The sequence below is a fragment of the Aeromonas sanarellii genome (assembly GCF_000820085.1).
In the GTDB taxonomy this organism is placed as follows: domain Bacteria; phylum Pseudomonadota; class Gammaproteobacteria; order Enterobacterales; family Aeromonadaceae; genus Aeromonas; species Aeromonas sanarellii.
In genome coordinates this window covers 1-52,710 of the sequence record NZ_CDBN01000042.1, presented here as the reverse complement: position 1 = coordinate 52,710, position 52,710 = coordinate 1, and the positions used below count along the sequence as shown (strand labels likewise).

The window sequence follows — 52,710 nt, the reverse complement described above, 5'->3', positions numbered from 1 at the left end:
CTTTTTATCCCCTCCCCCTCCCCGAACTCCCGATCGCGGCCGGCGCCTGAAAACGACGCTGAAAACGTAAAAAACTGCAAAACGATGCACAATTAAGCCACACAAGGGGGATCAAACTGCATATAATGTGCCTGTTTTGCAGACCGCTACGAGGAGTTCGCCATTGGATGCCACCACCATCAACAGTTTCTTCTTTATCGGTGCCCTGTTGGTGGGAGCCAGTGTCCTGTTGAGCGCACTCTCGTCCCGGGTCGGCATCCCCATTCTGGTCATCTTCCTCGCCGTCGGCATGCTGGCCGGTGAGGATGGCCCCGGCGGCATCCACTTCGCCGACTACTCGGTCGCCTACCTGGTGGGCAACCTGGCGCTCGCCATCATATTGCTCGACGGCGGCATGCGCACCCGGGTCTCCTCGTTTCGCGTGGCGCTCTGGCCCGCCCTGTCGCTGGCCACCGTCGGGGTGGCCATCACCACAGGCCTGACGGGTCTTGCCGCCGCCTGGCTGTTCGATCTCAACCTGCTGCAGGGGATGCTGATCGGCGCCATCGTCGGCTCCACCGACGCGGCGGCGGTCTTCTCACTGCTCGGCGGGCGCAGCCTCAACGAGCGGGTCAGCGCGACCCTGGAGATCGAATCGGGCAGCAACGATCCCATGGCGGTCTTCCTCACCGTCACCCTGATCGAGGTGCTGGCCACCGCCCAGCAGGGGCTGGACGCCGGCTTCCTGCTGCTGCAACTCATCAAGCAGTTCGGCCTGGGCGCCGGCATCGGTCTCGCGGGGGGTTGGCTGCTGTGGAAGCTCATCAACACGGCCCGCCTGGCTCCGGGCCTCTACCCCCTGCTCACGGTGAGCGGCGGCCTGCTCATCTTCGCCCTCACCACGGCGGTGGGGGGCAGCGGCATCCTCGCCATCTACCTTACCGGCCTGCTGCTCGGCAACCTCTCCCTGCGCAGCCGCAGCACCACCCTCTCCGTACTGGACGGTCTGACCTGGCTCAGCCAGATCGGCATGTTCCTGGTGCTGGGGCTGCTCGCCACCCCGAGCAACCTGCTGCCCATCGCCCTGCCGGCACTGGCGCTGGCCACCTGGATGATCCTCTTTGCCCGCCCGGTGTCGGTGTGGATCGGCCTGCTGCCGTTCAAGAACTTCGCCCCCCGCGAGCGCTGGTTCATCTCCTGGGTGGGACTGCGCGGCGCCGTGCCCATCATCCTCGCGGTCTTCCCCATGATGGCGGGACTGCCGGGCGCCCAGCTCTACTTCAACGTCGCCTTCTTCGTGGTGCTGGTCTCCCTCATCCTGCAGGGCAGCTCGCTGCCGCTCGCCTCCCGCCTCGCGCGGGTCGAGGTGCCGGCCCCGCCCTCCCCCATCAACCGCTCGGGCCTGGAGATCGATCTCGACAGCCAGTGGGAGACCTTCGTCTATCGCCTGAGCGCCGAGAAGTGGTGCATCGGCTCCCCCCTGCGGGAGCTGCGCATGCCCCAGGGGACCCGCATCTGTGCCCTGTTCCGCGGCCAGGAGCTGCTGCACCCTTCGGGCAGTACCCGGCTGCAGTCCGACGACATCCTCTGCGTCATCGGCCACGAGCGCGATCTGCCCGCCCTCGGCCAGCTGTTCAGCCAGGCCCCCGAGCAGGATCTGGGTCCGCGCTTCTTCGGCGACTTCCTGTTGGAGGCCGCCGCCAGGCTGGTGGATCTGGCCCCCCTCTACGGGCTGGATGTGAGCGAGGTGGCGGATCAGACGCTCGGCGATTTTATTGCCCATCAGTTGGGCGATAATCTGGTTGTCGGTGACCACGTCGCCTGGCAGGGGCTGCTCTGGACCGTGGCGGAAATGGAAGAGGGCGAGCCCCGCAAGATAGGGGTGCGCTTCCTGGAAGAAGACCCCGTCTAGGCACCGGCCATAAGTTGCCATTACTCAGTGAGAAGGGAGTGACCCATGCCTTATCAAACCCTGTTGTCTGGTCTGTATCCTCCCTCGCCCAAGCTGGGCCTTATCGAGGGCTTCTTCGGCAAGGGCTGGAGCTGGGAGGCCCGCGCCCGCTATGCCCAGTGGCTGCCCCGCCACGGCTACGGCTTCTACCTCTACGCCCCCAAGGAAGACGGCTACCTGCGCAAGCACTGGGCCCAGCCCTGGCCCGCCAACCAGCTAGAGGCGCTGCGTCGCCTCGCCGGGCAGTGCCGGGACAACGGGCTCGCCTTCGGGGTGGGTCTGAGCCCCATGGGCGCCCATCACGACTATGAGCGCCAGCGCCCCGCCCTGCTGGAGAAGGTGCGGCTCATCGAGCAGGAGCTCAAGCCCGACATCCTGGCGATCCTGTTTGACGACATGAAGGGGGATACCCCGGATCTCGCCCACTGGCAGCTCACCATCACCCACGACATCGCGGCCCACACCGGTGCAGGCCGGCTGCTGTTCTGTCCCAGCTACTACTCGACGGATCCCGTGCTGGAGAAGGTGTTCGGCGCCATGCCCCCCCATTACCTCACCGACCTCGGCCAGGGGCTGGACAGGCGCATCGACATCTTCTGGACGGGCCCCAGGGTCTGCTCCACCGAATACCCGGCGGCGCACCTCAGGCAGGCGGCCGACTGGCTGCACCGCAAGCCGTTCCTGTGGGACAACTACCCGGTCAACGACGGCAGCAAGGCGAGCAGCTTCCTGCACCTGCGCGCCTTCGAGAACCGCCCGGCAGAGCTCGCGGATCTCACCGCCGGCCACGCGGTCAACCCCATGAAGCAGGCCGCCCTCTCGGTGCTGCCACTCGCCACCCTGCCCATGAGTTACCGGCTCGGCCGCCAGTACGATCCGGACAAGGCGCTGCACGCCTCCCTCAACGCCACCTGCGGGCCGCAGATCTCCGCCATGATCCAGGCCGACCTGCCGCTGTTCCAGGACATCGGCCTGGCCCAGCTCACGGCTGATCAGGTGAGCCATCTCAAGACCCGCTACCTGCCGTTCCAGGATCAGGCCTGCGTCGCCGAGATCCTGCGCTGGCTGGACGGCGAATACGTGTTCGATCCCGACTGCCTGACCGACTGACACATCGCCAAACGCCCAATAAAAATGCCACCTCCCCTTCACCAGGGGAGGTGGCATTTTTCATTCCGAGAGCCTCAGCCGAAGGCGAGCCAGACGCCCACAAACAGCATGAGCGAGCCCGCGATCCGGTTCATCAGGGTGACGTTGCCGCTCCTGGCGAGGAAGTGGCGCAGGGTGTGGCCACCGCTCGCGTAGAGCAGCAGGCAGGAGAACTCGATGACCAGGATGAGCGTCACCAAGGCCCCTATCTGGGGTGCCATGGGCTTGGCCGCGCTGATGAAGGGGGGCAGCAGGGAAACCATGAAGGCCCAGCCCTTGGGATTGGCGATGGCGGTGACGAACCCCTGCAGCGCCAGCCCGAGCGGCCTGGTCTCCTGTTCCGCCGACAGGTCGGCCGGGATGGCCATCTTGCCCTTGGCCTGCCACATCTGGATGCCGAGCCAGACCAGATAGGCGCCCCCCACGTACTTGAACGCCGAGAAGAGGGCCGGATAGTTGAGCATGACCGCCGCCACCCCGACCACGGAGAGCACGGAGACCAGACCGACGCCGATGAGCTCGCCCCACATCATGTGCAGGGTACGGCGCACCCCCAGGCTCATGCCCAGGGTCATCGCCAGGGTCATGCACATGCCGGGGGTCACGGAGACAAAGAAGAACGTGGGAACAAAGAGCGCCAAGATGGCGGGATCAATCCAGTCGGACACACTACACCTCCAGGTAACAAGCAGACGATCATGCACAGCACACTCTTTTAACACAAGAAAAACCTTTTCGTTCAGCCCGAATTCAGACTCAAAAACCCTGTGACAAGGATTGTCGCACCTGTGTAAGATGCGGCCTTGTTCCTCTTTCGGGTTAGGATCTTTCATGTCTTTGAACAATCTCTCCATTCGCCTTCAAGTGCTCATCCCTCTGCTGCTTGCCAGCCTGCTGATGCTGCTGATGGCCGTTGTCAGCAAGCAGGAGATAGACGGTGCGATCGGTGACATGAACGACACCACCGCCAGCGTCACCCGCCACAAGGACGACATCGCCGCCCTGATCCACGCCACCTACCGGCTGCGCACCAACGCCATCTACGGCCTCTACGATCAGGCGCGCTTCGCCCAGTTGCCGGCCCAGCTCTCCGCCGCCGAGCAGGAGATAGGCACCATACTGTCACGGCTGGTGATCCCGGGGGCCGAGCAGGACAACACCCAGGTGGCCGCGGCCCTGCAGGCCTACCTCGGCCACACCCGCAGCAACATGCTGCCGCTGCTGGCCGCCAAACATCAGGGCAGCGGCGAGCCCGCCAGCTATGAGCAAGCCAGGCTGCGCTTTCGCGATCTGGGGGAGCAGCTAATCAAGCAGATCGACACCCTGTCGGCCCACATCAGCCAGCTGAGCCAGCAGGAGATCGCCCTGGAGCAGGCCCACTACCACGCCACCCTGCTGCAGACCCTGCTGCTGATGGGAGCCACCCTGGTGGCGGCGCTCTGCGGCGGCTGGTGGCTCTCCGGGCGCATCGTCCAACCCATCGGCCAGCTGCAGGAGGTGATGCACGCCGTCGCCCTCGGCCGCTTCAACGTGCGCGCCAGGGCCGAGGGCGACAACGAGCTGGGCCAGCTCGCCAGGGACATCAACCAGACCCTGAGCCAGCTTGGCAACACCATTCAGACCCTGACCGGCATCAGCGGCAACGTGGCCTCCGCCGCCACCGAGCTGGCCGCCGTCATGACCCAGTCCGAGGCCAATGCCCAGCAGCAGCGCAGCGAGACCGAGCAGGTGGCCTCCGCCGTCACCGAGCTGGCCAGCACCGCCGACAACGTCAACCACAATGCCGCCCTGGCCGACGAGCTGGCGCGGGACGCCAACCGCCGGGTCGAGCAGGGGCTGGCGCTCTTTACCGAGAGCATCCAGGCCAACGGCCGCATGGCGGGCAGCCTGGAGCAGGCCGCCACCGTGGTGGCCAGACTCAAGTCCCAGTCCGAGCAGATCGGCAAGGTGATCGAGGTGATTCAGAGCATCTCGGAGCAGACCAACCTGCTGGCCCTCAACGCCGCCATCGAGGCCGCCCGCGCCGGCGAGACCGGTCGCGGCTTCGCCGTGGTGGCCGACGAGGTGCGTCTGCTGGCGGCCCGAACCCAGGACTCCACCAAGGAGATCCAGGTCATCATCGAGCAGTTGCAGAGCCAGTCCCTCTGCGCCAACAGCGGCGTGCAGGAGACCCTGGAGATCCTCGGCCACAACCAGCGCCTCTCCGCCGAGGTGCAGGATCTGCTGGGGGGCATCACCGAGGCGGTCAACCAGATCAATGGCGCCAACGCCCAGGTGGCGACCGCGGCGGAGGAGCAGTCCTGCGTCACCGCCGACATCAGCCGCAACCTCACCAACATCCACGAGATAGTGAACCAGAACGCCGCCGGCATCAGTCAGAGCGCCGCCGCCAGTCACGAACTGTCACAGCTCGCCGAACAGCAGCGCAGGCAGCTCGCCCAGTTCCAGCTGTAATACTCCCCTCTCGTTGACAGACTCCGGGCCCCGCCCCGGGGTCTGCCCCCTCACGTTTAAAACGGTTTTTTGCCTTTAAGGTGTCATTGGGGGCTGGGCTGCATCCGCAAATATGGGTATGGTAGAGGCACGTCACTCCCCCTCACCCAGAGAACACCATGAGCCTCAAGTTCAAGAAACCCGCTTTTGTCGCGCTCGGCCTCATCGCCCTGCTCTCCGCACTCTGGCTCGATTTCTATCTGCCGGAGCACACCATCGCCACCATCACAGGGGTCGAGGTGAAACGCACCGACAAGGACGGCCCCATCAGCCAGAAGAACCCGGCCGACGGCCCCACCGTGGATGTCTATTACATCTATACCGAGCGCCCCGGCGAGAAGATCCGGGTATTCCGCAACGAGGATACCCTCTGGGGCTGGCCCTTCTACTTCAAGTTCAACGCCGCCGACGTCCAGGCCAAGGCCAAGTCCATGGAGTTCGAGAAACGCCTGGCCATGATCACCTCCTACGGCTGGCGGGTGAACATGTTCTCCCTCTTCCCCAACGTCACCAAGATCGAGAGCGCCGAGCCCGATGCCTCCACCTGGAGCTTCTTCCGCTGGTTCTGGTTCGGCGTCTGGGCCCTGGTGATGGGCAAGGCCGCCATCGCCACCTGGCGCTACTTCGATCGCCTCGAGGACGAGATATGAGCGAGCCGAGCAAGACGCGCACCAGCTTCTACCGCCGGCTCTACGTGGCTCACCTCATCAGCCAGGGCACGGATACCGTGCCCGCCATCATGGCCGCCACCGGCATGCCGCGCCGCACCGCCCAGGACACGCTCAGCGCCCTGGCGGAGCTCGACATCTGCTGCGCCTTCGAGCAGACCGAGGGGGCCCGCCATCTCCAGGGTCACTATCGCATCAGCGACTGGGGGCCCATCAATCCTGACTGGATCAAGGCCCAGCTGCCCGTCATCAAGCAGACCCTGGGTTATCCCTGATTTCCAGGCCCCTGGTCTGCCTCCCATAGAAAGGGGCCAGCCTTGCGGCTGGCCCCTTTCTTGTCTGGCCGGGTCACCCTTCTGCGAGCGCCGGGCGCTTAATCCCCTTCGTCAAAGGACTCTTCCGGCAGCGGCTCCGCCGACTCGCCCCGGGTGCAATCGATGATGGAGCGCTTGGGGTTGTTGGGATCGCGCAGCAACAGGGGGGCCATCCCCTCATCGTGCAGCTGCTCGTCGGCAAACTCGCTGCCATAGGCGTTGTGGGTCAGCCTGCGCGCGTTGGCGATGGGGGTGTCCACGAAGAGGGCGTGTACCTCGAAGGTGGAGGCGGGGACGAGAAAACCGACGATGGGCAGGCCGTGCAGCTCCTCATGCAGCTTGTACCAGGCAAAGCCGTCGCTCACCTTGTCGGGGGTGTAGATGGCAAGCTGTGGATTCGCCGGGCGCCCCGTCTCGCTGTCGAGATGGAGGGAGTCCAGCTCGCAGGTCGCCAGCCCCTGCCACATCTTCTCGAACGGGGTGGCACAACCCGCCAGTTGCATGCATGTCAGCAGCGCCAACGTCCCTTTCCACATTCCCAACCCCTTATCCGATGTCCGAGATGTTAGCCAAATGTTTGCAACCGCTGCACCAGCAGTTCGATGAAGCCGACCCTGTCCAGCCCCAGCAGCACCAAGGCATTGGCGGGCCTGCCGGTCAGATCGTAGCGATCCACCACCGTCATGCCCAGGGTATGGGTACCGCAGGTTTCGATGTCGACCCGGCACTCCACCCCATGAAACAGGGAGGGTGCCAGCAACCAGGCGATGGTACAGGGGTCGTGGAGCGGTGCGCCAGCAAATCCCCACTTGGGATCCCGATGATAGATCATGAAGAAGTCGAACAGCTGTGCCACGCACTGCGCCACCGGGTTCGGGATGGCGCGCACCCGCTCGATATCCTCGTCCATCACCTGGGCCTGGTGGGTCACGTCGAGCCCGCACATGGTGATGGGCAGCCCCGACTTGAACACCATATCGGCCGCTTCCGGGTCCACATAAATATTGAATTCCGCCGCCGGGGTCCAGTTGCCCGCCCCTGCGGCGCCGCCCATCAGCACGATGCGGGCGATCTTCTGCTTGAGCTCGGGGTGGGCCGCCAGCAACAGGGCGATGTTGGTGAGCGGACCAGTCGGCACCAGGGTGACCGGCTCCGGGCTCTCGCGCAGGCATTGGGCCATCAACTCCAGCGCCGTCATGGCCTGGGGCGCAAAGGCGGGATCCGGCAGACTGGGGCCGTCGAGGCCCGACTCCCCGTGCACCTTGTCGGCGATGATGAGCTCCCGGGCCAGGGGCCTGGGCGCCCCCGCCGCCACCGGAATGTCGTGGCGACCGAGCAGGGTGAGGATGCGCAGGGCGTTGTTGAGGGTCTTGCCCGGCGTCTGGTTGCCGGCGCTGGTGGTGACCGCCAGCACCCTGAGTTCGGGGCTCGCCAGCGCCAGGATGAGGGCGATGGCATCGTCGTGGCCGGGATCGCAATCGAGAATAAGGGGCAACGCCATGGACAGACTCCGTGCAACCTGACAGGCCCCCTACCTTAGCAAGCCGCGGCCGGATGAACTCTGGAGGGGGTCACAAAACGCCTTGGCTAAACAGATCAATCACTTGCCGCCCCATGTCGGTAGCGCGCCGTGTGGTCGCCTCTGTCCGGTCATTCGGGTATGATCCCTCCCCCTTCTCAGCCCGGGTGCCCTATGTCCGTCATCGTCGATACCTTCGTTGCCCCGCCCTGCGAGGCCGGCATCGGGATCCTGTTCGAGGATGAGCACCTGCTGCTCATCAACAAGCCGAGCGGCCTGCTGAGCCTCTCGGGCAAGAACCCGCAGAACCTCGATTCGGTCCATTACCGCCTGGTACAGGATTACCCCGGCTGCACCCTGGTCCATCGCCTCGACTTCGGCACCTCCGGCATCATGGTGGTGGCCAGGAACAAGGCCATCAACGCCCGGCTCTGCCAGCAGTTCAGCCTGCGGGCGGTCGACAAGGCCTACGATGCCCTGCTGTGCGGCCATCTGGCAGCGGACGAGGGGGTGGTCGACGCCCCCATCGCCAAGGATCCGGCCCTCTTCCCGCTGATGAGCATCTGCGCCGCCAGCGGCAAGCCCGCCCGCTCCCGCTACCGAGTAGTGGAGCGGCTGACACGGGAGGTGCAAGGCCAGCCGGTGCCATTGACCCGCGTACGGCTGGTGCCCGAGACCGGCCGCACCCACCAGCTGCGCATCCACAGCCAGTGGCTGGGCCACCCCATCCTGGGCTGCGATCTCTATGGCGGCCTGCGGCTGCCCGGCTGCGCGCGGGCGCCACGGCTGATGCTGCACGCCAGCGCCCTGGATTTTGTCCATCCGGTGAGCGGTGAGCCCATGCAGATCCGATGCGAAGCCCCCTTTGGGGAGGCGTTGGCAGCCATGACGGGGCAGCAGGAGTAAGGCGGGTCGAGGGAGAGTGAGCAGGGCGGTAAGCGGCGGATAAAGATAGGGGCCGCGCTTTCGCAACGGCCCCCACCCCCCACTCGGTGTGGTGCTATCAGATCAGCTTGCGGGCGGCGCCCAGCACGATCTTGATGGCATCAGATTCGGTTTTCGCCATGGTCTCGGCGTTCGGGATTTCCTGCTGGGTACGGTTGACGATAACGCCAGCCACCATGCCGGCGCGCAGGCCCTGGCTGGTGCACATGGTCAGCAGGGTGGCGGACTCCATCTCGTAGTTCAGCACGCCCATGGCTTGCCACTCTTTCATGGAACCCTGGAAGCGCTGCACCACGCGGCCGGAGACGGTGTCGTAGCGCTCCTGACCCGGGTAGAAGGTATCGGAGGAGGCAGTCACGCCCACGTGCAGCCTGGAGCCCAGCTCCTTGGCGGTGTTCACCAGGGCGGTGGTGCACTCGAAATCGGCCACGGCCGGGAACTCCATCGGCGCGAAGTGCAGGCTGGCACCGTCGAGGCGCACGGAGCCGGTGGTGACGATGACGTCGCCCACGTTCAGGTGCGGCTGGATGGCCCCCGTGGTGCCGATGCGCAGGAAGGTGCGGATGCCCAGCTGGGCCAGCTCTTCCACCGCGATGGAAGTGGACGGGCCGCCGATGCCGGTGGAGCAGATGATCACGGCCTTGCCGTCCATCTCGCCGCGCCAGGTGGTGAACTCACGATGGCTGGCCAGGTGCACCGGGTTGTCCAACAGCTCTGCGATGCGCTTCACGCGCTCGGGGTCACCGGGAACGATCGCCAGGGTGGCGCCTTGCAGATCCGCTTTCTTCAAACCCAAGTGAAATACATCAGACATAGTGGACTCCTGGTTGCGCCCCGCCGCCTGGCAGCCGAGTGCAGTTAAGGTGATTCTTTATGGTACTTTCAAGCCTGTACCCCCTCGTCCGGGGAGGCGCCAACTATGGTCGAAAGCGCTTTCCAATTCCTTGATGCGCCTCACACTTCTGTGCTTACAAGATGACAAAAATGGTGCGAAACGTTTGCTAACGTGATGAATTTATTGAAAAACGTTTTTTCGTTCTTTTGCCACCCCTCCCCCTTGTCAAACCCCTCTCAGACCCGCATAACCAGAGCTCGATCGAGCCCACAAAGTTGCCAACAAGATACCATCGACCCCTTCTCATCCCCTCCGACGCTGTTATGTTGGCGCCCGCATGCCACTTAATGGCTAATCAACCGGAGTCCATCATGACCACATTCAAGTTCTACATTCCCGCTATCAAGCTGTAGCCCGCCGCGAAAAATGAAAAACAGTGGTGGGTAAAACGGGCGTTGTTGCCCAAATCAACCAGCAAGTCATGACTTTCCCAGCCCCAGGTGACCGCTACACTCGGGGCTTTCTGGCAGGCAGTGTAGAGGGCACCAAAGGATCCATGGGCTGCCGATCTTGAAACATCTTCTGCAACCCCTTCAGAGGGCCGGGGGGATGATGTGCTACATCTTCTCCGTGACACCGAAACCTCTCGATGATAAAGTGCCAATAGAGTCTTTTTATTGAACGCTGCCATACTTTAACGCATCGATCACCAGTACACATAAGGAACGTGGTATGACTGGTCTGTTTAAGCAGCTAAAAGATCATGGTGTTGATATTTTAACCTACCGAATGATCGGGATTGAACGTATTGAATCATTCAACAGCAAACGCAAGCTATCATTTAACCCTACTATCATAAATCTTTTCCAGCCTGTGGTTCAGGACATTCATATAGCATCAATATTTAGATCACGCCAAGTCAATCTCCCGTCCATCGCCATTGAAGGTCAGCCACGGCTATTGGAGATTTTATATCGACCACAGGAGGCTGTCCCCCCCACCAGTTTTTATAACTCATGTGACTCAATATCACTTATTGAGTTAACTCTTCTACAGTTAAGTGACGCACTTATTAATGCTTTAAAAGAAAAAGTCACCATGTTTTTCTTTAAAGTTGAATACCGAATACTACACGCTGTAGAAGAGGCTCTAATTTATTTCTCCAACATTTTCTCTTCATATAATATTTCTTTATACATTGAAATAAGCCACTGCCCAATTATTGACAACAACATCACCATTAATAGCTTGGTGAGGCTCAAAGAGCATGACATTAATTTGGCGGTCGATAACTTCTTGTGGCAGGGGGGGGATTGGCGTAAACGATATCTTTCAAGTGGGATATTCAATTGCGTTAAATTTGGCGCGCCTCCATCATCGCAGCAAGAGATAAATGATTTCAAAGATTGCGTGCTATCACTTCAGGAAAAATACAGCCTAACAACTATCATCAGTAAAATTGAAACAAAAAAACAACACGATATTGCTCTGTCCAGTGGCAGTTGGGCGATACAGGGATTTTATTATTCAAAACCCAGAGCAGTTAAATTAATGGATCTCTATTCTTTTCACACCGAAAAACCCTAATCTCCCCCCCACGGACTAATAGGGCCGTCGTTTAGATTAACGAAGCATAATAAGACGGTCACGATATATGAAAAGCCGCGGATTTTCCCGCCGTCTTCCATTCCCTTCCCCACCCGTCACGCCGTCTCCGGGTGAACCAGCTGATTGCCAGACACCAGCGTACCGCCGTCGACCGGGGGGATGATCTGCACGCCCGCGAGCAGATGGCCTACGCCCAGTTCCTGGCCGGCATGACCTTCAACAACGCGAGCCTGGGTTACGTGCACGCCATGGCGCACCTGCCCGGCTGGCTTCTACGACCAGCCCCACGGGGTCTGCAACGCCGTGCCGCTGCCCCATGTCCAGGCCTACAACACCCAGGTGAGCGCCATGACCGACGAGCAAGGGGCCGCAGCCATTGCCGCATCCGGCAGCTGACCCGTGACGTGGCGCTCCCGGCCAGGCTGGCGCAGTTCGGGATCTGGGCCGATGACTTCGACGTGCTGGCCGAGAACGCCCTGAAAGATGCCTGCGGCTTCACCAACCCCAAGCAGGCGTTGCCAGGACCGCCGTCCGGCCCTTTTTATTGGCTGATGGATCAATGGCTTTTTACTTCCGCCCGGGGAGTGGGTATGATTTGCCGAGCTAAAAAGACTGTATGGATGATCTGAACCCGATATGCGGATGAAACACCTGATTGCCGCGGCCCTGACCGCCCTCACCCTGTCCGGTTGCAGCCTGGTCTATCGCATCGATATTCCCCAGGGCAACTACGTGGAACAAAAGCAGGTCGACAAGCTGCGCCAGGGCATGACCCGCGAACAGGTCGAGTTCGTGCTGGGCTCCCCCATGCTGCGCGATGGCTTCGACCCCAACACCTGGTACTACCTCTACGAGTTCCAGCCAGGTCGTGGCGACAAAGAGCGCAAGGAGCTGACCCTGAACTTCGTGGGGGACAGGCTGGCCACCGCCACGGGCGATTTCCCCCTCCCCGCCGCCTTCACCACACCGCTCTAGATTGCATCACAAAACCGGCCAAGGCCGGTTTTGTCTTGTCAGAGCCGGGAAAAACGGCCAAGGCTCCCCTGCCGGGCCATGCTCAAGGGCACAGGACCCACCAAGGAGATCATGATGAGCCAGATCCTGATTGCCGGGGCAACCGGTCTGATTGGCCAGGCCCTGATCCGCGAGTTGAGCCCGGCGCACTCGCTGACCCTGCTCTGCCGCAAGCCGGGCGAGCCGGCCCCCGGTCGACACTGGCTGCCGGTAGACTTCGAGCACCTCGACGAGGTCGCGCTGCCCACCCCCATCGATCTCGCCTTCTGCTGCCTCGGCACCACCCGCAAGGAGGCCGGCTCGGCGCAAGGATTTCGCCGGGTCGACCTCGACTATGTGCTGGCCTTTGCCGATCTGGCCCGCCGCCACGGCTGCCGGCGCCTGCTGGTGGTCTCCAGCCTGGGGGCCAATCCGCGCGCTCCCGCCCTCTATCCCCGCACCAAGGGGGAGATGGAGCAGGCCCTGCTGGCACAGGAGTGGCAGCGACTCGTCATCCTGCGCCCCGCCATGCTGCTGGGCGATCGCCAGCCACCTCGCCTGTCGGAGCAGATCGTCCAGGCCATCTACCCGCTGATAAGGCCGTTGTTGCGCGGCCCTCTCAGGCGCTGGCGGGCCATAGAGGCCAACCAGGTGGCCCACGCCATGGCGCTGCTGGCACAGCAGGAGAGCGGCATCGAGACGGTGGAGAACGAGCGCCTGCTCGCGCTGTAAGCGGCCTTCGGCATCAGAGTGCGGGATCAACAAGGGGCGCCGCAGCGCCCCTTGTCATTGCATCCTTCGTCAGGCCGATTCGCCGTCGTCCCGCTTGCGGTGGACGTCGGGCCGCCCGCCGGTGACCACATCGGCCCGCCCTTCTTCCTTGGCCTTCTCCGCCCGCTTCTTGCGCATCTCCTTGGGATCGGCGATGAGCGGGCGGTAGATCTCGATGCGATCCCCGTCCTGCACCGGCTCGCTCCCCTTGACCGGACGGCTGTAGATGCCGAACTTGTTGACCGCCAGATCGATCTCCGGGTGCTTTTGCACTATGCCGGACGCCTCGATGGCCGCCAGCACGCTGGTACCCGGGGCGACGCGCAAGCTGAGCACGGTTTGCCGCTCGGGCAAGGCATAGGCCACTTCGATACTGAGCAGTTCAGACACCGTACACCACCTTGGCACGATTGGAGAAGGCGAGCACCATGGAGCTCACCAGTTCACGGAAGATCTGGCCGAACGCCAGTTCGATCAGCTTGGAGGTGAACTCGAAGTCGAGGTCGAACTCCACCTTGCAGGCATCCTCGTCGAGGGGGGTGAAGGTCCACCAGCCCGCCAGCTTGCTGAAAGGGCCCTCCACCAGCTCCATCTTGATGGCGCGGTTGGCATCGAGCCGGTTGCGCGTGGTAAAGGTCTTGGCAATCCCCGCCTTGGCCACGTCGACCGACGCCATCATGTAGTCCTCCCCCGACTCGTGAACGCGACTGCCGACGCAGCCGGGCAGAAACTCGGGATAAGCGTGAACATCATTGACCAGCCGGAACATCTGTTCCGCGCTGAACATCACCAGGGCACTGCGAGTAATACGGGGCATGGGTTTTCCTCATCCAATCGCCGCGATTTTATCACCATGTTTCGGCTTGTGGAGGTAAAACCTCGGTCAAACTGCTCACAAAGCCGCCACTCGAGCCGCTGCGCGTTTTACAGCCGTCCCCGCCTACGTATAATACGAACCTCCCAGTCATTGCCGGAAATCGCCCGTCATGAGCAAGAAAAACAGTAAAAACAAAGCCGGGTCCAACACCATTGCACTCAACAGAACCGCGCGCCACGAGTACTTCATCGAAGAGAAGATCGAAGCGGGCCTGTCCCTGCAAGGGTGGGAAGTCAAATCCCTGCGGGCGGGCAAGGCCAACATCAGCGAAGCCTACGTCATCTTCCGCGATGGCGAAGCCTATCTGTTCGGATCCAGCTTCCTGCCGCTGCAGGCAGCCTCCAGCCACGTGGTGTGCGACCCGACCCGCACCCGCAAACTGCTGCTGAGCCGCCGCGAGCTCGACAAGCTCGAGAGCCTGATCGCCCGCCAGGGCTACACTGTGGTGCCGCTCGCCCTCTACTGGAAGCAGTGCTGGGTCAAGGTCGAGATCGGCCTGGTGAAGGGCAAGAAAGAACACGACAAGCGCGAGGACACCAAGGCCCGCGAATGGGATAGGGAGAAGGCCCGCATCATGAAGAACAAGCACCGCGGCTGATGCGCCAGACGCCCAATAAAACAGCAATCGACTGGCCCAGGCCGGTCGATTGCCATCAACGCCTTGCCATGGCAGGTTTTTTGCGTACAATCCCTCTTAACAACTTGGGGCTGATTCTGGATTCGACAAGATTCACGAAACCCAAGGTGCATGCCGAGGTGCGGTAGGCCTCGTTAATAAACCGCAAAAAAATAGTCGCAAACGACGAAAACTACGCACTCGCAGCTTAATAACCTGCGCTGAGCCCTTCTCCCCTAGCTTGCCTGTGTCCTAGGGAAATGGAAGGTCATCCTTCACAGGATCGTGTGGAAGTCCTGCTCGGGGCGGAAGCATTAAAACCAATCGAGCTAGTCAATGCGTGGCGTGTCTCTCCGCAGCGGGTTGGCGAATGTAAAGAGTGACTAAGCATGTAGTGCCAAGGATGTAGTAATTTTGGACGGGGGTTCAAATCCCCCCAGCTCCACCAAACGTTTGGAAAGGGCCACCTCGCAAGAGGTGGCCCTTTTTTCTGCCTGTAGTCGGAAACAGGGCCTGTCAGTCGCCGAAGACATGGCGCTACCATGGGGCGCGGGCTGCGGGGAGATGGCGTTGCCTGTCGGGTTCCCTCATGCCGAACCTGACTCCAGAATGAGCCTGCGCCAGGGCCCCGTGATGTCGCAGTGACCGGTCTCGTCCGTGTTCTGCCAGCCCAGGCGGTGGTAGAAGGCCATCGCCGTGGTGTTGCGGGTGGCCACCTTGAGGGAGGCCGGTGACGGGTATCCGGCCAACCCTGCCGCCAGCAAGGCACGCCCCATGCCCTGCCCGTGCCAGTCGGCCACCACGTAGAGGTGATGCACGAAGCTGTCTTCGCCCCAGATGGAGACGAATCCGCAAGGGTTGCCCCCCTTCTCCGCCACCCAGATCCGCTCACCCCGGGTCTGCTCGGCAAAATCCTCCAGCCGGAACAGGGAGGGATCGACCCAGTGAAAAGCCTGACGCCTCCCCTTGAGAAACAGCTGTGCCAGCTGGGATTCGTCGGCATCTCTCATCATTCTGATCATGGTGCCATCCTTGAATTAGGTTCTCACGGTTTCCCACTCTCGATGGATCCTGCCGTGCTGTCAAATCGGCAATCTGGACCCTCTTGAATACATGACGGTGTGACACAGGGCTGCCTATTTTATCGCCCGACGGGCTATACTGCCGAGGTCCCGTCCATGACTGGTTTGAGGTTCACTGATTTATGGATAACAAGCAAATAGAAGGCAGTATTCTGGTACCCGCCCACATTGACGATGTCTGGCGCGCCTGGACCACGGAGAGCGGGCTGCGCAGTTTCCTGGCGCCGGAATGCCTCATGGTGCCGGAACCCAACGGACCTTTCGAAATCTATTTCAGACCCGATGCCCCGCTGGGAGAGCGCGGCAGCGAGGGATGCAGGGTGATGGCGGTCATGCCCCATGACCTGCTCAGCTTCAGCTGGAATTTCCCGCCCCAGTTTCCCCATATCCGCCAGCAGAAGACCCAGGTCAGCCTGCGCTTCGTGCCGGAAGGTCAGGGCACCCGGCTCCACTTCCTGCAGACCGGCTGGGCCAATGACCCGGATTGGGATCAGGGTTATGCCTACTTCCGGGAGGAGTGGCTGGAGCTCAGCCTGCCGAGGCTGCAGTACCGCTTCACCCATGGCCCCATCGACTGGAGCAATCCACCGGGCAAGCAGCAGCTGAAATCCTTGGCTCAGTGACGTCCATTCAAGCGATGGGCATGGCACAAAAAAGGACCCGTTCAGGGTCCTTTTTCGTGGATGGGCAGGCGGTCACGCCACCGGCTCCTCATCGAACAGGGGGTGGTAGAGCACTTCGCCCCGCATGCCGTCTAGCCCGCCGGGCTGCAGCTCCATCGCCATGAAGCACTCCGAGGGCACCTCGTAGATGCAGTGCAGGCCGAAGTCACTGGCGGGCCGAAAGCCGAAACGGCCGTAGTAGGCGGGATCGCCGAGCACCACCACCGCCTTCCAGTCCATCTCCAGGGCGGTATCCAGCCCCTCCCGCACCAGGTCCGAGCCGATGCCTTGCCCCTGCCAGTCGGGATGCACGGCCACGGGAGCCAGTCCGAGCCAGGGTCCTTCCTGCCCGTCAATGGTGATCGGGCTCAGCATCAGGTGCCCCATGAACTCGTACTCTTCCTCTTCGACCATGGTGACCACGGCAGCCCCACACTCGCGCAGGCGGTTGACCAGTTCGGCCTCGTCGGGACGGCCAAAGGCGGCGCTCACCAGCTCATAGACTGGCAGCATGTCGCCGGGACGCTCGGTTCTCAACATACAGGGTTACTCCTCGTACAGCAGGGCGGCCATTATTCCACAGAAGTGGCACCCGGCTTGAGTGCCTTTGTCTGAAAATGGGAGGACGGACTCAGGAAAAGGGGCGAGGATGCGTCCTGGCCGCCGACAGGGAGGGCTCCCTGTCCAGTCGCCAGTGATCGAGTGCCAGGGGCTGGCGAGCCGAGTCGGGCCACCGCCCGCAGTGGCGCATGCCGAGCTTGGCCATCACCCGGGCGGAGGCGAGGTTGCCCGGCAGGTGGCGGGCGGTCAGGGCAGCCAGGTGGAGCCGATCGAACGCAAACGCCCTGATCAGCAACCCGGCGCGCGTGGCCAGCCCCCGGTTCTGCCAGGGCACGCCCACCCACCAGGCCAGCTCCCCGTGCCAGTGCAGGGAGATGGTACCGACCAGGGGAGCGGGCTCGTCTTCGCGCCCCTGCGGCAAGGTCAGGGCCCAGGTTCGCCCCATCCCGAGGGCCGCCTTGCGCCCGCTCAGGGCGAGCCAGTCCCTGGCCGCCCCGTCGGGATAAGGATTGGGAATGTTGAGGATGTAGCGGGCGAGCGCCGCGTCCGAGCAATAGTGCTGGATGGCGCTCTCATCGGCAGGCGCGAGGGGGCGCAGCACCAATGCGTCCTGCCAGCCGGTGTCGCGCAGCACCGGCGTGGTCAGGCGCCGGGCGAGCAGCGCTTGCAGCACGCTAGCCAGATCCTCATCGGCGCCGAGGGTCTGGTCAGCCCCCCTGGGTCCCAGGGTGATCAGGCCGCTCTCCTTCGCCAGGGTCAGCAGGGCGCCGGAGGCAGCGATCAGGATCTGCCGGCTCGGCTCCCCAGTCATGAGGGGGGCGGCATCCGCCTCGAGCCAGGCGGCGAGCAGGTCCCGGGCACGGAGAATGCCATTTGGCGGGCAGGCCGCCCAGGGTGCCATCTCCCTCGCCTCCCCCTTGCCGAGCAGCAGCCACCAGCGGTTCCCCTGCCGCTGCCAGGCCTGCAACACGCCTTGCCAGTGGGGCTGCCAGAGCCTCCCCTCTATCAACAGATCCATGCCCCCTCCTGCGACAACAGGATGCTGACACGGGAAGAAACCGTGACCATTACCGAGCGACGCCCACGGATCCGGCGCTCAACCGCGCTCATCAATACACAACCGCCCTTGCAGGGAGAGCCTGGCAAGGTTCATCAGGGGGCCAGGCGCTCGATGTGCCAGCCGTCCCCCTCTCGGGTGTAGTAGAAGCGATCGTGCAGGCGATGCTCACCACCCTGCCAGAACTCGACGGTATCGATGCGCACTCGGAAACCGCCCCAGAAGCTCGGCAGCGGCACCTCGCCCTTGGCAAATTTCTGCTTGAGTTCGAGGAACTTGGCCTCCAGCACGCCACGGGCCGAGATGCGGGTCGACTGCTGGGAGACCCAGGCCGCGATCTGGCTGTCCTTGGGGCGGCTGTGGAAATACTTCATCACCTCGAAGGTGCTCATCTTCTCAACCCGGCCGGTGACGTGCACCTGGCGGTCCAGGGTGTGCCAGGGGAAGAGCAGGCTGATGCGGGGATTGTCCTCCAACTGGCGCGCCTTGCGGCTGCCCATGTTGGTGTAGAACACCATGCCCTCGGCATCGTAGTGCTTGAGCAGCACGGTGCGCTGCCAGGGCTGGCCGTCTGCGTCCACTGTGCCCACCACCATGGCGGTGGGGTCGGTCAGCTTGGCCTCGCACGCCTGGGCCAGCCACTTCTCGAACAGGGCGAGGGGCTCGGCCGGCAGATCGGCCCGGTGCAGTCCGCCCCGGGTGTATTCACGACGCAGATCAGCCACATCCATCATCTTGATTTTCCTTCTCTCTTTCTTTGCCGCCCGTGCGGCTATGGGTGCAGGCATTGTGCGACGAGCACGCCATGGGTACAAGCCTCGGAGCGGCCAAATGGCCGTGCAAAAAAAGAAAGGGAGGCTCATGCCTCCCTGTTTCTGCCAACTGGCTGCCGCCTGCCTATGGCTTGCCGTCAACCGGCGGGCAATGGGCCAGCATGCGCTGGTTGTATTGCGCCGCATAGGCGCTCAGCCTGGCGTGGGCCTCCTTCTGCTCCGGCTTGATGACATCGCCGAAGCCGTCGAGGTAGCGCACACCGCAGCGCGCCTTGGCCGAGACCTGCTGCTCCGCCGCGATGCCGGGCGCCACCTCGCCGCGCCCGGCCCGCACGATCAACCGGTAGTCCTGCCTGGCGAGGCTGTCGTCGATGGCCTGTGCCAGGGTATCGGCATCGGCCTGACAACCGCCGAGCAGGGCGAGCAGCAGCGTGCCGAGCAGCCTCATGCCCGCCTCCGTCGCCAGCCCAGCAGGGCCAGCGCCAGGGTCCAGATGCCGAGGGCACCGCCGCCACCACCGCCGCCTTCCACGCGCTGGGTCACCGACAGCTTGAGGGGGCTGATGGCGAAGAAGAGGTTGTTGCTGCAGGCCACCTTCAATCTGGCGGTACCGTCCTTGCCCGCCGGAATGGCGACGCTCGCCGATCCCGAGTTGGGCTGGCCGCCGGCGAGCAGGGTCCAGTTCACCCCCTCGTCCCGGGTCATGTAGAGATCCACCTTGCTGCAGTTGATGGGCGCCACATTGGTGCCGGCCACTTCCCAGCCGATGGTCTGCGTCTGGCCGGCCGCCAGCGGGGTCACCAGCGGGCTGGTCAGGGCAAAGGCCTTGCCGGTGTCGACCACCTGCACCTTCATGTCGTCACTGCTGACCCCCCCCTTGCCATCCCGTGCCGTGAGGCGGAAGTTGAGATCCCGGTTGGTGGTGGGCCAGGCCTCTCCCTTCGCCAGGGTGTTGGTGAGCAGGGAAGGCAAGCTTGGCAGGATACGTTCCGGCACGCTGGTCGGCGCCACGAAGGGGAACAGCGGGCGACTGCCGTCGTCCACCATGCTGGCGACGCTGAAGGACTCGGTGCCGAGATCGATCTGCTCCCAGGTGTAACTCAGGGCGTCATTGTCCAGATCGGTGCCTGCCCCCTTGAGCACGAAGGGGGTGTTGGCCGGGATCACATAGTCGCTGCCCGCCGCCACCTGGGGCGCGTTGTTGACGAGCGTCTGGCTGGTACCACAACTGGGTACGGTGGCCATGTGGGCCCGCATCTGCTCGATGGACTTGCTGTGGAAATAGGGCAGGCTGTTGGCCTGCAGGTTCTCCTCCCCGCAGATCCCCGCATAGGCCATGATGGAGCTGCCGCTGCCGGGCTCCCAGGCCTGGCTGGGCTCCCGGTTGCCACCGCCGCAACTGCCTGTGGTGCCGTTGAAGGTGTGCTCGGCGCCGAACTGGTGACCGATCTCGTGGGCCACGTAGTCGATGAAGAAGGCATCTCCCACCGGGTTGGGGGAGCCCGTCATCCCCGCCGATTTCTCGCCGGTACAGAGCACGCCCAGGCCCGCCAGGCCGCCGCCCCCGGTGTTGACCACGTGGCCGATGTCGAAGGCGCCCAGCCCCAGGGTCTGCGCCACGGCCTGCACCTGCATGTTGACGTCGACGTCGTTCAGGCCAGAGCCGGAGGGATCATCCCCGTTGAAGAAGGGATCCGTGGCCGCGTCGGTGAAGATGATGGTGTCGTTGCCGCTGGCCAGCTGGAACTCGGCCGCCACGTCGCGCTGGTACACCTCGTTGACCCGGTTGAGCAGTGTGGTGATGGCGCCAAGACCGGCCTCGACGGTACCGCCGTGATACTGGGTGTACTCCCCCGCCGCCGAGATGGCGATGACATAGCGCTTGCGCTCGTTGCCATCCACCAGCACCTGGCGGGCCAGCTTTTTGGCCTCGCCACCGATAACCTTGTCAGCTTCCTCTTCCAGCCGGCTGTGGGCATCCTGCTGGTAATAGACCGCGTAGCCCTCGCCATTGCGAAGAGGGTCGACGAACACCATCTTGCCCTGGTGGCTGAACATGGCGTGGAAGCCCTGGGGGCCGAGATCGACGCGCCCGGTCTCGACCGGGTTCGCTTCGTCGTGTCCCTTGAAGGTCCGGATCCCGGGGTACTTGGCGGCGAGGTCCGCCGGCAGCAGATCATAGGGTTGCAGGCTGAAGGTCACCTCCTGGCCGTCCGGCAGAGGCAGGGTCAGCTGGCGCTTGCCTGCCTTCAGCTCGGCCAGATAGTCGGTGGACACGGTCACGATGCGGTACTGGTTGGCCCGCACCTCATAGCCATCGGCGGCGGTGGCCCGTGCCGCCACCGTATTCCACTCCCTGGCGGCCAGGCCGTTGGAGGTCATCAGACCGGCCACCAGCAACGCCAGCGGAGAATATTTCATCAACTGCATCTTTTTATTCCTTTTTAAATGCGTTCGCCTGAACTGCCACGGCATCATTTGCCTGCTGGTCCGATTAGTCCAGCACCATCCTCTGTACATTCCCCGAATGGGGAAGGTTGCACCAATGCAGACTAGCCCCTATCATGGCGCGGATTTGTCCGTTTCAGAACCCCTCTCCGACGGGGCCGGTTCACCCTTTCTTTGGCCAAGGTTAATCTCATGCTCAAGTCCCCACTGTTGCCCCGTTTCGGGGATCTGGTCGTTGCCATCGTTGACGATGTGCTGGGTCAGGGTCTCACCCTCGACCGCGCTTATGCCCGTCACTTCTCCGGCATCGAACTCAAGCCGCAAGAACAGGCAAGGATTGCCCTGGTCACCGGCGACCTACTGCGTCGCCTCAGCCTCTACTGCTTCCTCACCGGCATTCAGGTCCGTCAGGCCGAGAAGAACGTCTGGCCGCTGCTGCACAGCTGGCACGCCTTCCACAAGATAGACCAGCCCAACCATCCGACCCTGGATCGCTTCAACGAAGAGGCGTTCCGTCGCCGCTTGACCGAGGCCAAGAAGAACCCGGTGCTGATGGATGGCTGCCCCGCCTGGCTGGAAAAACTCGGCAGCGAGCAGCTGGGTGAGGCCTGGCCTGCCGAACGCGCCGCCCTGGCCTGGATGCCCAAGCGTTACCTGCGGGTCAACACCCTCAAGTGCACCCGGGACGAGCTGCAAGCCATGCTGGCCAAGGAGCATGTCACCACAGTGCCCGTCGACGGAGTGGATACCGCCCTGCAAGTGACCTCGGACGCCGCCCTGTTCCGCACCCAGGCCTTCGCCGACGGCTGCTTCGAGCAGCAGGACGCCGGCTCCCAGCTGGTGGCCGCGGCCCTGGACGTGGCGCCCGGCATGCGCGTCATCGACGCCTGCGCCGGTGCCGGCGGCAAGACCCTGCACCTGGCCGCCATGATGCAGGGCAAGGGCCGCCTGCTGGCCATGGACGTGGAAGAGTGGAAACTGGAGAACCTCAAGCAGCGTGCCCGCCGTGCCGGTGCCCACAACGTGGAGACCCGGGTCATCACCAGCAGCAAGACCGTCAAGCGCCTCAAGGAGAGCGCGGATCGCGTGCTGCTGGACGTGCCCTGCTCTGGCCTGGGCGTGCTCAAGCGCAACCCGGATGCCAAGTGGCGCGACACCGCCGAGCGTCTGCCGGTGCTGGTCGCCCTGCAAGAAGAAATTCTGCAACGTTACAGCCAGATGGTGAAGGTGGGCGGCCTGCTGGTCTACGCGACCTGTTCCATCCTGCCCGAGGAGAACCGCCAGCAGGTGGACAAGTTCCTCGCCGCCAACGCGCACTTCCGTCTGCTGGAGGATCACACCGTGAGTCCGGCCGCCACCGGCTTCGACGGTTTCTATATGGCGCGCATCGAACGCATCGCCTGAGAACCGCTCACGATCTGACTGCGAGGCCGTGATCAAGGCTCATGTGCTGCTCGGAATCCTCATGTGTATTTACACACTCCGGTTCCTCCGCTGCTCTTCACCTTGCTGAGAGCCTCTCGTGACAAATCGTGAACAGGTTCTGGCTGTCGACACGATGAATAAAAAAGGGGAGCCAATGGCTCCCCTTTTTGCATGGTACGGATGGGGCCTTATTCGGCGGCGGCGGCATCATCCTTGTGCTTGGCGGCGACTTCCTTGATCAGGGTCTGCAGCTCGCCGGCCTGGAACATCTCGATCATGATGTCGCAGCCGCCGACCAGCTCGCCCTCGACCCACAGCTGCGGGAAGGTGGGCCAGTTGGCGAATTTCGGCAGCTCGGCGCGGATGTCCGGGTTTTGCAAAATGTCGACGTAGGCGAAGGGCTCGCCGCAGGACATCAGGGCCTGGGAGGCCTGGGCAGAGAAACCGCAGCTGGGTAGCTTGGGGGATCCCTTCATGTACAGGATGATGGGATTCTCAGCCAGCTGCTGTTTGATCTTTTCGATAGTTTCCATAAATGCCTCACTGGAGCGATTTCGGCGGCCATTCTACTGCAATCCGGGCAGACCACAAACTGGCAAACCGTTCAGAACGAAAGAAGTCATGCGTCAATACGCCGCAGCTTGATCCGGATCATGGCGAGAATCAAGAGTTGTTCGCCCATCTTTGATGCTGCTACAATCGACGGGCTTTGGGCCGCCAGGCCCCATCACTTCAAGAACAATTCTTTTCGAGACAGAAAAGAGTACGCAATGTCTTGCAACCGTCGCCTTCGCACGGTCCAGCCAATGGAGAGTAGAAAATGGCATTCGAACTTCCCGCTCTGCCCTATGCAATCAACGCTCTGGAACCGCACATCTCCCAGGAGACCCTGGAATACCACCATGGCAAGCACCACAACACCTACGTGGTCAACCTGAACAACCTGGTGCCGGGTACCGAGTTTGAAGGCAAGTCTCTGGAAGAGATCATCAAGACCTCCACTGGCGGCATCTTCAACAACGCCGCCCAGATCTGGAACCACACCTTCTACTGGCACTGCCTCTCCCCGAACGGCGGTGGCGAACCCACTGGCGCCCTGGCCGATGCCATCACCAAGGCCTTCGGCTCCTTCGCCGAATTCAAGGATGCGTTCACCAAGTCTGCCATCGGCAACTTCGGCTCCAGCTGGACCTGGCTGGTGAAGAAGGCTGACGGCTCCCTGGCCATCGTCAACACCTCCAACGCCGGCTGCCCCCTGACCGAAGCCGGGACCACCCCGCTGCTGACCGTCGACCTGTGGGAGCACGCCTACTACATCGATTTCCGCAACCTGCGTCCGAAGTACATGGAAACCTTCTGGGCCCTGGTCAACTGGGAATTCGTGGCCAAGAACCTGGCTGCCTGATAAGCCTTTCTTGCCAAAACGCCCCGCACTTGCGGGGCGTTTTTTATGGTCGAACACCAGCCATCGACAACAAAGGCGCCCGCGGGCGCCTTGTCAAACTTGACCACGCTTACTGGTCAATCTCGTCCATGTAGTCGTCGAGGCTGCCATCATCCGCCGCCTCTGGCTTCTGCTGCTGAAGCTCGGGCTTGCGCCCCGTCACCTTGCCATCGTTGTACTGCAGGTAGAAGTCCTTGGTCAGCGCATAGGGATCCAGGGCGTTGTCGATGATCCGCTCCTGATCGATGAGCTTGGCGCGGGTGCCCAGGCCGTCCAGCGCCCAATGTACGAACTTCATGGGGAAGGTCAGCAGGGCATAGGGGAAGTAGAGGGTATCGATGGTATCCCCCACCAGCTCCCGGGTGGTGGTCGGGCCGTAGACGGGCACCATGATGTAGGCGCCATCCCCGATGTCGGCCTTGCCGAGCACCGTATCCATCTCCAGCATGTTGCGCTCGAGACCCGCATGCCTGGCCACATCGAAGATGCCCAGCAGGCCCACCGTGGTGTTGAGAGTGAAGCGGCCCAGGTTGGTCCCCGCCCCCTTCAAGTCTCCCACCAGCAGGTGGTTGACCATGCTGCTCGGCTCGTCGAAGTTATCCACGAAGTTCGCGATGCCGTCCTGCACCCCCTGCGGGACATAGCGGGCATAACCGTGTACCACGGGGCGGGCCACATAGGGCTCCAGCACGTCGTAGTTGACGGCCCACATGGCCCGGTTCGCCCCCTGGAAGGGGTCACGGGGGTCGCTGGCCGTGCTGGTCGCCTCGGGGCGGCTGGGGGTCTCGTTGAGATCCAGGCTCTCTGGGCCCGGCTTGGGAGGGCCACCCGCACAGCCCCCAAGCAGCAATGCCACTGCCAATGCTCCTGAACGCAGATACATATGAAAGTCCTAAGCTTTTTTATTGGGTATTGGTATGGATTATACAGGTGACCCGCCCCTCCAGGGGCGGGCCAAAGATGTATTAGAGGGCGTGATCGATGCGGATGTCAATCGGCGCTGTGGGAATGGTACTGGTCGGCACGGTGACGGAGACCCCTTCGAAGGCCCCCTCCTTGTTCATGACGTTGCCGCCCCGGGAGAGGCGCGCCTTGAACTGCAGCTCGGCGTGGGCCGCCAGCTTGCTCCCCTCCATCATGGCGTCCCCGTCCCCCAGGGACAGGGTGAGGGGCAACTGCGGCGCCGGGATGCGCTTGACCGCGATGGGCATGGGCGGGCCATTGGGGATCACCGCAAACACGAACAGATGGGCATCCTCCGGCAGCTGGATGCCGGGGGCCAGGGTGATATGCAGGGGGAACTCCCCCTCCTTCACCGCCATTTCCTGCGCCTGGGCTGCAGCCTGGTTCGTTTGCGTGACGGGGGCCGCGCTCACGGCCGCCCCGCGCTGGCGCAGTTGCTGCTGGGCATACTCGATGGAGCGCTCCACCATGACCTGGCGGGTCGACCCTTTCTCCAGCAGCGGCAGCATGGCCTGCCAGCGATCGAGGGCGGTCTGGAAATCCTCTTTTTGCAGCGCCATGAAGGCGTGGACGGAGCGCGCCTCGATATTGGCGGGATCCTCGGTGATGACGGCCTGCAGCAACTGGTCCGCCCTGGCCTCCTCCCCCGTCATCATCAGGGCCTGGGCATAGGGCACCGCCACCAGCGCCTTCTGGGGCGCCAGGGCATAGGCCCGCTCCAGCGCCTCGCGGGCCATCTCGGGGTCATTGCCATCCAGGGTCAGACGCCCCAGCAACAGCCAGCCGCGATAGTCATTCGGTTCCTCTTTCAGCCGGGTGCGCAGCCCCAGGGTGAAGTCCAGCAGATCCTGCTCGGTCACCTGGGCGTCTCGCTCCACCAGGATGCGGTTGCTGAGCTCTCCCAGCCGGCTGCTGGCATCCTGCCAGCGGCTCACCTCCTGCCAGGCGCCGAGCTTGGCGTAGAGGCCGACGCTCACCGCCGCCAGCACCAGCACACCGGGGATCCAGATCAGGCTCTTGCCGCCACGGGCGGTCTGCTCCACGTCGGGGATGTCGTCCAGCAGGCTGCGCTGCAGCTCCACCAGGGACTCCGACTCCTCGGCCAGCACCCCCTGTTCACGCTCCTCGCCAATCTCCAGCAGGCGCTGGCGATAGAGCTGCTTGTTGAGGGCCGAGCGGCTGATGCTCTGGCGTCCCTCGCCGCGCCAGAGCGGCACGATCAGCGCCAGGCTCGCCAGCACCAGCAGGGCGGCGCCCAGTATCCAGAATGGGGTCATGGTTTCTCTTCCTCTTTGAGCAGGGCGGAGAGCCTTGCCTGCTCTTCTGCGCTCAGGGCGCCTTCAGGCTGTTGCAGGGTAGCGGGGACGTGGCGGCGGCTTCGCACCACCAGGGTGACGACGCCGATGACGATGACCAGCAGGGGGCCAAGCCAGAGGATCAGGGTCGAGGCCATCAGGGGGGGATCATAGAGGATGAAGTTGCCGTAGCGGGCCACCATGTAGCCCACCACTTCCTGCTTCTCCTTGCCCTCGCGCACCATCTGGTAGGTCTTGTCCCGCAAGTCCTTGGCGAGTCCGGCGTTAGAGTCCGCGATGTCCTGGTTCTGGCACTTGGGGCAGCGCAGCTCGCGGGTCAGCTCGCGAAAGGTCTGCTCCTGGGCATCGCTGTCGAAGGTGTAGACATCGATGGCGGCGCTGGCCTGGCCGGCGCAGACGAGACCGGCCAGCAGCAACAGGGATGCAATCAGTGTTTTCATCGGGGAGGCCTCACTTCATGGCATCGAAGATGGGTTTGAGGGTACTGGCCCAGACTTCCGGGTTCACGTCCCCCACGTGGCGATAGCGGATGATGCCCTGGCTGTCGATGAAGAAGGTCTCGGGCGCACCATAAACACCGAGATCCAGCCCCAGCATGCCGTCCGGGTCATAGAGGTTGACCTGGTACGGATTGCCGAGCTCCGCCAGCCACTTGATGGCCTTGTCCCGCTCGTCCTTGTAGTTCATGCCGACGATGTAGATCCCCTGCCCCGCCAGCTCCTTGAGGTAGGTGTGCTCCCCGTAGCAGGTCGGGCACCAGGTGGCCCAGACGTTGAGCAGCATGGGGCGTCCCTTGAGGATGCTCCTGTCGTGTTGCTTGCCGAGATCGTAGATGTCCTGCAGGGTGAACACGGGCACCTCCTTGTCCACCATCACGGACTCGAGCTTGGTGGGATCGGAGTAGAGCCCCTTGAACAGGAACAGGGCCCCCAGCAGGAAGATGATGAAGGGCAGCAGATAGAGCCAGGTCTTCTTATTCATGCCTTGACCTCCTCGTCACGACGGCCGAACCGGTAGCGCTTGTCCAGCATGGCCAGCACGCCGCCGATGGCCATGAAGACGCCGCCAAACCAGATCCAGCGCACGAAGGGTTTGTAGTAGATCCGCACCGCCCAGGCGCCGTTGTCGAGCTGCTCGCCGAGCGCCGCATAGAGATCCCGGGTAAAGCCCGCATCGATGGCCGCCTCGGTCATCGGCATGCGGCTCACGGTGTACATCCGCTTCTCGGGCTTGAGCAGGGCCACCTGCCTGCCGTCCCGGTGCACCTCCAGCACACCCTTGAAGCCGTCGTAGTTGGGACCGTTCTTCTCCTTGATGCCGGTGAAGACGAACTCGTAATCGGCGAACTGGACGCGATCCCCGGCCTGCATCCGCAGGTCCTTCTCGATGCTGTAGTTCTGGGTGCAGGCGATGCCGATGATGCTGACCGCGAGCCCCACGTGGCCCAGGATCATGGCCCAGTGGCTGTTGCCCAGCCTGCGCACGCCGGTGGCGAAACCGTGCTTGTGGGTGGCGCGCACCCAGGTCTCCTGCACGCTGGTGACGATGATCCAGACGCCCAGACCGATGCCGAGTGCAGCCCAGGGCTTGAAGTCTTCCGCGAAGGCGAGGGGCAGCAGGAAGGCGGCGGCCAGGCTCAGCACCAGGGCGACCACCACCTTGAGCCTGAGCTCCCCCAGTTCCTGGCGGCGCCAGCGGAACAGGGGGCCCACCCCCAGCAGCAGGGCGAACGGGATGATGAGCCAGCTGTAGATGTGGTTGAAGAAGGGGGTGCCGATGGAGATGCTGCCCAGTCCCAGCTCCTTGTGCACCAGGGGCAGCAGGGTGCCGAGCAGCACGGTGAGCAGGCCCGCCACCAGCAGGATGTTGTTGCCAAGGAGCAGGGTCTCGCGACTCCACAGCTCGTGCTTGCCGTGGCTCTTCACCTGGGAGCCCTTGAAGGCGAACAGCAGCAAGGATGAGCCTATCACCGCCAGCAGGAAGCCCAGGATGAAGAGGCCCCGGGTCGGGTCCGAGGCGAACGCATGGACGGACACCAGCACGCCGGAGCGCACCAGGAAGGTGCCGAGCAGGCTCAGGGAGAAGGCGGAGAGTGCCAGCAGCACTGTCCAGGCCTTGAAGGTGGCGCGCTTCTCGCTCACCGCCAGCGAGTGCAGCAAGGCCGTGCCCGCCAGCCAGGGCATGAAGGAGGCGTTTTCCACCGGATCCCAGAACCACCAGCCGCCCCAGCCGAGCTCGTAATAGGCCCACCAGGAGCCGAGCACTATGCCGAGCGTCAGGAAGACCCAGGCCGCCATGGTCCAGGGGCGGGACCAGCGCGCCCAGGTGGCGTCGAGGCGCCCCGTCATCAGGGAGGCGATGGCGAAGGCGAAGGCCACCGAGAAGCCCACATAGCCCATGTAGAGCATGGGGGGGTGGAAGATGAGGCCGGGATCCTGCAGCAGGGGGTTGAGGTCACGCCCGTCCACCGGGAAGTACGGCAGGGTGCGGGTGAAGGGATCCGAGGTGAACAGCACGAAGGCGGTGAAGCCCACCGAGATGAGGCCGAGCACCCCCAGCACCCGTGCCACCGCATCCAGCGGCAGCCGGCGGCTGAAGAGGGCGACGGCCGCGGTCCAGCCCCCCAGGGTCAGTACCCAGAGCAGCAGGGACCCCTCGTGGGCCCCCCACACCGCCGAGATGCGATAGGCCAGCGGCAGCAGGCTGTTGGAGTTGGTGGCCACGTACTGCACGGTAAAGTCGTTGTCGATAAAGGCCCAGGTGAGGCAGAGGAACGACAGCAGCAGCAGCAGGAACTGGCTGTAGGCGAGCGGTCGGGCCGCCGACATCATGCCGAGTCGGCCGAGATGGGCCCCGATCAAGGGGTAGCTCCCCAGCAGCAGGGCGGTGGCAAAGGCCAGGATCAGGGCGAAGTGACCGAGTTCAGGGATCATGACTGGCTTCCTTTCAATCGAGCCGCGGCATGAACCGGTGCACGGGAGAGAGACGGGGAGAAGGGCGCGGGTAGCTCCGGGATCATTGCTTGGCTCCCTGCAACTGCGCCTCTGTGTATTCGGGCTTGAAGTGCATGCCGCTGGTGGCGTCGGCCACTTCCGGCGGCATGTAGTTCTCGTCGTGCTTGGCCAGCACCTCGAAGGCCGCCACCGTGGTGGCATCCTTGAGATTGCCCTGGGCGACTATCCCCTGCCCCTCCCGGAACAAGTCCGGCAGGATGCCGTCAAACTCCACCTTCACCATGTGGCCGCCGTTGTCCACCAGCTTGAAGGCAACCTTGAGGCTCTGGGGGTCCCGCTCGACCGATCCCGGCACCACCAGGCCGCCGATGCGCAGGCGCTGCCCCTCCTCCGGCTTGATCTTGTCCGGCCCCTTGCCCTCCACCAGCTCGCTCGGGGTGTAGAAGAGGTCGATGTTCTGGCCCAGGGCATAGAGCACCAGGCCGATCACGCTGGCGAGGCCCAGGCTGATCGCCAGTATGATGGTGAGGCGTTTCTTGCGGCGCGGGTTCATAGGGTGTTCTCCATCTGCTGGGCCGCCTTTCGGCGGGCCTCCCGCGTCTGCTTGTTGCGCAGTTCGCCGAGCAGGCTGCGGGTCTTCAACCGGGTGGAAATGACGAGGCCGACCAGACAGAGCCCGGTCAGACCGAAGGAGAGCCAGACGTAGAAGGCATAGCCCCCCATGGCCATGAAATCACTGAACGAGGCAAAGTGCATGCTTACTTCTCCTGGCTGGCGATGTCGGCGACCCAGGGGCGATGCCACTCCCGCATCAGGAGCTCGTTCCTGAAACGCATCAGGGTCAGGGCCCCCAGGAAGGCCGAAAACGCCAGTATCATGATGAGCAGCGGCCACAGCATCTCGGGGGAGATGGAGGGTTTGTCAAACTTGGTGATGGTGGCCCCCTGGTGCAGGGTGTTCCACCACTCCACCGAGTAGTGGATGATGGGCAGGTTGATCACCCCCACCAGCGCCAGGATGCCGGCGGCGCGGCCCGCCACCACCTTGTCGCTGAAGGCGTTGTAGAGGGCGATGACGCCGAGGTAGAGGAACAGCAGGATGAGCTCGGAGGTGAGCCGCGCGTCCCACACCCACCAGGTGCCCCACATGGGCTTGCCCCAGGCGGCGCCGGTAAAGAGGGCGATGAAGGTGAAGACGGCGCCCACCGGGGCGATGGCCGCCACCGTCATGTCCGCCATGCGCAGCTGCCACACCAGGCCGATGAAGGCCGCCACCGCCATGGTGGAGTAGGCCCCCATGGAGAGGATGGCGGAGGGCACGTGGATATAGATGATCCGAAAAGAGTCACCCTGCTGGTAGTCAGCGGGGGCAAAAGCCAGCCCCCAGACAGTGCCTATGATGAAGGCGAGCAGGCTTGTCACGGCAAACCAGGGCAACAGGGTGCCGGCCAGCCCATAGGCACGCTCGGGTTTGGCATAAGGGTGCAACCATTTCCACATAGCTCACGAAACCTTTCAGTTATTAATTCTTAAGTGGCGAGGCCTACCATACCCACGGGGGGGAAACATCATATCCCCCGAAAGCAATAAGCCGCCATCCCCTTGATCTATCTCAACAATATCGCCAAAAAAACGGCCTCAAAAAAGGACGTTCCACCAAATTAATCAGTTGACGCTGACCCGCAGCGCCGCCGAGATGGCCAGGGGAGTCAAGGTGACGGCCCCCACCAGCATGGCCCCCAGGATGGCGAGCTGTCCGGCATAGGGCAACCCCATGCTCGCCGCGTCGATGGCGGAGGTGGCGAAGATCAGCACCGGAATATAGAGCGGCAGCAGCAGCAGGCTGAGCAGCACACCCCCCTTGCGCAGCCCCGCCGTCAGCGCCACCCCGACCGCCCCGAGCAGGCTCAGCACAGGGGTGCCGAGGGCCAGGGTGGCCACCACGGCCAGATAGGTCTTCATGTCCAGGGAGAGCAGGATGGCCAGCAGCGGGGAGATCAGCAGCAGCGGCAGGCCGGTCAGCAACCAGTGAGCGATCACTTTGGCCAGGGCCAGCAGCCCGAGCGGATGGGGCATCAGCATCATCTGCTCCAGGGCGCCGTCGCTGAAGTCATCGCGAAACAGCCGCTCCAGGGAGAGCATGGCCGCCAGCAGGGCCGCCACCCAGATGATGCCGGGGGCGATGCGGGCCAGCAGCTGGGGCTCGGGCCCGATGCCGAGCGGGAACAGGGTGATGACGATGAGGAAGAACCAGAGCGGATTGAAGATGTCGGCCCGCTGGCGCAGGGCCATCAGCAGTTCGCGGTGAATAAGGTGGAAGACGGCGCGCAGCATGGGCTACTCCTGCAACAGCGAAGACAGGGAGAGGGTCTTGAGACGCCCCCGCATCAGGGTCAGATCCTGGTGGGTGGTGAGCACCACCATGCCCCCCCGATCCGCGTGGGTCAGGAACAACTGCTCCAGCACCCGGACCCCCTGCTTGTCGATGGCGGTGAAGGGCTCGTCCAGGATCCAGAGCGCCGGCCGGTCGCTCAGCCAGAGCCTGGCCAGGGCCACCCGCCGCTGCTGCCCCGCCGAGAGCTGGCCCGCGGGATAGTCCTCGAAACCGGCCAGGCCGACCTGGGCCAGCACCCGCCACAGATCCACCTCGCCCCCGGCTGGGCCGTGCAACTTCTGGTAGAAGGAGAGGTTCTCGAGGGGGGTCAGGGTCGCCTTGACCCCAGGCTGATGGCCCAGGTAGAGCAGGCTGGCATGGTACTCGTCCCGGCAGCGGCGGATGTCCTCCCCGTTCCAGCACACCTCCCCCGCGAAGGGCTGGGAGAGGCCGGTCAGCAGGCGCAGCAGGCTGGTCTTGCCCACTCCGTTGGGCCCTTCAATCTGCATCAGATCCCCCGAGCGCACCGCGAAGGAGAGATGTTCAAACAGGGTGCGATCTTCACGTACGCAGCTCAGATTGTTCGCTTGAAGCAGCATGGGGATCTAATCGTTGAAAATGAGGCGGCCTGCATATTAACACAGGATCCGGAGGCGTCTTTTCAAAGATGCCGATAATCAACAGGATTTGTGGGGGAGATCGCGCCCCATCAAAGAGGCTTGATACCAAAGGAATATCGGCCACCCCTGTCTTGGCACCGCACGGGGATGGAAGGGAAAACGGGGAGGCCTCGGCCTCCCCGCAACACATCCGTCAGCTCCGTCCCTTGCGCAGGGAGATCAGCAGCTCCGCCTCGGCCTGGGGCAACTCGCACTCGCTCATCACCTCGTCGAGATCGGCGCCGAGCTCCACCATCTTGGCGGCCCGGCTGTAGAGGCGGCGCTCAGGATCCTGCAGGGTCAGCTCCTGCTGGCTGTCGTGGATCTTCTGCATGGCGCCCTCTGCGGCCTGCAGCCGCTGACCCATGCCGATGGCACCGGTATGGAGCTCCATCATCTGCTTGCGCAGACTCTCGAGCTGGCCCTGCAGCGCCTCCACCCTGGCCTCGGACTCTCGCTGGCGACGACGGTGACCCAGGATCCCGTAAAGGGCCAGCACCAGTGCGAGCAAGGACAACCCCAAGGCTGCAAATTCAATCATCAAACCATCACCTTCCTATCAGGGTAAACGGGCAAGGAGCGCAGGCGCCCGGCCTGGTGCCTTGCACGCCCTGCTCCCGTTACAGGGAACCGATATCGTCCCACTCTTCGTCGGAGAGCAGCTTGTTGAGATCCACCAGGATCAGCAGCTGGCCATCGCGGTTGCTGACGCCCTGGATGAACTTGGCGCTCTCCTCGGTGCCCACCGCCGGGGCGGCATCGATCTCGGAGGAGCGCAGATAGACCACTTCGGCCACGCTGTCCACCATGATGCCGATCACCTGCTTCTCCGCCTCTATGATGACGATGCGGGAGTTCTCGCTCACGTCACCGGCCGGCAGGCCGAAACGGGAGCGGGTATCGATGACGGTCACCACGTTGCCACGCAGGTTGATGATGCCCAGCACGTAGTCAGGTGCACCCGGGACCGGGGCGATCTCGGTGTAGCGCAACACCTCCTGGACCTGCATCACGTTGATGCCATAGGTCTCGTTTTCCAACTGGAAGGTCACCCACTGCAGCACTTCGTCTTCGGCCAGATTCTGTGCGATATTGCGCTTCTCTGTCATCTTCTTGATCCTTGTATGAACCCGTCAACGGGTAAAATTAGCAATAAAACCATGGCAGTGCCGATCTTGTCAGCGCCCTTCGATGTTCACGCCGCGACCGAGCAGCACCAGCAGCTCCCTGACGTGCAACAGGGCGCACATCTTCTCCTTGACCATGCCAGCCAGCCAGGGGCGCTTGCCCTCCTGATGGCGCCACTTCACCTGATCCCGGTGCAGCAGTTCGGTGCCCTTCAACTGATGACAGGCCAGTCCCCAGGGTGATTCCCCCAGCATAATCAGATATTTGTAATCGTCCATCGCCAGATGCTGGCCCGGCATGACCCACTGGGCCGTGTCCACCACGTTCATCTTCTGCTCCCTGGAGGTCATGATCCCCTTGTACCAGCCCGGCTGGCCGAACAGGGAGGTCACCTCCCCCAGCTGATGGATGCCGCCAAGCTCGGTCAGGGGCACCGCGAAGGTCACCCCGGCCACGTCGAAGAAGAGCGCCTGAAACTCGTTGCCGGTGTCCAGGTTCTCCCAGGTCGAGGGAGCGGGCGCCGCCTCGAGCGCACGCTCGGGCTCGGCCACCGCCAGGGCCACGGGTTCGGGCTCCGCCACCACGACCTCGGGCGGCGCCAGGGCCACCTCGGGCTCGGTGTCGACCGCCTCGGCCTCGAGCTGAAATGGCTCGACATGGACCTCTTCGTGGCTCAGGGCATCCATCTCGAACTGCACCTGGCCCACCTGGGCGAGCAGCTCGCTCAGTTGCGCCAGCCTGGCATCCGCCTCCAGATAGGGGGCGGCGGTCACCTCCGGCAAGGCAGCGGGCTGACGCTGCAGCGCCGGGGCCGGCGCCTCGTCCTCCGGATCCTCCCGCAGCAGGGTATCGTCCAGCAACAGGGAGTGGAAATAGTCGTCCATGGCCCGAACCTGGGTGGTCTCTCTCATGGCTTCACCTCCTGGGTCCGTTGACGCTCCAAGGCGTCGAGATGGTTGAGCAGGGTCTCATAGGCATAGGTGCCGCGGCTGCCCGGCGCATAGATGGACGGGGGAATGTGCACCAGGCTCGCATCCCGGAACTTGGTGTCGATGGGAATGACCGCATTCCACACCGCCTCACCATACTGCTCCTTGATGGACTGCAGTGTCATCAGGGAGGCCCGGGTGCGCTTGTCAAACATGGTCGGGATCACGGTGTAGCGGAACTTATCCCGCTTGGAACGCTGCATGATCTCGAAGGTCTTCATCATCCGCTCCAGCCCCTTCAGGGCCAGGAACTCGGTCTGCACCGGCACCAGGATGCGATCGCAGGCCGCCAGCGCGTTCACCATCATCACCCCCAGCACGGGCGGGCAGTCGATGAGCACGTAGTCAAACTGATCCTGCACCCGCAGCAGGGCGCGCTTGAGCACCAGCCCCATCCCCTCCCGGTTGCCCATCACCCGGTCCAGGGTGGCCAGCGTGATGGACGCGGGCAGCAGGCTGATGTTCTCGAACCTTGTCTTGAGGGTCATCCGGTTGACCAGCTCCGCACTGGGTTTGGCCGCCTGGAACAGCTCGTACAGGGTGCCCTCCAGCCGGTCCGAGTCGAAGTCGAGATAGGAGGTCAGGGAGGCATGGGGATCGGTGTCGATCAGCAGTACCCGCTGGCCACGCTGGGCCAGAATGCCCGCCAGGGAGACGACCGTGGTGGTTTTACCGACTCCACCCTTCTGATTGGCAACCGTCCAAACAATCACTGTATCAATCCTGCCTTGTTGTTATGCGTATGCCACCACCGGGCAGCGTGACCACCCTGACGTTTTCACTGTCGACACTCTGCAACTCGTCCTGCACCGGCGTCCCCGTCAGCGGTTTGACGGTGGCTGGCGGCACCCAGGCGAATCTGGAGATGGCGACCACCACCTTGCGATTCTGTAATCGTCCCTGCTCGCTGCCGTTGTCGGCGAAGGGGGAGAACTCCCCGTAGGCCTCGTAGGCGAGCCGCTCTGGGGCGATTCCCTTGCCCACCAGGGCGGTGAGCACCGCCTCGGCACGGGCGGCGGACAGCGTCCAGTTGGAGCGGAAAATCTCGTTGTTTATCGGCTGGTTATCCGTGTAACCCCGCACCCTGACATAGTTATCGACCGGTTTCAGAATACCTGAAAGCGTATCGAGCACGGGGCCGGCATTGCTGCCGAGGAAGGCACTGCCGCTGTTGAACAAGAGGCCCGAGCTCAGCTCCACCGTCAGCCAGTCGTCGTCCTTCGCCAGCTTGACCACGCCGGCGTCGACCAGGGCGCCCATGGCCTGCTGAAGCTGCAGATCTATCGTGGCAAGGGCCGTGCCATCTTGCTGAACTGGCGTACCCGTGATGGGGGCCTGCGAGGGAGATGGCGACGCCTCGCTCTCCAGCAAGGAGGGGGCTGCCGACACCGGGTTGTCCAGCAGGGACTTGCCCTGCCCCTCCAGCAGGCCATCGCTGCGCGGCACCTGGTTGAATGCCCTGGTCATGCCCTCGATGACGGCGCGGTACTCCTCCTTGTTGACGATGGCCACGGAGTAGAGCACCACGAAGAGGGCGAAGATGAGGGTCATGTAATCGGCGTAGGAGACCAGCCAGCGATCGAGATGTTCTCGTCCTTGCAGGTGCAAACGATAGCGCTTGCGCATGGCTATTCCCCTTTCAGATAAGCCCGTAGCCGCCGTTCAACCTGCTGGCCGTTCTCCCCGTGGGCGATGGCCAGCAGTCCCTCCAGGGTCATCTCCTGATAGAGACCGTAATGGTAGTGGAAGGCCCGCAGGCGGTTCGCGATGGGCAGATAGAGGAGGTTGGCAAAGCCGACCCCGTAGATGGTGGCGACGAAGGCGACGGCGATACCGGCTCCCAGGGTGCCCGGCTCCTCCAGGTGGAACATGGCCTGGATGAGGCCTATCACGGCCCCTATGATGCCGATGGTCGGGCTGTAGCCCCCCATGGCCTCGAACACCCTGGCCGCATGCTCGTTGCGCTCCTGCTCGATGTCGATGTCCGCCTCCAGCAGGCGGCGCAGATCCTCGATGGGGACCCCGTCCACTATCATGGTGAGCCCCTGGCGGGTGAAGGGATCGGGCTCCTCTTCGGCCTGGTTCTCCAGCGCGAGCAAGCCCTGCTGGCGCGCAAACTGGGCCCAGGCCTGCAGACGCTCGGCCTGATGCACCAGATCCCGCTGCGGCGGAAACAGCATCCAGGCCGCCTGCCTGAGGGCGGACAGCATGTACTTGCGGGGCGTTTGCAGGATCACCGCCCCCCAGGTACCGCCGACCACGATGACGAAGGCCGGGCCGTCGAGCAGGGTCAGCAGGCTGCCACCGTGCCACCACTGGGCGACGGCGAGCGCCCCCAGCGCCAGCACCAGGCCGAGCATGCCCATGGTCAGCGACCCAACTCGACCAGGATGCGCTGGGCCACCCTGTCCAGCGGCAGGGATTCGCTCGCGATGCCGGCCTTGGCGACGGCCTGGGGCATGCCATAGACCACGCAGGAGGCTTCATCCTGGGCCCAGATGGTGGCGCCCTGCTCCTTGAGCAGGCGGGCACCATCCCGGCCATCCGCCCCCATGCCGGTCAAGACGATGGCCAGCACCTTGTCGCCATAGGTCTTGGCGGCCGAGGCGAAAGTGATGTCGACGCAGGGCTTGTAGTTGACCTTGTCATTGCCCTCGATGATGCGAAGGCGGGCACCGGGCCCACGCCCTTCCAGCAGCATCTGCTTGCCACCCGGGGCGAGGTAGGCGTGGCCAGGCCTCAGCACGTCACCGTCCTCCGCCTCCTTGACCCCGATCTGGCACAGGCCGTTGAGGCGGGCGGCGAAGGCCGCAGTGAAGGTGGCCGGCATATGCTGGATTAACAGGATCGGATGGGGGAAATCGCCCGGCAGCTTGGTCAGCACGTTCTGCAGTGCCACCGGGCCACCGGTGGAGGTGCCGATGGCCACCAGCTGGTAGCTCTTGCCGCTGCGCTTGAAGCTGGCGGGGGCGCTCGGTGCACGCACGGGCTCTGGCTGGCGCTCGGTGGGGCGGGTCAGGGCACCGCCGAGGGCGGGCCGCACCAGGGGCTCGGGCGCCCGGGGCCGGGTCGTCATCAGGAAACGCTTGCGGGCGATCTCCTTGACCCGCTGCTGCAGCAGGCTGACCGCCTCGTCCTTGTCCCGGGCGATGTCTTCGAATTTCTTGGGCAGAAAATCGAGGGCACCGGCATCCAGCGCATCCAGGGTCGCCTTGGCCCCCTCGTGGGTGAGGGAGGAGAACATCAGGATGGGGGTCGGACACTTGGCCATGATCTCGCGCACGGCGCTGATGCCGTCGAGCACCGGCATTTCGATGTCCATGGTGATGACGTCCGGCCGCAACTGCAACGCCTTGTCTACCGCCTCCCGTCCGTTCTGGGCCGTGTCGATCACCGTCATCAGGGGGTCCTGATTGATGATCTCGCTGACCCGACGACGGAAGAAACTCGAATCGTCGACCACTAATACCTTGACTGCCATTGTTATTCTTTTAACTCCTTGAGCCAGACGCTCAGTGGCGACGGGCATAGGCCTTGAGCAGGCTGGGCACATCCAGGATGAGGGCGATGCCGCCGTCGCTGGTGATGGTGGCGCCGGCCATGCCGGGGGTCCCCTGCAGCAGGTTGTCCAGGGGCTTGATCACCACCTCTTCCTGGCCGATGAGGTTGTCCACGACGAAGCCCACCTGCTGGGTACCGATCTGGACGATGACCACGTGGCCAGTGTCCTGGCGCGCAGACTTGGCGCCACGCACCAGCCACTTGTGCAGGTAGAACAGCGGGATCGCCTTGTCGCGGACTATGATGGTGAGCTGGCCGTCCACCACGTTGGCCTTCTTCAGGTCCAGGTGGAAAATCTCGTTCACGCAGCCGAGCGGCAGGGCGAAGGTCTGCTGGCCCACTTCCACCATCAGGGTCGGCAGTATGGCCAGGGTCAGGGGCACCTTGATTTCCAGCCGGGTGCCCTTGCCCCAGGTGGAATCGATGTGTACCGAGCCATTGAGGCTGACGATGCTGGTCTTCACCACGTCCATGCCGACGCCGCGGCCGGAGATGTCGGAGATCTCGGACTTGGTGGAGAAACCGGGGGCGAAGATCAGGTTGTAGGCGTCGTTGTCGCTCATGCGCGCCGCGCTGTCGGCATCGAGCACGCCGCGGCTGATGGCGATGGATTTCAGCTTCTCCGGATCCATGCCGGCGCCGTCATCCTCGATGCAGAGCAGGATGTGATCCCCCTGCTGGGAGGCGCTCAGGGTGATGGTGCCCTGACGGGGCTTGCCCGCCTTCTCCCGCACGTCCGGCATCTCGATGCCGTGGTCGCAGGAGTTGCGCACCAGGTGAACCAGGGGGTCGGCCAGGGCCTCCACCAGGTTCTTGTCCAGATCCGTCTCCTCCCCCACCATCACCAGCTCGATCTCTTTCTTGAGGGTGCGGGCCAGATCGCGCACGACCCGCGGGAAGCGGCCGAACACCTTCTTGATGGGCTGCATGCGGGTCTTCATGACCGCGCCCTGCAGATCGGCAGTCACCACGTCTAGGTTGGCCACCGCCTTGGACATCTCTTCGTCGTTGCTGGCGATGCCGAGGCTCACCAGGCGGTTACGCACCAGCACCAGCTCCCCCACCATGTTCATGATGACGTCCAGGGTCTTGGTGTCCACCCGCACCGTGGTGTCGCTCTGCACCGCGCCGCTCTCGGCGGGGGCAGCCGGCTTGGCAGGGGCGGCCTTGGCCGGCGCGGCAACGGGCTCGGAGGCGGGCTTGGCCGCCACCGGCGCCTTGGGGGGCGTCACGGGGGCGGCGGCAGGCGCCTTAGGCTCGGGGGCCGTGGCAGCAGCAGCCATGCTGTGCTGGGGCCCCTGACCACGGCCGTGCAGCTCGTCCAGCAGCCGCTCGAACTCGTCGTCGTCGATGAGCTCGTCCACCTCTTTCTGGACCGACTGAAGCGGCGTCAGATCGGGGGCACCACCGTGCTGGCCCTGGCCGTGGAGCTGGTCGAGCAGCGCCTCGAACTCGTCGTCTGTGATGTCCCCTGAACCGCTCAGCACGGGGGCGGCAGAGACGGTCGGGGCCTTGCCGACACCGTGCAGCTCGTCGAGCAGGCGCTCGAATTCGTCAGCGGAGATCTCGTCGATGGAGCCGCCGCCATTGACGGCCACCGGCTCGCTCGGGGCGACGATGACGGGCTCCGGCTCGGGCTCAGGCTCGGGTTCTGGCTGTGACTGGGCGGCGACGCTGGCGGTGCGCAGCTGCTCCTGCCCCTCGGGCTTGCACAGCTCGTGCAGATCGTGCAGCAGGTCGGGAGAGGCCGGGCTTATCTCCTCGCGGTTCTGCACCTGGGCAAACATGACGTTGATGGCGTCCAGCGCCTGCAAGATGACGTCCATCAGCTCGGCGCTGAGGGTCCGCTTGCCGTTGCGCAGCATGTCGAACAGGTTCTCGGCGCCGTGGCAGACGTCCACCAGCTCGGTCAGGGAGAGGAAGCCAGCCCCCCCCTTGACGGTATGGAAGCCGCGGAAGATGGCATTCAACAGATTCTTGTCATCGGGTCGCTTTTCCAGGTCGACCAGTTGTTCAGACAACTGTTCCAATATTTCTGATGCTTCGACCAAAAAGTCTTGCAGTATGTCTTCATCAACTTCGAAGGCCATGCGTCACTCCATTAGAATCCCAGGCTAGACAGCAGATCGTCCACATCATCTTGACCATTGACCACGTCGGACCTCGTCTGCGGGTTCATGATGGGACCTTCCGCCTCGATGCCGCTCGCCGGCAGGCTGCGCGCCGAATGATCGATAACGCCCTCACCAAACATGGTCAGCATCTCTATCAACTTTGTTTCAACTTCCTGCACCAGCTTGATCACCTTGCGGATCATCTGACCGGTCAAGTCCTGGAAATCCTGAGCCATCAGGATCTCCGTCAGCAGTTGTCGTAACTTATCGGCATCGCTTTCCGAAGCCTTAATAAAATCATTCAGTTGATGACAGAGCGCCTTGAATTGGCCCAGCTCCAGATCCCGGCTCATCAGGGCATTCCAATTGGGCATGACCAGCTGAATGTTGTCATTGAGTCGATCGGCGATGGGGAGACTGGCCTCCACCGCATCCATGGTGCGGTTGGCCGCCTTGTCCGTCATGTCGATGACATAGCTGAGGCGCTCCCGGGCATCCGGGATCTCATGGGTGGCCAGGTCAGGGATCCTGGGATCCAGGCGAAAATCTTGCAATGAGTTGTGCAACTGGCGGGTCAACTGCCCCACCTTGTCAAACAGGGCTGCCGCGTTGGGGGCACACACATCGGCGAGGATGTTGTCGGCCTGTTCAAACTCCTCTCGCTCCAGGTGGGCAACCAGCATCCTTGCCTGTTCAAGCGAGATCATGGCACTCGTTTTGGCCTTCATCCCTGCCGCTCCTTAGCCGATGCGTTCAAAGATTTTGTCGAGCTTCTCTTTGAGGGTGGCGGCGGTGAACGGCTTGACGATGTAGCCATTGACCCCTGCCTGGGCGGCTTCGATGATCTGCTCGCGCTTCGCTTCGGCAGTCACCATCAGGACCGGCAGGTGCTTGAGTTTGTCATCGAGGCGAATGGCCTTGAGCAGGTCGATGCCCTGCATGCCCGGCATGTTCCAGTCGGTGACCACAAACTGGAAGTCGCCGTTCTTGAGCATCGGCAGCGCCGTGTTGCCATCGTCTGCTTCATGGGTGTTGTTGTATCCCAGGTCACGCAGCAAGTTCTTGATAATCCGGCGCATCGTTGAAAAATCATCGACGATGAGGATTTTCATGTTCTTGTCCAAAGTTCCTCCTAAATAGCCGTCAAGACGGCTCGCTTACATGATGCAGATCGCAGGTTTTATGGTGCGGATTATGCCTTAGAGTTGCGCTCCAGTGTAGCCAGTACAGTCACTTATACATTCCAATCTCGCAGACGGGCGCGCAGTCTGTGCATGGCCTGGCTGTGGATCTGGCTCACGCGAGACTCGCTCACGCTCAATACCTCGCCGATCTCGCGCAGGTTCAATTCTTCGTCGTAATAGAGGGAGAGCACCAGGGCCTCCCGCTCCGGCAGTCGGGCGATGTGCTCGGCCAGGGCGCCCTGAAAGCGCTCGGCCGCCAGATCGTCGTAACCGCCGTGGCTGGCGTCATCGGGATGCCCTATCACATCCTCGCTGACCCCCAGATCCTCGATGCCGATGATCTTGCCGCAGGAGACATCCTGCAGCATGGCGTGATACTCCCCGAGGGAGACCCCCATGTTGGCGGCCACCTCGGTGTCCCTGGCGTCGCGGCCATGGGCCTGCTCCACGTTCTCGATCGCCTCGGCGATGGCGCGGCTGTTGCGGTGCACCGAGCGGGGCACCCAGTCCCCGCGGCGGATCTCGTCGAGCATGGCGCCGCGGATGCGGATGCCGGCATAGGTTTCAAAGCTGGCGCCCTTGCTGCCGTCAAAATTGCGGGAGGCTTCGAGCAGCCCAATCATACCTGCCTGGATCAGGTCATCCAGCAAGACACTGCTTGGCAGGCGAGCCAATAAATGCTGGGCAATCCGCTTGACCAGCGGAGCGTGACGCTCGACCAGCACGTAGGAATCCTGATGACGCAAGTATGCTTGGGCTTTATTCACGGGAGTCTTCCTGTGTTATGACCGGCTTTTGCAACAAGTTTTCCAGGAAAAATTCGAGGTGCCCCCCCGGCTGGTTCGGGATGGGCCAGCTCGCCGCCTTGTTGGCCAGGGCACGGAATGCCAGGGAGGCGGGGGATTTCGGAAACGCCTCGACGATCAGCTTCTGCTTGCGCACGGCGGCCCGCAGGTTGGTGTCGTAAGGGACGCAGGCCACCAGTTCCAGGGAGGTGTCGAGGAAGCGGTCGGTGACCCGGGTCAGCTTGGCGAACAGCTCCTGCCCCTCGCGCAGGGAGCGGACCATGTTGGCCACCACCTTGAAGCGGAACACGCCGTGATCCTTGGAGAGGATCTTGATGAGGGCGTAGGCGTCGGTGATGGAGGTGGGCTCGTCGCACACCACCACCATGATGTCCTGGGCGGCGCGGGTGAAGCTCAGCACCATGTCGGAGATCCCCGCCGCCGTGTCCACCAGCAGCACGTCCACCTGGGTCTTCATCTCGCCGAAGGCGCGGATGAGCTCGGCGTGCTGCACCGGCGACAGCTCGACCATGGACTGGGTGCCCGAGGTGGCCGGCACTATCATCATGCCGTAGGGGCCCTCGACGATGATGTCGTCTATGGTGCACTCCCCCGCCAGCACGTGGGAGAGGTTGCGGTGCACCCGCAGCCCCAGCATGACGTCGACGTTGGCCAGACCCAGATCGGCATCCAGCACCAACACCCGTTTGCCCTGGGCGGCCATGGCTCCCGCCACGTTTAGGGTCACGTTGGTCTTGCCGACGCCCCCCTTGCCTCCGGACACGGCGATCACTTTCACTCGATTGTTTTGACGCATTTTGCGCAGACCACTCGCCTGATCCATATACATGTTACTCATAAAACTCCGAATCTTCGGTCTCGCCGAAACCCGATCCCCAGAAATAGGGATCCTCTGCTTCCCGCTCCAGCGACCCCATGGCGGCACCGACCAGCAGCGCCGCGTTGGCAACTTGAATATCTTCCGGCACCCGCTGCCCGTCGGTGATGTAGCTGATGGGCAGGGCGTTCTGAATGCAGACGTTAATCACTTCCCCCAGATTCAGGCTCTCGTCGAGCTTGGTCAGGATGCAGCCGGAGAGCGGAATGCGCCTGAAATGATCCACCGCCTCCTGCATCACCCGCCGCTGGGAGGTGGCCGACATGACCAGATAGCTGCGAATGCGCACCTTGGCGTTCTTCACCAGGGTATCGAGCTGCTCGGTCAGGCGGATGTCCCGCTGACCCACCCCGGCGGTGTCGATGAGCACCAGCCGGCGATGGCGGAACTGGTAGAGCGCATTGGCCAGCTCTTCGGCGTCCCGCACCTGGCGCACCGGGCAGCCCATGATGCGACCATAGGTCTGCAGCTGTTCGTGGGCGCCGATCCGGTAGTTGTCCGTGGTGATGAGCGCCACCTGCTCGGCGCCATATTTCATGGCGAAGCGGGCCGCCAGCTTGGCGATGGTGGTGGTCTTGCCCACCCCGGTCGGGCCGAGCAGGGCCACGGCGCCGCCCTGACGCAGGATCTCGTCCTCGCTGATCTTGAGCTGGGCCGTCAGCACCTCGGCCAGCTGGACCATGGCCTGATGGATGGGCATGTCCTCGGGGATGAGCCCCGCCAGCTGATCGGCGAAGGCGTCGTCGAAGCCCATCTTCTTGAGCTCCTTGATGAGCAGGGCGCGCATGGGCTCACGGCGCTCCACCTCCTGCCACATCAGGCCGGAGATCTGGTGCTCCAGCAACTTGCGGATGCTGGCCATCTCCTTGCGCATCCCCTCCATCTCCTGATCCCGCTGGGGGGACTGGGCAGGACGGGACGCGGCGGCCGGACGCGGCTTGGGCTTGGCGGGCTCGGGCGCCGCCCCCCACTGGCCCTGTTCGGCCAGGGTTCTGGGGGCGCTGCCGGCCGCGGCCAGCCCGGCGGACTGGGTGCCGGCAGCGCCATTGGTCTGCCAGGAGGCCGGCGCAGCATTGCCGTTGCCCGCCCCATTCCCGGACCAGAGGCCCTGGGCTGCATTGCCGCCCGCGGGGTTGGCCGGGTTGAGCTTCTGCTGGCGCGCCAGCAGGGCGGCCAGGGTATCGGCATAGTATTCGTTCTGTTCCTTGGGCGGCGCCGCACGCGTCATCTGCTTGCCCGCAGACGAGATATTGACGCTCTCTTCGTTCAACTGACGGCGAACCGGCGCGTCTTTGGGCCCCGGCACCTGGGACTGGTAATCGACGGCCGCGACTATCTCCACCCCACCGGTGACCTTCTTGTTGGACATGATGACGGCATCGGGCCCGAGAGTCTCCTTGACCTCGGCCAGCGCCGTGCGCATGTCTTTGGCAAAAAACCGCTTAATCTTCACCCGTCATCTCCGCTAACTAGCCCTGTCCCACCGCACTGACGATGCGGATCTGCTTGTCGTCAGGCACTTCCTGATAGGACAGCACGCGTAATCCAGGAATGGCATTCTTGACAAATTTCGCCAGGGTATTGCGCAATATCCCCGATGTCAGAAGCACGGCCGGCTGGCCTTCCAGTTCTTGTCGTTGAGTGGCTTCCACCAAGGAGCGCTGCATCCGCTCCGCCAGTCCCGGCTCGATGCCGGCGCCATCTCCCCCACCAGCCTGCAGGGATTGATGCAATATACGTTCCAACTCCGGTGACAGGGTGATCACCGGCAGCTCGGGCTCTGGGCCGGCGATCTCCTGCACGATGAGTCTGCGCAGGGCGATGCGGCAGGCCGCGGTCAGCACTTCCGGGTCCGGGCTGCGGGGCGCATATTCCACGAGGGTCTGCAGGATAGTGCGCATATCGCGAATTGGCACGCCTTCATTGAGGAGATTTTGCAGTACCTTCACCAGGTTGCCCATGCTGATCACCTCGGGAACCAGCCCTTCCACCAGCTTGCTCTGGTGTTTCCCTATCATGTCCAGCAGTTGCTGCACTTCGTCGTGGCCAAGCAGCAGGGCGGCGTGGTTGGAGAGGATCTGGCTCAGGTGGGTGGCCACCACGGTGGCCGCATCGACCACGGTATAGCCCAGAGTCTGCGCCTGGGAGACCTGCTCCTTGGCGACCCAGACCGCCTCCAGCCCGAACGCCGGGTCCTGGGTGGCGATGCCGTGGATCTGGCCGAACACCTGGCCCGGGTTGATGGCCATCTCCTTGTCGTGATAGACGGTGGCCTCGCCGGTGCTCACCCCCATGAGGGTGATGCGGTACTGGTTGGGGGCGAGATCCAGGTTGTCGCGAATGTGCACCGCAGGCACCAGGAAACCGAGCTCCTGGGAGAGCTTCTTGCGCACCCCCTTGATCCGGTTGAGCAGCTCGCCGCCCTGGTTCTTGTCCACCAGCGGGATGAGCTGATAGCCCACCTCCAGGCCGATGATGTCCACCGGCATGACGTCGTCCCAGCTCAGATCCTTCTGCTCCACCGGGGCATCCCCCTGGGCCGGCAGGAGTTCGCCGCTCGCCGCCCTCGCCTTGTTCTGCTTCTCCCGGCGCAGCAGCCACCAGGCACCGGCGGCCGCCACGGCCCCCAGGCTCAGGAAGGCCAGATGCGGCATGCCGGGCACGCTGCCCATCATCAAGAGGATGCCGGCGGAGATGACCAGGGCCTTGGGGTTCTCGAACAGCTGGCCGAGCACGGCCGTGCCCATGTCCTGATCCGTGTTCTGGCGGGTCACTATGATGGCGGCGGCGATGGAGAGCAGCAGCGAGGGGATCTGGGCCACCAGGCCGTCGCCGATGGCGAGCAGGGTGTAGATCTGGGCCGCCTCGGCGAAGGTGAGCTGGTGTTGCAGCATGCCGATGATGAAGCCGCCGATGATGTTGATGAAGAGGATCATGATGCCCGCGATGGCATCCCCCTTCACGAACTTGGAGGCACCGTCCATGGAGCCGTAAAAGTCCGCTTCCTGGGTCACGTCCTGACGGCGTTTCTTGGCCTCTTCCTGGTTGATGAGGCCGGCGTTCAGGTCCGCGTCGATGGCCATCTGCTTGCCGGGCATGGCGTCCAGGGTGAAGCGGGCGCTCACCTCGGAGATCCGCCCCGCACCCTTGGTGACCACCACGAAGTTGATGATCATCAGGATCATGAAGACGATGATGCCCACCGCGTAGTTGCCGCCGATCACCACGTTGCCGAACGCCTCGATCACGTGGCCGGCCGCCGCGCTGCCGTTGTGCCCCTCCAGCAGCACCACCCGGGTGGAGGCCACGTTGAGGGCGAGTCGCAGCAGGGTCGCTATCAGCAACACGGTGGGGAAGGCGGCAAACTCCAGCGGCCGGCGGGTATAGACGGCCACCAGCAGCACCACGATGGAGAGGGCGATGTTGAAGGAGAAGAGGATATCCAGCATCAGGGGCGGAATGGGGAGTACCACCATGCCGAGGGAGGCGAGCACCAGCAGCGGGGTCCCGACCCCCTTGGTCAGCAACCACCTGTACTCTTTGAAACGGCCTAGCCCTGCCTTCAATCCCATCGTGCTTCTCAATGTTCAACTACCGATGCCGGATTAAAGCAAATATCAAGCCAATGATTCAGTCCATTGATCTACATGGGTTTTATTTTGATGCTGTCAGAAGTCCGTCGCAGGCTTTCCGGGCCGGGGCGGCAAGGAGGCTGGCGTCTCCCTGCCGGGAGAACATTGGGGACGGGTCCCAGGCGAACAGGTCAGGCTCCAGCTAGCGCCTTACTTGCGAAACTCGGGCGGGATGGGCAGATCCTTGGCGAGGGGGGTCGGCCGCCGGCCACGGCCGCGGCGGAACTTCTTGAGCTGGTAGACATAGGCCAATACCTGGGCCACGGCGGCGAAGAGCCCCTCGGGGATCTCCTGGCCAATCTCGGTGGCGTGGTAGATGGCCCGGGTCAGCGGCGGCGAGGACATCACGGGGATGTCGTACTCGCGCGCTATCTCCCGGATCTTCATGGCCACCTCGTCGACCCCCTTGGCCAGCACCTTGGGCGCCGCCCCCGGCTTGCCCGCATCGTATTTCAAGGCCACCGAGTAGTGGGTCGGGTTGGTGATGATGACGTCCGCCTTGGGCACGTCCCCCATCATGCGGCGCATCGCCATCTGCATCTGCAGCTGGCGGATCCGCCCCTTGACCTCGGGCTTGCCCTCGCTGTCCTTGAACTCGTCCTTGACCTCCTGCTTGGTCATCTTGAGCTGGCGATTGTGGTTCCAGGTCTGGAACGGCACGTCGATGGCGACGATGGGAATGAGGGCGCAGCAGAGGATAATGAGCATCCAGAGCAGCAGGTCCAGGGCGTCTATGATGCCACCAGGGAAGCCCTCCAGGGAGAGGTTGAGCAGGTGGTTGAACTGGCTGGAGAGCATCCACCAGGCGAACAGGGAGATGAACAACACCTTGGCGATGGACTTGACCAGTTCCACCAGGGACTGCACCCCGAACATCCTCTTCAAACCACTCAAGGGGCTCAGTTTGCTCCACTTGGGCAGCATGGCCTCGGAGGAGAAGTTCATCCCGCCGAGCAGGGTATTACCGACGAAGGCGGCGATGATCACCAGCAGAAACAGCAGCCCCAGGGGTTGGAGCAGCTCTCCCAGCAGGGCCGGAACCATGACTCCCATGGCGTTGGGATCGAACGCCTGATCCCGGTCCAGGGTAAAGCCCATGGTGAGCACCTTGACCATGGCATCGGCCAGGCTCTCCTTGATCATCAGAAGCCCGAACACGGTCGCCAGCAGGACGCTGGCGGTACCCAGCTCCTTGGAGCGTGCAATCTGCCCTTTTTCCCGGGCCTGTTGCAGTCGTTTGCCCGTGGGTTGTTCTGTGCGTTCCTGATCGGTATCAGCCATGCTGACCTCCGATGGGGATCATCCCGCCAGCAGCCTGCCACGATGGCAGACCACTCGGTTGTTCGATGCCATCGCCCCGAACGAGATCAGCCATGCTGACCCCCCAGGCACTGGACGTTGATCAGCTCGCAGCTGGTCTCCTGCACCCGCTCCCAGAGGGCATCGAAGTGCCCCATGAAGCCGCCTATGGTGAACCAGAGGATGAAGAGACCCGACATCATGCTCACCGCGAAGCCGATGCTGAAAATGTTGAGCTGGGGCGCCGCCCGGGTCATGACCCCGAACGCGAAGTTGATGAGCAGCAGGGCGATGATGGCCGACAGCGCCATCACCAGGGAGGCCTGGTACATGATCCCGAGGAAGCTCACCAGGCTACGGATGGCGGGCAGGGTGAGCCCGCTGTCCGACACCGGCAGGGTCTCGAAGCTCAGCACCACCATGCGCAGCATCAGCAGGTGACCATCCACCGCCAGGAACACCAGGGTCGCCAGCATCAGGTAGAACTGGCCCACCACGGGGGCCGACTGACCGTTCATGGGGTCCACCAGGGTGGCGAAGCCCAGGCTGGTCTGCATGGCGATGACCTGGCCCGCCATCACGAAGGTTTCCAGCAGGAACTGGGTCATCAGGCCCAGCGCGATGCCGATGAGCAGCTGCTGGCCGAGCACCAGGAAGCTGCCGACGGAGAAGAGCTCAATCTTGGGCATGGGGGGCAGCAGGGGCGCGATGATGAGGGTGATGGCGAGCGCCAGACCGATGCGGATATGGGCAGGGGCCAGCCGGCTGCCAAACACCGCCATCACCATCAGCAGGCTGCTCACCCGGGCGAGCGGCCAGAGGATGCTGGTCAGCCACTCCATGATCACCGCCGTGGTGTAGCTCATGCCCCTACCTCGTGGCTGCCTGATGCCGGCACCACCACGGCCTCCCCCTGACTCACCCCACCACCTCGGGGATCTGGCTCACCATCAGCAAGAAGAAGTCCATCAGGCTCTGCAGGCCCCAGTGGGCACCGGCCCCCAGGGCCAGCAGAGTCACCACCAGGCGGGGCAGGAAGCTTAAAGTCTGTTCGTTGATGGAGGTCGCGGCCTGGAAGATGGCCACGATGAGGCCCACCATCAGGCTCGGCAGGATCACGGCGCAGACCATGATGGTCACCAGCCAGAGCGCCTCGCGAAACACATCGACAAAGGTTTCAGGGCTCATCTATCGGCTCCTCTCCATTGACCGGCTTAGCCTGCACCCAGCCCGAAGCTGTTGGCGAGCGAGCCCAGGATCAGGTTCCAGCCGTCTACCATGACGAACAGCATCAGCTTGAAGGGGAGCGATACCAGCATCGGCGACAGCATCATCATCCCCATGGCCATCAGTATGCTGGCTACCACCAGATCGATGACCAGGAAGGGCAGGAACAGCATGAAGCCTATCTGGAAGGCGGTCTTGAGCTCGCTGGTGACGAAGGCCGGGATCAGCACCCGCAGGGGCACCTCCTCGGGTTGCGCCACCTGGACGTTCGCTATCTCCATGAAGGTATTGAGATCCTTGACCCGGGTCTGGGCCAGCATGAACTGGTGGATGGGCAGCTCCGCCTTCTCCAGGGCCTCCTTGGCCCCTATGGTCTCGGCCAGGTAGGGCTGCAGCGCCTCGTCGTTGATGCGATCCAGCACAGGCGACATGATGAAGAAGGACATGAAGAGCGCGATGCCGATCAGCACCTGGTTGGAGGGGCTCTGCTGCAGGCCGATAGCCTGTCTGAGGATCCCGAGCACCACTATGATACGGGTGAAGGAGGTCATCATGATCACCATGGCCGGCAGGAAGGAGAGCGCGGTCATAAGCGCCAGCACCTGCAGGGTCAGGCTGTACTCCTGACTGCCATCCGCCATGGTCTTGACGGTGAGGGCCGACATGCCGTCCTGGGCCATCGCCAGGGGCGACAGCAGCAGGGAGATCAGGGCCAGCCATCCAGTCCAGTTAACGTTTTTCATGCTTGCCCATCAATTTGCCGAGCTGCTGGGAGAAGGCCTGGGGCTGGCTCTCGTCCAGCGGCGTCTCCAGGCGATAAAGGAAATTGACCTGCTGCGGCGTCACCCCGATGAGCAGCTGCTGCTCCCCCACCTTGACCACCATCAGCTTCTCCTTGTAGCCGAGCGGCAGGGTGGCGACGACCTTCATCTGGCCCCCGCCCATCACCTGGGTGAGCTTGCTCTTCTTGAGCAGGAAGCCCAGCACCAGGATGAGGCCGATCACCATCAGGCTGGAGAGCAGCCAGGAAGTGATGCTGGGAGGGTTGGCGCCCGTCCCCGGGTTGGCCAGGGCGGGGAGGGAGAGCAGCCACAGCGGCAAGAGACGGATCATTTGAGCTTCTTGATCCTTTCAATCTGGCTGATGACGTCGGTCAGACGGATGCCGAACTTGTCGTTCACCACCACCACCTCGCCGTGGGCGATCAGGGTGCCGTTGACCAGCACATCCAGCGGCTCGCCCGCCACCCGGTCGAGCTCCACGACAGACCCCTGGTTCAGCTGCAGCAGGTTGCGGATGCTGATCTGGCTGCGTCCCACCTCCATGGCGATGGTCACCGGGATGTCCAGTATGGTGTCCAGCTTGCGCCGCTCCTCGGCGCTGATGGGGGCTTCGTCCTTGAGCTCTTCCAGGGGGGCGGGCTTGGCCTCGGCCGTGACCTGCTCCTCCAGCGCGGCCGCCCAGGCGTCAGCCATCAAATCCTGTTCGTCATCGGTTCCGCTCATCTTCAATTCCTCAGTGTTGCAAGCTCCCCTCGGGGAGGATCAATTCAGGGGTGTTTGTCCGCGATGCTGCGTTCGAGCTCTTCCAGCTCGGCCTCGCCATCGATGCGCACGCCCCCCCGGGTCACCAGATGCATCTCTGTCTTGACCCCGTCAGGGCGCTTGATCTTGTCGACTATCTTGAGCGCCACGTTCTCCTTGGTACGCCCCATCTTGGCGTGGAAGGTGGGCAGGTCCTCCACGAAGACCAGCAGGTTCTCCGGCATCTCCACCGGAATGATGTCGCCGGGCCTCAGCTCCATCAGCTCCCGCAGGGAGAGCTCGGTCTCCAGCAGCTTGGCCCTCAGCTCCACCTTGACGTCCATGATCTCGTCGCGCAGGGCCTTGCTCCAGCGCACGTCGGTGTCGCCCTTGTCGCTCTGCACCCCGGCATCGAGCAACTCGCGGATGGGCTCCAGCATGGAGTAGGGCATGGCCACGTGAAAATCGCCGCCACCGCCGTCCAGCTCGATGTGGAAGGAGCTCACCACTATCACCTCGGTGGGGCTGACGATGTTCGCCATGGCCGGATTCACCTCGGAGTCGAGGTACTCGAAGCCCACGTCCATCACCGGCGCCCAGGCATCCTTGTAGTCCTCGAACACCAGCTTGAGCAGCATCTGGATGATGCGCCGCTCGGTGGGGGTGAACTCGCGCCCCTCGATCTTGGCGTGGTAACGGCCGTCACCGCCGAAGAAGTTCTCCACCAGGATGAAGACGAGGCGGGCCTCCATGGTGATGAGCGCCGTGCCCTTCAAGGGGCGGAAGCGCACCATGTTCAGGCTGGTCGGCACGAACAGGGTGTGCACGTACTCGCCGAACTTCAGCATCTGCACGCCGTTGATCGACACCTCCGCGGTGCGCCGCATCATGTTGAACAGGCTGATGCGCATGTGGCGGGCGAAGCGTTCGTTCACCAGCTCCAGGGTCGGCATGCGGCCACGGACGATGCGGTCCTGGGAAGAAAAGTCGAACTGGGTGATGCCGGGATCCCCGGCAGGCCCTAGCTCTTCCTCTTCGACATCATCGACACCGTGCAGCAGGGCATCAATTTCGTCCTGACTTAACAGATCGCTCACGCTTCACCTTTTATTGCATGACAAAGCCGGTAAACAGCACTTGTTCGATTACGGGGGAAGAGACCAGGTCGTTCAGCACCCGGCGACACTCTTCCAGCGAGTCCTGTCGCAGCTTCTCCTTGCCTTCGAAGGTCATCAGCTGTTCGGCGGTCGCCGCGCTGAAGACCCGCAGCAGGGTGCCTTCGATCAGGGGAATATTCTGCTTGGCCAGGGTCTCGTCGGGGGCCCCCCGCACCATCAACTGGATCTTGATCTGCACCAGCCGATCCCGCTGGCTGCCCGCCACGTTGAACACGAAGGGGCGCGGCATGCCCACATAGAGCGAGGGCTGGGGCGTGTTGGCCTCAGGCTTGGCCTCGGCCTGCTCGGCCGGCGGTGTATCCGAGCCGGCGAACATGAACCAGGCGCCGGCCCCGCCGCCGCCCAGCAGGACGACAACCAGGGCGAGTATCATGATCAACTTCTTTTTCTTGGCCGCCGCCGGGTCTTTCAGCGTCAGCTCGTTATCCTCTGCCATCCCTTGTCCACCCTAGTCTTAAACTTGTTCGGTATCATAAACTTACTTATGAATGCATCAAGCATAGAAATCGATCCCGGCATCGTTTGCCGATTCCACCAGCAGGCTCAGGGTGCGGGACCCGCCCTCGCCCCCCGCCTGCTCGCCGCCACCGAAGCCGCGCCCCCCCTGCTGACCCTGACCGCCGAAGGCTGACTCGCCCTGGGATTGCTGCTGTGCCTGCTGTTGCGACTGCTGCTGCACCTGGGTCTGGCCGAGCTGGATCCCCTGTCCCGCCAGCATCTCCCTCAGCCGCGGCCTGGCCTGCGCCAGCATCTCCCG

Annotated in this window: 59 protein-coding genes, 1 other RNA gene and 1 pseudogene; 15 read left to right on the top strand and 46 right to left on the bottom strand. The window is 63.4% G+C overall.

Annotated features, from left to right (window positions below; translation table 11 throughout):
* Positions 1-163 precede the first annotated feature (163 nt).
* Both BN1132_RS08885 and BN1132_RS08880 read left to right on the top strand, forming a co-directional pair.
* Positions 164-1,891: a potassium/proton antiporter gene (locus tag BN1132_RS08885; RefSeq protein ID WP_042076910.1), complete on the top strand. Its 1,728-nt coding sequence runs from the start codon at positions 164-166 to the stop codon at positions 1,889-1,891.
* A 45-nt stretch (positions 1,892-1,936) separates the two neighbouring features.
* On the top strand, positions 1,937-3,040 hold the full coding sequence (locus BN1132_RS08880) for a beta-N-acetylglucosaminidase domain-containing protein (RefSeq protein WP_042076908.1): 1,104 nt from the start codon (positions 1,937-1,939) through the stop codon (positions 3,038-3,040).
* Between the two features lie 74 nt (positions 3,041-3,114).
* Here the strand turns inward: BN1132_RS08880 and BN1132_RS08875 are convergent, their stop codons facing one another.
* Positions 3,115-3,747, bottom strand: a complete 633-nt coding sequence (locus BN1132_RS08875) for a LysE family translocator (RefSeq protein WP_042076906.1) — start codon at positions 3,745-3,747, stop codon at positions 3,115-3,117.
* Positions 3,748-3,910: 163 nt separating this feature from the next.
* On the opposite strand from BN1132_RS08875, the gene BN1132_RS08870 reads away from it, so the two are divergent.
* The 3 genes from BN1132_RS08870 (at position 3,911) to BN1132_RS08860 (ending at position 6,515) form a co-directional block, all read left to right on the top strand.
* On the top strand, positions 3,911-5,533 hold the full coding sequence (locus BN1132_RS08870; RefSeq protein ID WP_042076904.1) for a methyl-accepting chemotaxis protein: 1,623 nt from the start codon (positions 3,911-3,913) through the stop codon (positions 5,531-5,533).
* Between the two features lie 158 nt (positions 5,534-5,691).
* The gene (locus BN1132_RS08865; RefSeq protein ID WP_042076902.1) at positions 5,692-6,222 is read left to right on the top strand and encodes a DUF1523 family protein; all 531 of its coding nucleotides are present in this window, start codon (positions 5,692-5,694) and stop codon (positions 6,220-6,222) included.
* The gene (locus BN1132_RS08860) at positions 6,219-6,515 is read left to right on the top strand and encodes a winged helix-turn-helix domain-containing protein (protein ID WP_042076901.1); all 297 of its coding nucleotides are present in this window, start codon (positions 6,219-6,221) and stop codon (positions 6,513-6,515) included. Before BN1132_RS08865 ends, BN1132_RS08860 begins: the two co-directional genes overlap by 4 nt.
* A gap of 98 nt (positions 6,516-6,613) precedes the next feature.
* On the opposite strand, the gene BN1132_RS08855 is transcribed toward BN1132_RS08860, so the two are convergent.
* Both BN1132_RS08855 and rihA read right to left on the bottom strand, forming a co-directional pair.
* Positions 6,614-7,090: a hypothetical protein gene (locus BN1132_RS08855; RefSeq protein WP_042076899.1), complete on the bottom strand. Its 477-nt coding sequence runs from the start codon at positions 7,088-7,090 to the stop codon at positions 6,614-6,616.
* A gap of 29 nt (positions 7,091-7,119) precedes the next feature.
* A complete protein-coding gene (gene rihA, locus BN1132_RS08850; protein ID WP_042076897.1) occupies positions 7,120-8,055 on the bottom strand; it encodes a pyrimidine-specific ribonucleoside hydrolase RihA in 936 nt (311 codons plus the stop codon).
* A 159-nt stretch (positions 8,056-8,214) separates the two neighbouring features.
* On the opposite strand from rihA, the gene BN1132_RS08845 reads away from it, so the two are divergent.
* A complete protein-coding gene (locus tag BN1132_RS08845) occupies positions 8,215-8,979 on the top strand; it encodes an RluA family pseudouridine synthase (protein ID WP_042076895.1) in 765 nt (254 codons plus the stop codon).
* A gap of 97 nt (positions 8,980-9,076) precedes the next feature.
* On the opposite strand, the gene udp is transcribed toward BN1132_RS08845, so the two are convergent.
* Positions 9,077-9,832 (bottom strand): uridine phosphorylase, encoded by a 756-nt coding sequence (gene udp, locus BN1132_RS08840; protein WP_042076893.1) that lies wholly within the window; start codon positions 9,830-9,832, stop codon positions 9,077-9,079.
* 753 nt (positions 9,833-10,585) lie between these two features.
* On the opposite strand from udp, the gene BN1132_RS19955 reads away from it, so the two are divergent.
* From BN1132_RS19955 to BN1132_RS08825, 4 genes and pseudogenes are all read left to right on the top strand, one after another.
* Entirely contained in the window at positions 10,586-11,440 is an 855-nt protein-coding gene (locus BN1132_RS19955; protein ID WP_167335708.1) for a hypothetical protein, read from the top strand.
* Between the two features lie 137 nt (positions 11,441-11,577).
* Positions 11,578-11,976, top strand: a pseudogene (locus BN1132_RS08835) (dehydroquinate synthase/iron-containing alcohol dehydrogenase family protein); the annotation flags it as partial.
* A gap of 121 nt (positions 11,977-12,097) precedes the next feature.
* Positions 12,098-12,436 carry an outer membrane protein assembly factor BamE gene (locus BN1132_RS08830; RefSeq protein WP_005325779.1) on the top strand — a complete coding sequence of 113 codons (339 nt, stop codon included), beginning with the start codon at positions 12,098-12,100 and terminating at the stop codon, positions 12,434-12,436.
* A gap of 114 nt (positions 12,437-12,550) precedes the next feature.
* Positions 12,551-13,186: an NAD(P)H-binding protein gene (locus tag BN1132_RS08825; RefSeq protein WP_042076912.1), complete on the top strand. Its 636-nt coding sequence runs from the start codon at positions 12,551-12,553 to the stop codon at positions 13,184-13,186.
* 69 nt (positions 13,187-13,255) lie between these two features.
* Here the strand turns inward: BN1132_RS08825 and BN1132_RS08820 are convergent, their stop codons facing one another.
* Together BN1132_RS08820 and BN1132_RS08815 are read right to left on the bottom strand one after the other, a co-directional pair.
* Positions 13,256-13,615 (bottom strand): RnfH family protein, encoded by a 360-nt coding sequence (locus BN1132_RS08820; RefSeq protein ID WP_042076892.1) that lies wholly within the window; start codon positions 13,613-13,615, stop codon positions 13,256-13,258.
* Positions 13,608-14,042, bottom strand: a complete 435-nt coding sequence (locus BN1132_RS08815) for an SRPBCC family protein (protein ID WP_042076890.1) — start codon at positions 14,040-14,042, stop codon at positions 13,608-13,610. The genes BN1132_RS08820 and BN1132_RS08815 overlap by 8 nt, the downstream gene beginning before the upstream one ends.
* Positions 14,043-14,211: 169 nt before the next feature.
* Between BN1132_RS08815 and smpB the strand changes: the two genes are divergently transcribed.
* On the top strand, positions 14,212-14,700 hold the full coding sequence (gene smpB / locus BN1132_RS08810; protein ID WP_042076889.1) for an SsrA-binding protein SmpB: 489 nt from the start codon (positions 14,212-14,214) through the stop codon (positions 14,698-14,700).
* A 106-nt stretch (positions 14,701-14,806) separates the two neighbouring features.
* Positions 14,807-15,166: a transfer-messenger RNA gene (gene ssrA / locus BN1132_RS19540) on the top strand.
* A gap of 139 nt (positions 15,167-15,305) precedes the next feature.
* Here ssrA and BN1132_RS08805 read toward each other — a convergent pair.
* Entirely contained in the window at positions 15,306-15,740 is a 435-nt protein-coding gene (locus BN1132_RS08805) for a GNAT family N-acetyltransferase (RefSeq protein WP_042076888.1), read from the bottom strand.
* Between the two features lie 182 nt (positions 15,741-15,922).
* On the opposite strand from BN1132_RS08805, the gene BN1132_RS08800 reads away from it, so the two are divergent.
* The gene (locus BN1132_RS08800; protein WP_042076887.1) at positions 15,923-16,423 is read left to right on the top strand and encodes an SRPBCC family protein; all 501 of its coding nucleotides are present in this window, start codon (positions 15,923-15,925) and stop codon (positions 16,421-16,423) included.
* 72 nt (positions 16,424-16,495) lie between these two features.
* Here the strand turns inward: BN1132_RS08800 and BN1132_RS08795 are convergent, their stop codons facing one another.
* The 5 genes from BN1132_RS08795 to BN1132_RS08775 all read right to left on the bottom strand — a co-directional run bounded on the left by BN1132_RS08795 (position 16,496) and on the right by BN1132_RS08775 (position 21,283).
* Positions 16,496-17,002: a GNAT family N-acetyltransferase gene (locus tag BN1132_RS08795; protein WP_042076886.1), complete on the bottom strand. Its 507-nt coding sequence runs from the start codon at positions 17,000-17,002 to the stop codon at positions 16,496-16,498.
* A gap of 91 nt (positions 17,003-17,093) precedes the next feature.
* A complete protein-coding gene (locus tag BN1132_RS08790; protein ID WP_042076885.1) occupies positions 17,094-18,041 on the bottom strand; it encodes a GNAT family N-acetyltransferase in 948 nt (315 codons plus the stop codon).
* 134 nt (positions 18,042-18,175) lie between these two features.
* Complete coding sequence (gene pdxH / locus BN1132_RS08785; protein WP_042076883.1) at positions 18,176-18,814, bottom strand: pyridoxamine 5'-phosphate oxidase; 639 nt, start codon at positions 18,812-18,814, stop codon at positions 18,176-18,178.
* A 163-nt stretch (positions 18,815-18,977) separates the two neighbouring features.
* Positions 18,978-19,301: a hypothetical protein gene (locus BN1132_RS08780; RefSeq protein ID WP_042076881.1), complete on the bottom strand. Its 324-nt coding sequence runs from the start codon at positions 19,299-19,301 to the stop codon at positions 18,978-18,980.
* Entirely contained in the window at positions 19,298-21,283 is a 1,986-nt protein-coding gene (locus BN1132_RS08775) for a reprolysin-like metallopeptidase (RefSeq protein ID WP_042076880.1), read from the bottom strand. Before BN1132_RS08775 ends, BN1132_RS08780 begins: the two co-directional genes overlap by 4 nt.
* A 210-nt stretch (positions 21,284-21,493) precedes the next feature.
* Here BN1132_RS08775 and BN1132_RS08770 point away from each other — a divergent pair, with 210 nt between their 5' ends.
* Positions 21,494-22,705: an RsmB/NOP family class I SAM-dependent RNA methyltransferase gene (locus BN1132_RS08770; RefSeq protein ID WP_042076878.1), complete on the top strand. Its 1,212-nt coding sequence runs from the start codon at positions 21,494-21,496 to the stop codon at positions 22,703-22,705.
* Positions 22,706-22,914: 209 nt separating this feature from the next.
* On the opposite strand, the gene BN1132_RS08765 is transcribed toward BN1132_RS08770, so the two are convergent.
* Positions 22,915-23,259, bottom strand: coding sequence for a Grx4 family monothiol glutaredoxin (locus tag BN1132_RS08765; RefSeq protein WP_042076876.1), 345 nt, complete (start codon positions 23,257-23,259; stop codon positions 22,915-22,917).
* 287 nt (positions 23,260-23,546) lie between these two features.
* On the opposite strand from BN1132_RS08765, the gene sodB reads away from it, so the two are divergent.
* Entirely contained in the window at positions 23,547-24,131 is a 585-nt protein-coding gene (gene sodB, locus BN1132_RS08760) for a superoxide dismutase [Fe] (RefSeq protein ID WP_005298860.1), read from the top strand.
* Between the two features lie 109 nt (positions 24,132-24,240).
* Here sodB and BN1132_RS08755 read toward each other — a convergent pair whose 3' ends face one another.
* The 33 genes from BN1132_RS08755 to BN1132_RS08595 all read right to left on the bottom strand — a co-directional run.
* Complete coding sequence (locus BN1132_RS08755; protein ID WP_042076874.1) at positions 24,241-25,053, bottom strand: MlaA family lipoprotein; 813 nt, start codon at positions 25,051-25,053, stop codon at positions 24,241-24,243.
* A gap of 82 nt (positions 25,054-25,135) precedes the next feature.
* Positions 25,136-26,410 carry a c-type cytochrome biogenesis protein CcmI gene (gene ccmI / locus BN1132_RS08750; RefSeq protein ID WP_042076871.1) on the bottom strand — a complete coding sequence of 425 codons (1,275 nt, stop codon included), beginning with the start codon at positions 26,408-26,410 and terminating at the stop codon, positions 25,136-25,138.
* On the bottom strand, positions 26,407-26,889 hold the full coding sequence (locus BN1132_RS08745; protein WP_042076869.1) for a cytochrome c-type biogenesis protein: 483 nt from the start codon (positions 26,887-26,889) through the stop codon (positions 26,407-26,409). Before BN1132_RS08745 ends, ccmI begins: the two co-directional genes overlap by 4 nt.
* A gap of 10 nt (positions 26,890-26,899) precedes the next feature.
* Positions 26,900-27,430: a DsbE family thiol:disulfide interchange protein gene (locus BN1132_RS08740; protein ID WP_042076868.1), complete on the bottom strand. Its 531-nt coding sequence runs from the start codon at positions 27,428-27,430 to the stop codon at positions 26,900-26,902.
* Entirely contained in the window at positions 27,427-29,382 is a 1,956-nt protein-coding gene (locus BN1132_RS08735; RefSeq protein ID WP_042076866.1) for a heme lyase CcmF/NrfE family subunit, read from the bottom strand. Before BN1132_RS08735 ends, BN1132_RS08740 begins: the two co-directional genes overlap by 4 nt.
* 82 nt (positions 29,383-29,464) lie before the next feature.
* Positions 29,465-29,956, bottom strand: coding sequence for a cytochrome c maturation protein CcmE (gene ccmE, locus BN1132_RS08730; protein WP_042076865.1), 492 nt, complete (start codon positions 29,954-29,956; stop codon positions 29,465-29,467).
* Positions 29,953-30,159, bottom strand: coding sequence for a heme exporter protein CcmD (gene ccmD / locus BN1132_RS08725; protein ID WP_042076863.1), 207 nt, complete (start codon positions 30,157-30,159; stop codon positions 29,953-29,955). Before ccmD ends, ccmE begins: the two co-directional genes overlap by 4 nt.
* 2 nt (positions 30,160-30,161) lie before the next feature.
* Positions 30,162-30,902 carry a heme ABC transporter permease gene (locus tag BN1132_RS08720; RefSeq protein ID WP_042076861.1) on the bottom strand — a complete coding sequence of 247 codons (741 nt, stop codon included), beginning with the start codon at positions 30,900-30,902 and terminating at the stop codon, positions 30,162-30,164.
* A 165-nt stretch (positions 30,903-31,067) separates the two neighbouring features.
* Positions 31,068-31,736 carry a heme exporter protein CcmB gene (ccmB, locus tag BN1132_RS08715; protein WP_042076860.1) on the bottom strand — a complete coding sequence of 223 codons (669 nt, stop codon included), beginning with the start codon at positions 31,734-31,736 and terminating at the stop codon, positions 31,068-31,070.
* A 3-nt stretch (positions 31,737-31,739) separates the two neighbouring features.
* Complete coding sequence (gene ccmA, locus BN1132_RS08710) at positions 31,740-32,375, bottom strand: cytochrome c biogenesis heme-transporting ATPase CcmA (protein ID WP_042076859.1); 636 nt, start codon at positions 32,373-32,375, stop codon at positions 31,740-31,742.
* 214 nt (positions 32,376-32,589) lie between these two features.
* The gene (locus BN1132_RS08705) at positions 32,590-32,976 is read right to left on the bottom strand and encodes a DUF2802 domain-containing protein (protein ID WP_010673943.1); all 387 of its coding nucleotides are present in this window, start codon (positions 32,974-32,976) and stop codon (positions 32,590-32,592) included.
* A 79-nt stretch (positions 32,977-33,055) separates the two neighbouring features.
* A complete protein-coding gene (locus tag BN1132_RS08700) occupies positions 33,056-33,544 on the bottom strand; it encodes a chemotaxis protein CheW (protein WP_005333026.1) in 489 nt (162 codons plus the stop codon).
* A gap of 69 nt (positions 33,545-33,613) precedes the next feature.
* Complete coding sequence (locus BN1132_RS08695; RefSeq protein WP_042076857.1) at positions 33,614-34,474, bottom strand: chemotaxis protein CheW; 861 nt, start codon at positions 34,472-34,474, stop codon at positions 33,614-33,616.
* Complete coding sequence (locus BN1132_RS08690; protein ID WP_042076855.1) at positions 34,471-35,265, bottom strand: ParA family protein; 795 nt, start codon at positions 35,263-35,265, stop codon at positions 34,471-34,473. The genes BN1132_RS08695 and BN1132_RS08690 overlap by 4 nt, the downstream gene beginning before the upstream one ends.
* Positions 35,266-35,269: 4 nt before the next feature.
* Positions 35,270-36,178, bottom strand: coding sequence for a flagellar motor protein MotB (locus BN1132_RS08685; RefSeq protein ID WP_042076853.1), 909 nt, complete (start codon positions 36,176-36,178; stop codon positions 35,270-35,272).
* Between the two features lie 2 nt (positions 36,179-36,180).
* Entirely contained in the window at positions 36,181-36,918 is a 738-nt protein-coding gene (locus BN1132_RS08680; protein ID WP_042076851.1) for a flagellar motor protein, read from the bottom strand.
* Positions 36,919-36,920: 2 nt separating this feature from the next.
* Positions 36,921-38,033 (bottom strand): protein-glutamate methylesterase/protein-glutamine glutaminase, encoded by a 1,113-nt coding sequence (locus tag BN1132_RS08675; protein WP_042076849.1) that lies wholly within the window; start codon positions 38,031-38,033, stop codon positions 36,921-36,923.
* 31 nt (positions 38,034-38,064) lie between these two features.
* Entirely contained in the window at positions 38,065-40,203 is a 2,139-nt protein-coding gene (locus BN1132_RS08670) for a chemotaxis protein CheA (RefSeq protein WP_042076847.1), read from the bottom strand.
* A gap of 11 nt (positions 40,204-40,214) precedes the next feature.
* A complete protein-coding gene (locus BN1132_RS08665) occupies positions 40,215-40,955 on the bottom strand; it encodes a protein phosphatase CheZ (RefSeq protein ID WP_042076845.1) in 741 nt (246 codons plus the stop codon).
* A gap of 12 nt (positions 40,956-40,967) precedes the next feature.
* A complete protein-coding gene (cheY, locus tag BN1132_RS08660; RefSeq protein ID WP_425278782.1) occupies positions 40,968-41,339 on the bottom strand; it encodes a chemotaxis response regulator CheY in 372 nt (123 codons plus the stop codon).
* Between the two features lie 122 nt (positions 41,340-41,461).
* A complete protein-coding gene (locus BN1132_RS08655) occupies positions 41,462-42,178 on the bottom strand; it encodes an RNA polymerase sigma factor FliA (protein ID WP_042076843.1) in 717 nt (238 codons plus the stop codon).
* The gene (locus BN1132_RS08650; RefSeq protein WP_209428960.1) at positions 42,171-43,046 is read right to left on the bottom strand and encodes a MinD/ParA family protein; all 876 of its coding nucleotides are present in this window, start codon (positions 43,044-43,046) and stop codon (positions 42,171-42,173) included. Before BN1132_RS08650 ends, BN1132_RS08655 begins: the two co-directional genes overlap by 8 nt.
* A gap of 1 nt (position 43,047) precedes the next feature.
* Complete coding sequence (flhF, locus tag BN1132_RS08645; protein ID WP_042076839.1) at positions 43,048-44,547, bottom strand: flagellar biosynthesis GTPase FlhF; 1,500 nt, start codon at positions 44,545-44,547, stop codon at positions 43,048-43,050.
* Positions 44,548-44,563: 16 nt separating this feature from the next.
* Positions 44,564-46,666: a flagellar biosynthesis protein FlhA gene (flhA, locus tag BN1132_RS08640; protein ID WP_042076837.1), complete on the bottom strand. Its 2,103-nt coding sequence runs from the start codon at positions 46,664-46,666 to the stop codon at positions 44,564-44,566.
* Between the two features lie 210 nt (positions 46,667-46,876).
* On the bottom strand, positions 46,877-48,007 hold the full coding sequence (gene flhB / locus BN1132_RS08635) for a flagellar biosynthesis protein FlhB (RefSeq protein ID WP_042076835.1): 1,131 nt from the start codon (positions 48,005-48,007) through the stop codon (positions 46,877-46,879).
* Positions 48,008-48,093: 86 nt separating this feature from the next.
* Positions 48,094-48,891 (bottom strand): flagellar biosynthetic protein FliR, encoded by a 798-nt coding sequence (fliR, locus tag BN1132_RS08630; RefSeq protein ID WP_042076833.1) that lies wholly within the window; start codon positions 48,889-48,891, stop codon positions 48,094-48,096.
* Between the two features lie 52 nt (positions 48,892-48,943).
* Positions 48,944-49,213 (bottom strand): flagellar biosynthesis protein FliQ, encoded by a 270-nt coding sequence (gene fliQ, locus BN1132_RS08625; protein ID WP_042076832.1) that lies wholly within the window; start codon positions 49,211-49,213, stop codon positions 48,944-48,946.
* A gap of 26 nt (positions 49,214-49,239) precedes the next feature.
* Positions 49,240-49,995, bottom strand: coding sequence for a flagellar type III secretion system pore protein FliP (fliP, locus tag BN1132_RS08620; RefSeq protein WP_042076830.1), 756 nt, complete (start codon positions 49,993-49,995; stop codon positions 49,240-49,242).
* Entirely contained in the window at positions 49,982-50,365 is a 384-nt protein-coding gene (gene fliO, locus BN1132_RS08615) for a flagellar biosynthetic protein FliO (RefSeq protein WP_042076828.1), read from the bottom strand. The genes fliP and fliO overlap by 14 nt, the downstream gene beginning before the upstream one ends.
* Positions 50,362-50,757, bottom strand: coding sequence for a flagellar motor switch protein FliN (fliN, locus tag BN1132_RS08610; RefSeq protein WP_010673924.1), 396 nt, complete (start codon positions 50,755-50,757; stop codon positions 50,362-50,364). Before fliN ends, fliO begins: the two co-directional genes overlap by 4 nt.
* 44 nt (positions 50,758-50,801) lie before the next feature.
* Positions 50,802-51,872 (bottom strand): flagellar motor switch protein FliM, encoded by a 1,071-nt coding sequence (gene fliM, locus BN1132_RS08605; RefSeq protein WP_042076826.1) that lies wholly within the window; start codon positions 51,870-51,872, stop codon positions 50,802-50,804.
* A gap of 10 nt (positions 51,873-51,882) precedes the next feature.
* The gene (fliL, locus tag BN1132_RS08600) at positions 51,883-52,389 is read right to left on the bottom strand and encodes a flagellar basal body-associated protein FliL (protein WP_042076824.1); all 507 of its coding nucleotides are present in this window, start codon (positions 52,387-52,389) and stop codon (positions 51,883-51,885) included.
* 57 nt (positions 52,390-52,446) lie between these two features.
* Positions 52,447-52,710, bottom strand: a 264-nt coding sequence (locus BN1132_RS08595; RefSeq protein WP_042076821.1) for a flagellar hook-length control protein FliK, incomplete at its 5' end; no start/stop codon positions are given.

Coding starts and splice junctions, on each gene's coding strand:
- BN1132_RS08795 (WP_042076886.1), bottom strand. CDS start 17,002: ATGTTGAGAACCGAGCGTCCCGGCGACATGCTGCCAGTCTATGAGCTG.
- BN1132_RS08800 (WP_042076887.1), top strand. CDS start 15,923: ATGGATAACAAGCAAATAGAAGGCAGTATTCTGGTACCCGCCCACATT.
- BN1132_RS08705 (WP_010673943.1), bottom strand. CDS start 32,976: ATGATTGAATTTGCAGCCTTGGGGTTGTCCTTGCTCGCACTGGTGCTG.
- flhB (WP_042076835.1), bottom strand. CDS start 48,007: ATGGCTGATACCGATCAGGAACGCACAGAACAACCCACGGGCAAACGA.
- BN1132_RS08670 (WP_042076847.1), bottom strand. CDS start 40,203: ATGGCCTTCGAAGTTGATGAAGACATACTGCAAGACTTTTTGGTCGAA.
- ccmA (WP_042076859.1), bottom strand. CDS start 32,375: ATGCTGCTTCAAGCGAACAATCTGAGCTGCGTACGTGAAGATCGCACC.
- BN1132_RS08825 (WP_042076912.1), top strand. CDS start 12,551: ATGAGCCAGATCCTGATTGCCGGGGCAACCGGTCTGATTGGCCAGGCC.
- fliO (WP_042076828.1), bottom strand. CDS start 50,365: ATGATCCGTCTCTTGCCGCTGTGGCTGCTCTCCCTCCCCGCCCTGGCC.
- BN1132_RS08695 (WP_042076857.1), bottom strand. CDS start 34,474: ATGAGAGAGACCACCCAGGTTCGGGCCATGGACGACTATTTCCACTCC.
- BN1132_RS08735 (WP_042076866.1), bottom strand. CDS start 29,382: ATGATCCCTGAACTCGGTCACTTCGCCCTGATCCTGGCCTTTGCCACC.
- rihA (WP_042076897.1), bottom strand. CDS start 8,055: ATGGCGTTGCCCCTTATTCTCGATTGCGATCCCGGCCACGACGATGCC.
- BN1132_RS08765 (WP_042076876.1), bottom strand. CDS start 23,259: ATGGAAACTATCGAAAAGATCAAACAGCAGCTGGCTGAGAATCCCATC.
- BN1132_RS08870 (WP_042076904.1), top strand. CDS start 3,911: ATGTCTTTGAACAATCTCTCCATTCGCCTTCAAGTGCTCATCCCTCTG.
- ccmD (WP_042076863.1), bottom strand. CDS start 30,159: ATGCACTTTGCCTCGTTCAGTGATTTCATGGCCATGGGGGGCTATGCC.
- cheY (WP_425278782.1), bottom strand. CDS start 41,339: ATGAAAATCCTCATCGTCGATGATTTTTCAACGATGCGCCGGATTATC.
- ccmI (WP_042076871.1), bottom strand. CDS start 26,410: ATGACCCCATTCTGGATACTGGGCGCCGCCCTGCTGGTGCTGGCGAGC.
- BN1132_RS08745 (WP_042076869.1), bottom strand. CDS start 26,889: ATGAAAACACTGATTGCATCCCTGTTGCTGCTGGCCGGTCTCGTCTGC.
- BN1132_RS08665 (WP_042076845.1), bottom strand. CDS start 40,955: ATGAAGGCCAAAACGAGTGCCATGATCTCGCTTGAACAGGCAAGGATG.
- fliN (WP_010673924.1), bottom strand. CDS start 50,757: ATGAGCGGAACCGATGACGAACAGGATTTGATGGCTGACGCCTGGGCG.
- BN1132_RS08755 (WP_042076874.1), bottom strand. CDS start 25,053: ATGTATCTGCGTTCAGGAGCATTGGCAGTGGCATTGCTGCTTGGGGGC.
- udp (WP_042076893.1), bottom strand. CDS start 9,832: ATGTCTGATGTATTTCACTTGGGTTTGAAGAAAGCGGATCTGCAAGGC.
- BN1132_RS08720 (WP_042076861.1), bottom strand. CDS start 30,902: ATGTGGAAATGGTTGCACCCTTATGCCAAACCCGAGCGTGCCTATGGG.
- BN1132_RS08700 (WP_005333026.1), bottom strand. CDS start 33,544: ATGACAGAGAAGCGCAATATCGCACAGAATCTGGCCGAAGACGAAGTG.
- BN1132_RS08865 (WP_042076902.1), top strand. CDS start 5,692: ATGAGCCTCAAGTTCAAGAAACCCGCTTTTGTCGCGCTCGGCCTCATC.
- BN1132_RS08675 (WP_042076849.1), bottom strand. CDS start 38,033: ATGGCAGTCAAGGTATTAGTGGTCGACGATTCGAGTTTCTTCCGTCGT.
- BN1132_RS08855 (WP_042076899.1), bottom strand. CDS start 7,090: ATGTGGAAAGGGACGTTGGCGCTGCTGACATGCATGCAACTGGCGGGT.
- BN1132_RS08815 (WP_042076890.1), bottom strand. CDS start 14,042: ATGCCCCGTATTACTCGCAGTGCCCTGGTGATGTTCAGCGCGGAACAG.
- BN1132_RS08790 (WP_042076885.1), bottom strand. CDS start 18,041: ATGGATCTGTTGATAGAGGGGAGGCTCTGGCAGCCCCACTGGCAAGGC.
- BN1132_RS08880 (WP_042076908.1), top strand. CDS start 1,937: ATGCCTTATCAAACCCTGTTGTCTGGTCTGTATCCTCCCTCGCCCAAG.
- BN1132_RS08780 (WP_042076881.1), bottom strand. CDS start 19,301: ATGAGGCTGCTCGGCACGCTGCTGCTCGCCCTGCTCGGCGGTTGTCAG.
- BN1132_RS19955 (WP_167335708.1), top strand. CDS start 10,586: ATGACTGGTCTGTTTAAGCAGCTAAAAGATCATGGTGTTGATATTTTA.
- BN1132_RS08830 (WP_005325779.1), top strand. CDS start 12,098: ATGCGGATGAAACACCTGATTGCCGCGGCCCTGACCGCCCTCACCCTG.
- smpB (WP_042076889.1), top strand. CDS start 14,212: ATGAGCAAGAAAAACAGTAAAAACAAAGCCGGGTCCAACACCATTGCA.
- ccmB (WP_042076860.1), bottom strand. CDS start 31,736: ATGCTGCGCGCCGTCTTCCACCTTATTCACCGCGAACTGCTGATGGCC.
- BN1132_RS08845 (WP_042076895.1), top strand. CDS start 8,215: ATGATCCCTCCCCCTTCTCAGCCCGGGTGCCCTATGTCCGTCATCGTC.
- BN1132_RS08775 (WP_042076880.1), bottom strand. CDS start 21,283: ATGCAGTTGATGAAATATTCTCCGCTGGCGTTGCTGGTGGCCGGTCTG.
- ccmE (WP_042076865.1), bottom strand. CDS start 29,956: ATGAACCCGCGCCGCAAGAAACGCCTCACCATCATACTGGCGATCAGC.
- BN1132_RS08805 (WP_042076888.1), bottom strand. CDS start 15,740: ATGATCAGAATGATGAGAGATGCCGACGAATCCCAGCTGGCACAGCTG.
- fliQ (WP_042076832.1), bottom strand. CDS start 49,213: ATGAGCCCTGAAACCTTTGTCGATGTGTTTCGCGAGGCGCTCTGGCTG.
- pdxH (WP_042076883.1), bottom strand. CDS start 18,814: ATGATGGATGTGGCTGATCTGCGTCGTGAATACACCCGGGGCGGACTG.
- fliP (WP_042076830.1), bottom strand. CDS start 49,995: ATGAAAAACGTTAACTGGACTGGATGGCTGGCCCTGATCTCCCTGCTG.
- fliR (WP_042076833.1), bottom strand. CDS start 48,891: ATGAGCTACACCACGGCGGTGATCATGGAGTGGCTGACCAGCATCCTC.
- flhA (WP_042076837.1), bottom strand. CDS start 46,666: ATGGGATTGAAGGCAGGGCTAGGCCGTTTCAAAGAGTACAGGTGGTTG.
- BN1132_RS08860 (WP_042076901.1), top strand. CDS start 6,219: ATGAGCGAGCCGAGCAAGACGCGCACCAGCTTCTACCGCCGGCTCTAC.
- BN1132_RS08740 (WP_042076868.1), bottom strand. CDS start 27,430: ATGAATAAGAAGACCTGGCTCTATCTGCTGCCCTTCATCATCTTCCTG.
- sodB (WP_005298860.1), top strand. CDS start 23,547: ATGGCATTCGAACTTCCCGCTCTGCCCTATGCAATCAACGCTCTGGAA.
- fliL (WP_042076824.1), bottom strand. CDS start 52,389: ATGGCAGAGGATAACGAGCTGACGCTGAAAGACCCGGCGGCGGCCAAG.
- BN1132_RS08685 (WP_042076853.1), bottom strand. CDS start 36,178: ATGCGCAAGCGCTATCGTTTGCACCTGCAAGGACGAGAACATCTCGAT.
- BN1132_RS08650 (WP_209428960.1), bottom strand. CDS start 43,046: ATGTATATGGATCAGGCGAGTGGTCTGCGCAAAATGCGTCAAAACAAT.
- BN1132_RS08770 (WP_042076878.1), top strand. CDS start 21,494: ATGCTCAAGTCCCCACTGTTGCCCCGTTTCGGGGATCTGGTCGTTGCC.
- BN1132_RS08680 (WP_042076851.1), bottom strand. CDS start 36,918: ATGGGCATGCTCGGCCTGGTGCTGGCGCTGGGGGCGCTCGCCGTCGCC.